This window comes from Flavobacterium sp. N502536 (genome assembly GCF_025947345.1).
GTDB lineage: Bacteria > Bacteroidota > Bacteroidia > Flavobacteriales > Flavobacteriaceae > Flavobacterium.
On the sequence record NZ_CP110011.1, the window covers coordinates 288358 to 346028 of the forward strand.

The following is a 57671-nucleotide window of genomic DNA, read 5'->3' on the forward strand; positions in this document are numbered from 1 at the left end:
ATGCTGTAGAAATCACTCAGAACATGGGTATTACAGGCATTATCAGAATTGAAGAATTTCATCCGGCAACAGCTGATTTTTCAGATTTTGACCCAATGCTCTTTCAAAAATTCAGCCAATTAGATCAGGAAATTTTTACGATCAATGTGCAACCGGAACCTATTCTGGAAATTGATGATATTGCCACTTACAATAAAGTAGAAGGTTTGGCTTTAAGTCAGGAAGAAGTAGATTATTTAGACAATCTTGCTGTAAAACTGGGACGAAAACTAACCGATTCTGAAATTTTTGCTTTCTCGCAAGCGAATTCAGAGCACTGCCGCCACAAAATTTTCAATGGAACTTTTGTAATTGACGGAGAAGAAAAAGAAACTTCTTTATTCAAATTAATCAAAAAAACATCACAGGAAAACCCTAACGATATTGTTTCTGCTTACAAAGACAACGTTGCTTTTGTAAAAGGACCAAAAGTGCAGCAGTTTGCACCTAAAACAGCTGACAAACCTGATTTTTACGAAATAAAAGAATTCGATTCTGTTATTTCATTAAAAGCAGAAACACACAATTTCCCAACCACTGTAGAGCCTTTCAATGGAGCAGCAACAGGATCAGGAGGAGAAATTCGCGACCGTCTGGCTGGCGGACAAGGTTCTTTGCCATTAGCAGGAACCGCTGTTTACATGACTTCCTACTCTCGTTTAAACGGCGAAAGAAAATGGGAAAATGCTGTTGAAGAAAGAAAATGGCTGTACCAGACTCCAATGGATATTTTAATCAAAGCTTCAAACGGAGCTTCTGATTTTGGAAATAAATTTGGACAACCACTTATTACAGGTTCTGTTTTAACTTTCGAACATTCAGAAAACGACCGCAAAATTGGTTACGACAAAGTAATCATGCAGGCAGGTGGAATCGGTTACGGAAAATTAGATCAATCGATCAAACAAAAACCACAGGAAGGTGATAAAATCGTAATTCTTGGTGGAGAAAACTATAGAATCGGAATGGGTGGAGCTGCGGTTTCTTCTGCAGACACCGGAGCTTTTGGTTCAGGTATTGAATTAAATGCCATCCAGCGTTCGAATCCAGAAATGCAAAAACGTGCTGCCAATGCCATTCGTGGTTTGGTAGAAAGCGATCACAACCCAATTGTTTCTATTCACGATCACGGAGCAGGAGGACACTTAAACTGTCTTTCAGAATTGGTAGAAGAAACCGGAGGATTAATCGACTTGGATAAATTACCTGTTGGAGACCCGACGCTTTCGGCTAAAGAAATTATCGGTAACGAATCTCAGGAAAGAATGGGATTGGTTATTGGTCAAAAAGACATCGATACTCTACAAAGAATTGCCGACAGAGAGCGTTCGCCAATGTATCAGGTTGGAGATGTAACGGGTGATCACCGTTTTACATTCGAATCAAAATCAAACGGTTCAAAACCGATGGATTACGCTTTGGAAGATTTCTTCGGAAGCTCTCCAAAAACGGTAATGACAGACAAAACAATCGACAGAAAATATGCTGATGTAGCTTACGACGCAGCAAATTTCGAAAGTTATCTACAAGACGTTTTACGTTTAGAGGCTGTAGCATCAAAAGACTGGTTAACCAATAAAGTAGACCGTTGTGTGGGTGGAAAAGTTGCAAAACAGCAAAACGCAGGACCACTACAATTGCCTTTGAATAATGTTGGGGTTATGGCTCTGGATTATTTAGGTAAAGAAGGAATTGCAACTTCTATTGGCCACGCACCTATTGCGGCTTTGATTGATCCGGTTGCGGGAAGCAGAAATGCGATCGCAGAATCGTTGTCAAACATTGTTTGGGCGCCAATTAAAAACGGATTAAAAGGAATTTCATTATCTGCCAACTGGATGTGGGCCTGTAAAAACGAAGGTGAAGACGCTCGTTTGTACGCAGCTGTAGAAGGTTGTTCAGAATTTGCAATCGAATTGGGAATCAACATTCCAACCGGAAAAGATTCACTTTCGATGAAACAAAAATATCCAAATGACGAAGTAATCGCACCGGGAACGGTAATTATTTCGGCTGGTGGAAACTGTACCGATATTAGAAAAGTAGTAGAGCCAGTTTTACAGAAAAACGGAGATTCTATTTATTATATCAATTTGTCTCAGGACGATTTCAAACTAGGAGGTTCTTCTTTTGCACAAATCAGAAACACTATTGGAAAAGAAACTTCGACTATTAAAGACGCTGCTTTCTTCAAAAATGCATTTAATACGATTCAGGAATTAATTGGTGACAACCAAATCTTAGCCGGACACGATATCGGAAGCGGTGGTTTAATCACTACTTTATTAGAATTGTGTTTTGCCGACGTAAACCTTGGAGCTAAAATTGATTTCAGCGCTTTCGCGGAAAAAGACTTATTAAAAATCCTTTTCGCTGAAAACATAGGAATCGTTTTCCAGGCGAAATCGGATGCAGCGGTTGAAGCTAAATTAAAAGCCAACCATATCGAATTCTTCAAAATTGGTTCAGTTCAAAGCACCCCAAGTTTGGAATTTGGAAATTATAATTTGGATATTGCGAAGTACAGAGACATCTGGTTTGAAACTTCTTATTTATTAGATCAGAAACAATCTAAAAACGGAAGAGCGCAGGCACGTTTCGAAAACTATAAAAATCAGGTTTTAAATTATACTTTCCCAGCTCACTTTACGGGTAAAAAGCCTGTGATTTCAAGTGAAGCCGTGAGACCAAAAGCTGCTATCATTCGTGAAAAAGGAAGTAATTCTGAGCGCGAAATGGCAAATGCAATGTACCTGGCTGGTTTTGATGTAAAAGACGTTCACATGACCGATTTGATTTCGGGTCGTGAAACACTTGAAGATATCCAGTTTATTGGTGCTGTTGGAGGTTTCTCTAACTCTGATGTTTTAGGTTCTGCCAAAGGTTGGGCCGGAGCTTTCTTATACAACGAAAAAGCCAAAACGGCATTGGATAATTTCTTCAAAAGAGAAGATACGTTATCGGTTGGAATTTGTAACGGTTGTCAATTGTTTATGGAATTGGAAGTAATCAATCCGGAGCATGAAGTTCACGGAAAAATGCTTCACAACGAAAGCCAGAAACACGAAAGTATCTTTACCTCAGTAAAAGTACAGGAGAACAATTCGGTAATGTTATCGACATTGGCCGGAAGTACTTTAGGAGTATGGGTTTCTCACGGAGAAGGTAAATTCAAATTGCCTTTAGCGGAGGAAAACTACAACATCGTTTCAAAATATGCTTACGAAGGTTATCCTGCTAACCCTAACGGATCTGATTACAACACGGCCATGCTGTGCGACAAAACCGGAAGACATTTAGTTATGATGCCACATATCGAGCGTTCAACCTTCCAATGGAACTGGGCGCACTATCCAAAAGACAGAAATGACGAGGTTTCTCCTTGGCACGAAGCTTTTGTCAACGCCAGAAAATGGATTGAGAAAAACTAAAAATATATTTTTACTAAAAGCGCCTGAAATTCAGGCGCTTTTTTTTGCCACAATCTTGTCATTCCGAGGAACGACGACTCTTCGTGAGAAACTCGACAAAGATTGGCAACTATTCTGGACGAAACTACTTGCGAAGATTCCTCGTTCCTCGGAATAACAAACTTTGTCTAAATCGTTGTTATACCATAAATCGAGATTATTTAAAACGACTCTAAGACTAATTTAATAGTATCTTAAGGCACTTTAATAAACTGTTTTTAATGCGATAAATATCTTTGTCTCATGAAAAAATGGACGCCAAAATTATCGCTTTTACTACTCTTATTACTTATAAGCCAAGTTACATTTGCACAAAATTCTTCTGTAAAAGGAACTGTTTCTGACGGAAAACTGGCCATCGAATTTGTCGATGTCGTTTTAAAAAACACCGCCGATTCTACAAAAGTAGCCGGATATGCTGTTACAGACGCTTTGGGAAATTTTTCTTTAGACAATCTTGCTTCCGGCGAATATCAGCTGCAATTCAGATTAATCGGATTCAAAACCCTTACTCAAAAAGTAAAATTTGCGGGCACTCCACTTTCAGTTGGAACCATAACATTGCACACCGATGCCAATTTACTAAATGCTGTGGTTGTAAACTCTCAAAAGAAGCAAATTCAAAAGACTGACGAAGGTTTTATTTTTAATGCAGTTTCCAATCTGACACAGGCAGGCGGAACAGCTACAGATATGCTAAAAAACATTCCATCCGTTGCCGTTGATGCAGACGGGGGAATTACTTTGAGAGGAAAATCTCCAATGATTTTAATCAACGGAAAAAACTCTGCCATTACCAATATGGACCAGATTGCCGCGAGCAGTATTGAAAGTATAGAGATCATCAGCAATCCTACGGCTAAATACGATGCCAATGCAGAGAGTGGTATTATCAACATCAAACTCAAAAAAAACAACCAAAGCGGCATGAATGGCGCAGTGGTTTTAGGGAGCGGATTTGGTGCCAAAGGCAGATTAAACAGCTCTGTACTCTTAAATCATAAAACGGACAAATGGAATTTTGGACTGGGATACGACAATCGTTTTGCGGGAAGAACTAAAAAAATAAAAGGAGAAAGAATCAATTACCTGATCGATGACGAGCATTACATCAATCAAAATCGAAGCGATCAACGTACAGAAGGTTTGCAAAATTTGAAATTCAACATTGACTTTTCGCCTAACGAAAACAATAGTTTCTCTTTTGAGGCTTTGGGAAACATGGAAAGTCAGGACAATGGCGAAACGCTGTACACGCAGGTAAACAACAGTGCCAATCAGTTTTTCTCTAACAACAAAAGACATTCTCTGGAACTTGAACGTTCTAAGGTAGGTGAACTTGCTTTTAGCTACGATCGCAAATTTACCGATGACCGAAAGAGTCTGAATGCCAGCATTACTTCTTCTTTTAATAAACACAGAGAAAATACAGACATCGACACCTATCAATTCGACCAATACTACAACCTGATTGGTGCTGCTGCATGGCAAAGAACACACAATTACGAGCACGAAAACATCTCAAATGCCGTGGTAAATTATGCCCTTCCGGTTTCTGAAAAATCAATTTTAGAGACAGGTTACAAAGGAACCTTCCGATTTTTCGACTCCGATTTTCAAAGCGCCGATCAGACGAATGGAGAATACATTGTAAATCCGCTGGCCAGTAACGGCTTTAAATTCAACGAGCAGATCAATGCAGTTTATGGAATGTTAAACTCTTACATTGGTGCTAAAGAAGCTCCAAAATGGAAATACAATTTAGGACTGCGCGCCGAACAGGTTTCAAACAACGGAAAGACACAAAACAACAGTGACAACTTTTCGAATCATTATATAAAACTTTTTCCTTCTGCCTCATTACAGCTTAATTTAGCTTCGGATGAATTTCTAAAAATAGGATACAGCAAACGCATCAACCGTCCGGATTTAGACAATTTAAATCCTTTTATTGACATTACGGACGCTTTAAATCCACATGGAGGAAATCCGTATTTAAAACCCGAAATCATTCACATCATCGAAAGCGGTTATACCAAAGAATGGTCTAAATACTCCTTTTCGACCAATGCTTTTTATCGAAACGCAACCAATAGCATCAGGCAATATGCAGAATTGCAGGACAATGGAGTTGTTTTACAGCAGCCCAGAAATATCGGAAGTACTATTACTTATGGTCTTGAAACTATTTTCAGCTTAAAACCAATTGGTTTTTATGATGCCAACATCAGCATTACCGCTTTCCAGCAAAATATAAATGCTTCTAATCTGGCTCAGAATGTAGTAAACAATGCTTTTAGCTGGTACGGAAAGATCATCAATAATTTTGTTCCCTGGAAAGGCGGGAAACTGCAAATTATCGGAAATTACAATTCAGCTCTCGCTACTGCACAGGGAAAAAGGATTCCGATTTATAATGTTGACATGGGATTTCAGCAAAAACTTGGTAAGGGTAATGCCCGTTTAGGCTTAGTGGTTACTGATATGTTTAACACACTTGAAAGCGGTTTTAAAAACAACACGGCCCTGTTCAGTAACCATCGTACTTCAAAATCAGATACCCGTGCGCTAATGATTACTTTTGCTTACACTTTTAAATCGGACTTTAAGGAAAAATTATTGGAAAACCAGTTTTCGACAGAGTAACATTACATTACGGTAAAAAAAATCATTCTTGTAATTTGGATTCATTTTTCTAGTAAAAATTGAACTATATTCGCCAAAAAATTCGTGTCCCGGATTTTTTTGGCAGCTCCAAAAACCCTTAAACCTACATAGAATGAAAATCCTAAAAGTATTTCTTTTTACTTTATTATTTATTGCCGTAAAATCACATTCCCAAATTCAGGTAGACCGAATCACTTACAAAGTTCGTGATCATTTTATTACGACTACAATTGGTTATCCGGTTCCGGGAACTTTTTTACCAACAGGACAAAAAGAGCCTTCTACCGTATTAAATCCGGACGGAACAGGAGTTATTCAGTATGACGATTTAAGCAAAAAAAAGATCAACTGGGGAATTGAATGTACCGAAGAAGGTATTCCGGTTTTCAAAGAAGGTTTCAACAGTGCTTCTTATACTTTCTGGTACCGTACCGATGATAGTGAGGAGTGGAATTACACTCAATTTTCGATTCATTTTGCTAAGAAAAAGATGTTTCTGATGGGAGAAAGAGTAAAAGAATATGTAGATTATAACGTACAATAATTACTACACAAAAATCATTTTTTTATTGGTTTTTCTAAATTTTACTACAAAAAAGAAAACGTTTTCGTTGATTTTCTAAAGTAGTTATAATTTTTCCCATAAATTTTCATAAATATAAAAATTATCCCTAATTTTTATTTAATTTGCGATAAAATTCAACATTTTAAACATGGTTTCAATCACACGCCTTTTTGATTTTCCCTATTATCAACAAGAAACTTATAACCTTCAGGTTGCCTTAGCAACTAAAAAAAACGGAGTCTGGGAAAAAACATCTAGCCAGGAATATATTGCAAAAGCAAATGCCATTTCAAGAGCATTATTGCGCATGGGTGTTCAAAAAGATGATAAAATTGCATTAATCACTTCTAACAACCGTACGGAGTGGAATATTATGGATATTGGTATCCTGCAAACCGGTGCACAAAACGTACCGATTTACCCAACCATAGCCGAAGAAGATTACGAATATATATTAAACCATAGCGGAAGTATTTACTGCTTTGTATCGGATACGGAAGTACTTGATAAAGTAAACGCGATCAAAGCAAACGTTCCCACTTTAAAAGAAGTCTATTCTTTTAATGAAATTGAAGGCTGTAAACACTGGTCTGAATTATTAGAGCTTGGAAAAGACGATAGCAATCAGAGCGAAGTTGAAGCCAGAAAAGACAGCATTCTACCAGAAAATTTAGCGACTATCATTTATACTTCCGGAACAACAGGAAGACCTAAAGGGGTTATGCTTTCTCACAAAAACATTGTTTCTAATGTTTTAGACAGTGCACCAAGAATTCCGTTTGACCCGGGAAAAAGTTCTGCATTGAGCTTCCTTCCTATTTGTCATATTTTTGAGAGAATGATCCTGTACATCTATCAGTATTATGGTATCTCGGTTTATTTTGGTGAATCGATTGATAAAATCAGTGACAACCTGAAAGAAGTTCGTCCAAATGTAATGACAGCTGTACCAAGACTTCTGGAAAAAGTTTACGATAAAATTTATGCAAAAGGAGCTGAATTAACCGGCATCAAGAAAAAACTATTTTTCTGGGCTATTGATTTAGGACTAAGATACCAACCCTACGGAGCCAATGGCGCCTGGTATGAATTTCAGTTAAAAATTGCCCGCAAACTTATTTTCAGTAAATGGAAAGAAGGTTTGGGAGGAAGATTAGACTTAATGGTTTCAGGAAGTGCTGCATTGCAACCACGTTTAGCGCGAGTTTTTGCCGCGGCAGAAATTCCGGTAATGGAAGGTTACGGTTTATCTGAAACATCACCGGTAATTGCCGTAAACGATCAGAGAAACAGAGGCTTTAAAATTGGAACAGTTGGAAAACCAATTCAAAACGTAGAAGTTAAAATTGCCGAAGACGGTGAGATCCTTTGCAAAGGACCAAACGTGATGCTAGGCTACTTTAAAGATCCTGAAAAAACAGCCGAAGCTTTACAAGACGGTTATTTTCATACAGGAGATATTGGCGAAATTGACAGTGAAGGTTTCCTTAAAATCACAGACCGTAAGAAAGAAATGTTTAAGACTTCAGGCGGAAAATACATTGCTCCTCAATTAATTGAAAATGCCATGAAACAATCTCGTTTTATCGAGCAGATCATGGTAATTGGGGAAGGCGAAAAAATGCCGGCTGCCTTTATTCAGCCTAACTTTGAATTTGTAAAAGAATGGGCAAAAATTCACAAAATAACTTTAGGAAGTACCGATAAAGAAATCAGTACCAATGCACAGGTTATCAAACGTATTGACGAAGAAGTAGAAGGAATCAATGAAAAATTCGGACACTGGGAAAAAATCAAACGTTTTGAGTTAACGCCGGATGTTTGGTCTATCGATGGCGGACAACTTACTCCTACCCTAAAATTAAAACGTAAAATCATCAAAGAAATATACAAAGATCTTTACGCTAAAATATACGGTCAGAATTAATAAATCAAAATAATAACAACCAAACCTAAAACGGCTGCCCTTTACAGGACAGCCGTTTTTTAATGGTGCAAACATCAATTCAAATATGGAACATTAGTTATTAGTTCTGCACAAAACGGACTTACGTTTAAGCGTTGTGACTGATTTAAACCCTTATAATTTGGGGCAATTTTACCAGTTTCAGCTTCTAAAACAGCCAATGCATATTCGATAATTGTACGTTCCTGTTCCTCAGGAGCTGCGTTCTGCCAACACTTGGCCTCTAAATCGATACTACTCATTTTATTCTTAAATTTCATTTTTGCTTCTTTTTAATTTAATCTTCTCTTATAACGAGATTTCATTTCACGAAAACTTTCTTCAATTGACCAATGACGTTTTCGCCCTTCGGAATCCTGATTCATTTTCTTAGATAAATCTTTAAACTTGAAAAAAAGATTTCCAGCTTTAGAAGCTTTACCTGACTCTTCCTTTTGGGCTTCTGCAAAACGTTCGATCTTTAGGCTTTCTTTCTTCAATTCAACGATCACCTCAGCTTTAGTTGCACATTCCAACTGTTTTCCTTCCTCAGTTCTACAGTATTCGTTAAACTTTTTAAAAGGACGCGGATGAAAATCGACCATAATTGCAGCAAGATTTATCGCATCAATATTCGATGGATTTGTTTCTCCTTTAAAGAAGGTTTCAATAGGTCTGAACTTATCTTTCTGTTCCTTAAACTTGTTCTTTTTGGTGTGATCGAAATCTAAAGAGAATAAATTTCTAAAAACATTCAAATCCTCTTTTGTTGCGTTGTTCTCGAAAATAAGCCAACAAAAGTCACGAAGTTTTCCACGGGAAGGATTGTACAAATAATCAAAATACTCCCCATTTTTTTCTATCTCATATTTATTTCTAATTGCTTTTTTATATAGTTCTAATGTATTACTTTTCATAATCTTACTTTTTTTTAGGAATTTCCGGCAATCACAAAAACCTTCTGAGCAGCTATCACCTGAATAGCCTGCAGCGTTCCTGAACCTCCTTTCTGTTCCGCAGTCTAGTGAGTGCTGCTTTCATTTCTTTTATAAAAACAAACAGCTGCTCCTTAAACCTAATTATACCTGTACGACCAAAATGATGGTCAAACGTAATTTTTTTACTCATTTGTCAGAAATATTCAAATTATACAATATTGTTTCTTCGACTACTTCTAAACGTTTCATTCCAAAATCAGATTTTCTCAGTTTACACATTCTGCCATCCGATTCATGGTGAAAAACAATGCCTTCGATATCATTCTCTGACAAGAATTTCTTCAAATTATCGAACTCAAAACTTGAAAACTCCAAAACCTCACTACCATGTCTGATTAGTGTATGCTTGGCTAAGTTCTCAGGGTTCCCCTGCACCTTAGGCCCGCATAATTCGAATGTTCCATCTGTTTTGATTTTTAAATTATCAAAACCTTCAAAGAAAAATCGGTCTTCAGCTTTCGAACGATCGCATTTTAGCCAATGCGGGTGATGTCCTGTAATGGTATCTGCTTCCTGGCATGCAATTGCACCTGCGGGAATTACACGTCCTTTTTTGGCATCAAATCTTTTGAATAGCGCTCCGTTAATAATCGCGGCGGCTGTACCATCAAATTTTCTTGTAGCGACAGCCTTTCCGGCAATCACCCATTTGTTTTCGTCACTAATTTTATTAATCACTTTTGCCAAATCCGTAGGGTCTTTTGCAAATAATGTGCCTATCTTTTTCATTTCTTTTTGTTATTTAAATTAGACTTGGTTTTTTGTTAATTTCTCTTAATTTTTCTCGCAAAGACGCAAAATCGCAAAGTTTTGTTTTCTTCCTGTTAAGCCTCAGTACCTCTACACCTTTGTACCTCCGTACCTCAAAAACAGACACAAAAAAAGCACCCGATTAAAGGTGCTTCATGAGATCTAACAAGATATAACTATCCTATTGCCCGTATTCATGCACCTGTATTGCCAAACGTTCTGAGTAAAAACTGGCGTTTGATAATTTTGCGATATGTGTATTTTTATTAAAGTCCATTTTATGTATTGTACTATATATTAAAATCGTTGTTATTGTTCGAAACTCGTTCTCCGTGTTTTCTTCAGCAAAGATAATGTCTAAAAAATCAATTTTCCAAATCAATTTTAACGACATCTATTTAAAAATCAATTAGTTACACTTTTAAAAAAGTCATAGAAATCCCTGTCCGCATAGTTGTGCAGCTTCTTAATTATTTCAAATGACTGTCTCTCATCCGATTACTTTTCAAAATTGTATTTCATTAATTTAGTTTTATCATATAACATTGGTCAAATATTTTTTCAATTATTTTTAGTTAAGCGTTCTTTTTTATCATTTTCCATCCTATTGAGTGGTTAAAATTATTCTTCCGGGCAGAATCAAAGTGTTTTTTTAACCGTCCAAAAACAAAAAAAGCGCCCTGATGAGGACGCTTTAATGATATTTATGTTGAGTTTGTAACGATCATTTACACTTCAATTCTAAAATACATATCACATCCAGAGCCTTTAGCAGGGGCAAATCCCGCCAAACGATCACTATATAGTCCAACCGACCAATTGATATTTATATTTTTCATTTCCATTTCAGAAACAAAAGTAAGTGTTTTTTTTAACATAATTTAACATTTACGTTTTATTCGTGCAGAAACAGGCTCTACAGCGCCACCAATTTTAACAAAAATTTCCATTTAAAACCCGCGCTATACTTTAAATATTTTATATTTTTGAGAATATACGCACACTTTTTTTTAGCCATTCAGTCCATAAACAAACATGAAAAAAAACCTAAAATACATTGATGGAAACTCCGATAAATTCTGGGATATCGAAGTTACCGGATTAGATTACACTGTCACTTACGGAAAAAACGGAACCTCAGGAACTTCTCAAACAAAAAGCTTTGCAACAGATGAAGAATGTTTGAAAATGGCAGAGAAAATACTGGCCGAAAAAATTAAAAAAGGATATTCTGAAACCGGAGAAGTTGATGTTATCTCTAAACCAAAATCGGCCAAAAGCACTAACTCGGATCAGGTTTTAGAAGAATACGATGCCATTATAAAATCTAAAAACATCAGTTTGATGCTGCCTTTGCTGAAAGAAAAAGCAAAAGGGAATATCGAAGCTTTAAAAAAGCACATTAAAAAATGTAAACGTTACTGGATGACGTATACTGATTTAACCAAAGATCCCGGTTATGTAAAAAAAGACAAACACGATTATGGCTGGGGAACACGTGGTGACCGTACTCAAAGCGAGATCATTACTCTGAGCGCAATCGCCTTGTTTGATAAAACCGATATTAATTCGTGGGATGAAGCCCTTCAATTACTGGATGAAACCAACGAGAAACCCTATGTACTCGAAACTTTATTGTGGGCAAAACCAAACTGGATTGAAACTTTTATCCTCGATAAAATAAAACGACAAGACTGGAGAAGCTTTAATTATCAAATTCTTAGACAGTTTGAAGAATTAGAACTCATACAATTCAATCCCGAATTGTATGCTATATGTCTGGCCGATACAAACGAATGGCGTACTAAAATGAAAACCAGAGTTTTTATTGCTAAGATTCTGGAAGATAAAATAGGCTATGAAAGAGATATTCCGGAGTTGTTTAATTATGAAACGACACTTCACAATACTTTTTTTAGAGATAATGACAAACAAAAACACGACGAATTCCAGACCTGGAGCGTTATTTACCAATCATTATTAGAAGATAAAAAGATGGATCGCGCTTTCTTTATTGAAAATGCTATCCTGATTCAAACTAAAGAATGGAACAACAACCTTAAGTCTTTTTTCAGAAAAAGAATAGACGAGTTTAAGGTTACTGCTGACGAACTTATTGTTCATCAGGAAAATATATTCTCCTATCTGCACAATGCCTATCCTCCTATAACGAGTTACGGAATAGAATTGATCAAGAAGATTTACGATCATCCAAAATTCAAAACCAAATCGTTTCTGGAATGGCTGGAGCCTTTAATGATGCGCAACGACTGTAAAGCTGCCATTAAAAATGTATTGCCGGTTTTGGAGAAACTCAACAAATCGAATCCTAAATTAAGCAGCACTATTGCTTCCGTTATTGCCGATGTTTATGTAATCTCTGACTTAACGCTGCAGGAACGCGCCAGTAAAATTATTTTAAAAATTGCGAACGCAAAAGACAAAGCCCTTAAAGAAAAACTATCCTCTTATGTAACCCTGATGCAGGGAAATATAAAGTCAGGACTAACCCCTTTTTTAGATGAGGAGGCTTTAAGTTCTGATACTTCAGTCCTGGAAGAATATGTTTTTGAACCTCAAAAAGAGCTGTTACTAACCGAAGAAGTGGTATTACCTAAAGACTGGAATGATATTGTTTTTCAGTTTGGGAATTTCATTAATTCGGAAGAAAGTGTCGATTCAGAAATCCTGTTCAACATTTATATATCGCAACGGGATTTGTTTCCGGAGGATTACGCGGCACAATTACAGCCTTATGAGAAACAATTGCAGAAGCATTATTTTGAAAGCGTTCACAAAAATTTCGTAAAATCTTTTTTACAGCAAAAAATTCAAAATATCAAGAGCAAATTTGACAGTTCTTATAAACATTATTCAAAAATCAATACACTGACTTTAATACAATCCTTGTTAGAGAAAGTGCAGCAAAAAATAGATACAAACTCCTCTTTACCACTACTCTCCTTGCCTAGTCACACACCGTACTGGGTGGCTCCGAAGGTTTTGCTGGAAAGAGTGATTGCCTATCAAAATACCAACGAAGAAATTGATGCCGTCGATCTTGCGATTGCCATTGTGCGTATGCCGAGAGAAAATGTAGCCGAAGCTATTCCTCTATTGGATAAAATAGAAGGAGATCTCAAACCTTTATTAGCCTTTTGTTTGGGTGTCAATGAAAAACTCGAATTGGATTCTGAATCTCTGTTTTCGAAACTTCTGGCAACCATGGGCAAAACGACCAAAGAAACTGGTAAATTATCACTCTGGGCCGTTGCAGCAAGGACCTTTTATCCAAACGATACTTTCGCCGAATTTGAAAATACTTATTTAAAAACAGTTCCGTTTGTGGTAGCTCCTTTTAAACCTGAGTTTAAGTTTAAAGAAAAATGGAACGAATGGACGAATTATCAAACCAAAGAAAAAGAGCGAACACCTTCCTGGTACGAACTGCGGTTTGATTTGCCAAATTACACCAAAATTCCAAATTATCTGCTGTACAGCCTCGATATCTATCAGCGTTCCAACAGCTGGGATTATAGTTTGAATTATGCCGGAAATACGTGTTTCTGGCACAGTCTGACTCCTCAAAACTCAGATGCTCTTGCGTTGACCTTATTGCAAAATTGCGGTGTTGCCGATGGTTCAAAACCGGAATTAAAAGGCTTCTTAGAGATCATCAACCGGCCTGGATTTTTATTCTCTGATACCAGTTTATTTTTGTTTGCGGTTAGTTTTTTTCAGGAAAAGAAAGACCTGCGATTACTCGCATCGGAAGTTTTGATTAACCTCATCGAAAAACAAAAAATCGACCTTACCCCATTTGCTAAAAACTTAGCTTTTCTGGCAACTGAAAAATACGGTGTGTTTTTAAGACTGGTCGATGGCCTTACCGCTTTGAAAGACATTTCGCCCCTGCATAATAATGCTTTACTGAAGTTGTTAAATGCCTTCTTTGAAAATCTCGATTTAAAAGAGAAACTGCCAACGAACTTCAAGAAAATTGTAGAAAACTATGTTGACATTCTTACCAAAACCAATCAGAAGCCATCGTCACAGGCGATTGCTTTCTTTGAACAATGGAAAGATAATGCTTCGCTTAAATCATTGATTAAGCAAATTTTAAAATAATCAAAATGACAGATTTAGAATATAATTATAAAGGAATTTCAACCTACAGCAAAACCAAAGGAATCAATAATCTGGTTCTGGCACATCAAACCGAAATTGAGGAAGTCAACAACATTCCTTGTTTTTTCTGGGGAAGTTTGACTGATCCTTATGTTACGGCAAAATGCTGGAGCACGATTGCCAAAGTGGTTCGTTCCAGTTTCGGTCCGATTCCGCCAAGTCTTCGGGATCCTATTGTATCGGCAGGATCAGAAAGACTGCGTTTTGAAGGTTTCTCGTCCTGTAATGGCGTTTATGTGCGATTGGACATGAAACCCGAAGCGATTGACGGAGAATTTATTGCCAACGGAACGACTAACGTTGATTTTAATGATCCGATGCTCAATGCGTTGAATGCCATTCAAAAGAATGAAAAAGTAACGCTTGCAGTGGGGCAACAAGACGTTCAGGTCATTACCAGCAAAACAAAGGTTACAGAGAAAAAAGTAACCTTACCCATGCGCTGGATCAAAGGTTTAACGAGTGTTCAGCTCTATCTGGCAGATATGGATGTGAAATTTGAACTGAATAAAATCCAGACGATTCAACTGTTTCAAAGTTTACCCAAAGGAAATCTAAAAGGTGATTTTTTTATTACAAAGCGAGCAGGAAAATTTATGTTCTCGACTTTGGCAACAGCCGATAGCGTTAGAATTGGAGGAGTGCAGCGATTGCGATTATTAGAAGGAATTCTGGCCATTGTCGATAAAATTTACATTTACGAATCGTCAGACAAACAAACCTGCGCCATCGTTTCGGAATTTGGCAAAATGCAGCTTCTAATGGCTTTTTCTCCCGATTCGTATCGCGGTTTTTCGGGTGAAGGAAATGTACTCGAAACCATGACCGAAAATTTACCCATTGAATGGGTTTACGGTTTAAACAGTTTACTAAAATCGAATGAAACTTTTGATCCAACGATGCTTTCGATAGAAAACGATATTGACTTTGGCACAATGGATAATCTCACTTCGAATCTGTCCTCAATGGGTTTATTGGGATATGATTTAAGCGAGAAAGCACATTTCTACAGGCGTCTCCCTTTTAAAACCGAGCGTATACTGTCTTTAAATCCGAGGCTTAAAAATGCCAAAAAACTGATCGACAATGAAGATATCGAAATCATAGAACGAAGAGCCGATTATATTGAAGCCAGAGTAAAAGGCTCAGGGGTTTTACACAAAGTGATTATGGACCGTCACTCCCAAAAATGCACCTGCGATTGGTTTACAGCTTATCAGGGAAAAAGAGGGATTTGCAAACATATACTAGCTGTTAAAATGACCGTTTCTTAGTAACAACTTACATACCTATAACAAAAATTGCCCCGTCGTGACGGGGCAATTTTTTATTTTTTAGCTTCTTGCTTAATTTGCATTGGATACACCAATTTTTTCCAGTGTTACTTTTGCATCACCGCCTCCGGTCTTTTTGATAATAATATCGAAATTCGCATCTGAATTCACTAAATCATCGGAAATGTAATAGGCAAATTTAAGTTTTACACCATCTTCCCCTATTTCGTGATTTGCCCCTGTTCCGTGATCATGAGCTACTCCAAAGAAAGTCATCGTACCTACATACTGATCTTCTTTTCCCGGATAACGCAGATAAACGGTATAGTAATCTTTTGGCTCTTTATAAACCACTATATCCAGGTTTAGTATGATTTTAGAATTAGCGCTTTTAAAAACTCTATTGGTGTTTTTGGCGAATGTGCTGCTCACTTTATGAGTAAAAGCACCCTCAAGCGGTTTCCCTACTTTTTGTTCCCAGATCACTTTTTCATTTGAATCCTGAAATGCAATCAGTTTTTTTCCTTTTATTTCCTTGCCAGCCAAAACCGGAGTTTTAGATCCGTAAAGCAAATTATCATATTTGTAATCCAGATTAAAAACAATATTGTACACTTCTTCCATTGTATACGTAAGATGGTCTCCATTTGGCGCGATAAACTGATACTGCCAAGGATTTGCTTTTAACTGCTCTAAGGTAGGACGTTGTCCGTAAACAGAAGCATCCCACGATTCCCAAATACGGTCTACCATACTGTGATGCAGCCAAAACACAGGGTCAAATCCAGCTGAAGGAACATTTGCCATTAAACCGGAATATTGTTTCTGATATATTTCATTAAAATACGTTTCACTTGGCTCTGCATAACCGCCTCCTATCAGATTGTGCATATAACCATGAGGTGCTCCTTCAAGGTTTTTACTGAATCCGGCCGATCCTGCAAAAGAAGGATTTGTTTTTAGTTCGTTAAGTGCCAATTGAATTTGCTTCACCTGATCGGGAAGAATCGCTTTTCCGTTGTTCAAAATACTATATCTGGCCGCAGTATACAAAGACCCCGACTGATCTCTTAATTTTGCCGCCATAACATTTTGGCTCTCTTCCGGGCTGCCATAATTCCAATATGGAAGGGCAAAATCATCCTTTCCTGAAAATTCACGTACCATTTTCTCTAAAAACCAAATGTACATTCTGTGCCACAAAAGAAAATTTAAATTGGCATTTTGTGTTCCGTTATGCGTACAATCTGCCCATGCCCATAATTTATCTTTATCGGTTTGATAAGCCGCACAAAGTGCATTTGGTCCGTTAATTTCATTCGGAATACTGTGTATCGCTCCCTGATAATACCAGGAATAGCCTTTTTCACAGCCTATTTCTCGCATTTTTTTAAACGCTACGTTCATAGCCTCGAGATTTGCTTGTCCCTGAGGCGTATTAACGTTCCAGCGAATAAACTTCACATTAGATTTACCCTGACCATAGGACAATCCTGCGATCAGAATAATGAATAATAAACTAGTAATTTTTTTCATTTTGTTTGTTTTTGGGTGAGTAATAAATTATTGGTTGAATTTAAAGTACCTCGACTTCAAAAGTTAAAATCTTAGCATAATTAGGATTTGCTTTGTCGTAGATTTTAAATTTTACCGTTCCGTTACCTATTTTGTTGGCGGGAATTACATGAATGGCAATAAATCCCTGCTGATCTGGGTTGAGTTTGTTAAAAGCCGATCCTTTTGGAATTCCAATCTGACAGGCTCCATGCTGGCACATTGAACAATCCCATTCCTTAGGAAATGTATTAGACACGGTTTCCCAAACCAGGAATATCGGTTTATTAGAAATGTTTTCGACTTTAATTTTTGAGATATCCAGTCGCTTATTTTTGAGTACACTTTCTTTGTTAACAGCTGTACCCACTACAGAAAATGTAGGTTTGCTTTGCGCAAATGAGACAGAAAAAGAAAAAAGCAGTATGCAATAAAAGAAGAGTTTTTTCATGATTGTTTGTTTAAATTTTAATAAAAAACCGGTATAGCCGCTTCATAGACTTTCTTTTTTAAAACGGGTCTGTAAAATGATATATAATGTGTTCCTTTTCGTCCACGTTTTCTAAAAAAACAAGCACTTCTATGCTTTCACCAGAACGAAGCTGTATTTTACATCCGTCGGGTAATGCCGTAACGGAAGCCTCGTTTCCGTAGCGCAGCTGAAGTTTTACCGGAGACGGAAACACGATTTCATGAAGGTATAAACCCGAATTTACGAGACGAAGAAGTAGCGGCTCATTTTTATCACCCAGCGATTGTAATCCTTTATTAGCTGTTGCCATTTTGCCATTAATAAGGAAGTACTCAGGTTTGTATTTCGGAAGAACGATGGGTTTATTGCTGGAATCATACTCCGTTCCCATAATGGCATCAGTATGCCACTTTGCGTCCAGTTCACTGCTGCACCAAAGTAGTTCTTGTAAAGGCTGAAGTGCCGAAGAATCTTGGTCTTTTGCGCGTATAATGATGACTCCAAACATACCCGCCTGAAGATTAAAAGGGTAATTTTCGGGACTGTAATAAAGATACGTTCCTGCTTTCTGAGCCTGAAAAGAATAAAAGCCATGTTCCATATGATGAATTGCTTCTTCTTTCTTCATCACCTTATCCTCTTTATCCCGCTGTATAAAATCAATTTCTTTGCAGAATAAAGAGACCGGATTGCCTTGTGAAATGTTCCAAAAATCAATATTCACATTTTCTCCTTCCACAGCTTCAATAGACAAGCCGGGCAAAGTAACCTGTCCCGAAAGCGAATTTGTAAAGCCAAAAGTCCGAATCTCCTGATTGTTCCCTATGGCTAGTTTTCCGGTTGTTCGGCCAATGATTAATCTTTCGTTTTGAGAAAACAAAAAGGTACTGCTCAGTAAAAAACAAAATGCTCCTATTTTATTCCAATTCCTCATTTAAAGACTCAATTAATTTGGTTATCAACCGTTTGACCAATCAAATTTAGAGTTATTTAACATTAAAAAACAGCGTATAAACACCTGATTTTGTAGTAAAAATCCCAGTTAAATATAGCCAAAATTATTCTTAATCAACAATCTACGAACGCACTGAAACCTTCAGCCTTTGAAGCTAAAAATTTACAATACGTCCTTGAAATCGTTAAGGGTATGATAAAAAAAAATCATCCTGATTTTGGATGATTTTGGTCTTTATTGGTATAAGGTTTCCCGGATTGTTATTAAGATTTGGATGGCTTTTTCTTCATCTGGTTTTTCAGGAAGATTTGAAGTTACATAGTGGCTTTCTATTGAGGCAATTAATTGATCGGCCATTTCGAGCAAATCATCATATTCTTTATTTCCGGCTTTTATGTCTAACAATTCGTCACGATTGGAAACTTTGATATTTAATTTCCCAGTGGACAGAATTTGCTCAGCAGTTTGCAAAAGTCGGATGGTATGCATCATGTTTTTGCTGTCGTAATTTTTACCGTGTTGCTGATTAGTGTTGTATCGATCTTCGTTACGTTTTTCGATCCAGGCCCAGTATTCTGTATATTCTTTACAATATTTAGAATAGCCTTCCTGATTGCAGGACAAATACCCCACTAACTTTTCATTTTTAGGAATCGACGAAACTGAAACTTCATTAGAGCTTTCTTTCTGAATAATGCCTTTGTAACCCAAACTTTTATCTTCATCATAAAACATCGCAAACATTCCTTTGGAATTAGAAAGATTCACCAAACCACATTGTTCTTGATTCAAATTATTTTCGGCTAGAAAACTATTAACAGAAACAGTTTCGTAACCTTTTAAAACACAACAGAAATCCAAAAGGCTCTTTTTTTCCTTTGCCATTGGGTTTACGATTTTCTTGTTTAGACCTCTTGCTTTTTTTATTTGCGTAACTGCATAACCGGCAAAAGAATCTTTGCAAAGTTTCGATAGAAAATCTTCTAATTTTAACTGCTCCATTAACGGATGTTTGTACAAAATATAATCTTCCGGCGAAGCGAGAATCTCCAGAATGTTCGGGTTATTTTTTATGAGCAATTCTACAAAACGCCCGATTTCGTAGTAAACCTCATCGTTAGTTTCATTACTGATTTGCGGAATATAGGTTAACCCAAAGAACTTATCTTTAGGCAGATAATAAACACCTTTGATATCGGTATCAGATGTTGGTGTATTTAATCCAAAAGATCTACTTCCGGAAATTACTTCAAAAAGGATCAGTTTTTGGGATTTTAGGTCTAGGATGGTCATTTTAAATTCTTTTCTTTTTTCTTTTGATCTACTGTTTTCACTAAGTCGTTTTGCCTGTGCTCTTGCCTGTTCTAGGATAACAGGATTCTGCTTTTAATCTCGCAAAGGCACAGAGGTGCAAAGTTTTTAAGCTTTGTTCCTCTCAATCCTTGTCTCTTTGTACCTAAATACAAAAAAGCTTATTTAATCATTTCTCTAAAAAACAAATCCAACTCCTCATTCAGCTTCTTCCCACTTCCCAACTTACTCGCATTTTCCTGATTAAACTTCACCGTTTCCAATAAAAAATCAGTTATCAAAGCTTCTTTTGGATGCAGGTATTTTTCGTCCCGGTTGGCTTTTATTTGCTGCAATTCTATTATTTTGTCTTGTATGTTTTGCGGTGCCATTGGCAATAAATCGTTAAAAGCAACAGGCGGAAACGTATTGTTTTCTATAATCCATTTTCCGGATAAAGCGGTGCGTAAGGCGTAGAAATAACTTTTTAGTTTTACTTCTTCCATTTCGCAGACTTCCATGAAATTCTTGGTCGTTCCTAAATAATGATGCAAAACCGCTATGGGCGAAAAACACTCTACAGCTATCTCACGCATTTGTTTTGCAAAAGCATCATCCTGAAAATACACTACGGGCGAAAACAACCACTCGATCAAAGGTGCGTTAGATTTTGCTAATAATTTTATGGATTTTCGTAAATCCCAACCAGAACCGTCAAGATTGTCTTCGGTCATGAACTCGATTACGTCTGGTTGTTCCCAAAGCGATAAATAATACTCGGGTTTGTGTTTGTATATAAAACGAATATCGTAATCACTGTCCGGCGAGGTAAATCCCCAGGCACGGCTTCCGGATTCTACAGCCAGCAGTATTTTTACATCTTTTTGTATTTCTATTTCTTTTAGTTTTTTGAGTATTTTTTCATTCATGAGTTTTCAAATATAAATTAAACAATAGCTTTTAGACCCCGTAAAAACACCTGTTTTTTTCTACAAAAGCATCAAGTTTTTTAAGCTTTAACCTTTGTTCCTCTGAACCTTTGCCTCTCTGTACCTAAATACAAAAAAAGCTCTTAGAATTTCGAGTCGTTTCCTCCGCTACTTTATCTAAAGTAATTCCTTTAAACTGTGCAATTGTTCCCGCAACAAAAGGCAGGAAAGCAGGTTCGCAACGGCGTTCGTGGTATTTCTTCAAAACACTGTTCGGGACATTTTTAGGAAGCATAAACGGCGCATCGGTTTCGATCATCATTCGGTCAAGCGGTACGTACTGAAGTACTTCTTTTAAATGAGCGAAACGTTTGGTGTCGGATATCGCTCCGGTAAAGCCTAGATAGAATCCGTTATCGAGATAGGTTTTGGCTTCCGGTAAAGTTCCTGTAAAACAATGCACGACTGCTTTGGGCAATCGCGGCAAATACTCTTTTGTAATGTCCATAAACTTTATAAAAGCAGCTCTTTCGTGCAAAAACAAAGGTTTCTGCACTTCGATCGCCAATTCTAGTTGAGCTCTATAACACGTTTCCTGTACATTTCTGGGCGAAAAGTCGCGATCAAAATCGAGTCCGCACTCACCAACCGAAACGACTTGTTTCTGTTTTAATAAATTTCGCAGTTTTGAAATACTCTGTGCATCAAAACTCTTCGCATCATGCGGGTGAATTCCAGCAGTGGAATATAACACTCCCGGATATTGTTTTGCAATTTCTAATGAAGCTTCGCTGTTTCGTAAGCTTGTGCCGGTTAGTATCATTTGCGATACATCGGCGTCGAGTGCATCTTGTACGACATCGTCTATGTCGTTATGGAATTGTTTATTCGTTAAATTAATTCCGATATCTATATATGTATTCATTTTTTTTTTTAAAAGTTTTAAAGGCTCAAAAAGGCAAAGCTTCAGAGGTTTCCCATTTTGAGTCTTTCTGTTATATTTTGTTTAGTTTTTTTGCCCCTAAGGCGGTAAGACACATTTTTTTAGTCTTATGTCTGCTTTTTAATCTCGCAAAGACGCAGAGGCGCAAAGTTTTTACACAGAGTTTTTCATTTTGACCTAAGGGAGACTCGAGCGATAGCGAACTGGCGAAGCAAATCACACCCAGCATTCCGTACAGTGTGTGCTCACCGCATGCGATTTCTCCCTTCGGTCGAAATGACATAAAATGAGAAATTATTACTCTAAAAACTTAGGCGCTTTGTCTCTTAGAACCTCAGCACCTTCCTTAAAAATCTCCGTAGTACACTTGAAAACAAGGTAATTTCAGGTCATTTCTCCAGGTATCCACAACCTGATTTCTATCGTCTAAAACAAATTCTACAAAATAATTGTCTTTAATAAACTCATTGTAGATTTCGGTTTTTATGATCGAATCTTTTCGGCTGTCTTTTGTTTTACGCATGATTAACGCATCGTATTCGATTTCGTTGTTTTCAAGGAAACGCAAGGTCGGTGCTTCGTATTGGTCTTCTCTTCCTGAAACCAATAGGATCTGATACCCCAACTTTTTGTAATTTCTCAAAACATTCGCCACCGGAGTATTGATTTCGTCAGCATCGCATTTACTTGCATCAAACGGGTTTCGTCCGTTCATTAAGGCCAGTGTTCCGTCAAGATCGCAAATTATGGCTTTAGGTAAGTCCGGGTTTTGAACGCGGTATTCCGGCGTATCTTTAAAAAATTGTCTGTGCATCTTTCTTATTACCTTTTCTCCAACCGGTTTTTCTCTTAAAGCATCGCGTTCTATACAAGTCGCAAGATCTGTGTTTACTTCTCTAACTTCAACTTCAACCTTTTCGCCAGATTTTGTATTGTACTCCTGAACCAATTGCGAAACGCGTCTTAGGTTGTTTTCAGACAAATTTGTATCGTCTATCACGACACTTTTTCCTTCCTCTAAAGATTTTACGATTAGTAAATCTCTAACCTTTTTAACGAATTTCTCGTTGCTTTGAGCCGTAATCCCGTTATCAAACATCGCACGCAAATCGTCTCTATTGATTCTTTTATACATCTCCGGATTTTCTGCAATTATCTTTTTTGCCAAAGTCGATTTTCCACTTCCCGGCAACCCTTTCATTAAAATTACTTTTCTCATTTTATTTTTCTTCTCTATTAAACGGTTTTTCAAATGTTGGCCGGATCATTTTCCAGATAATCACCGAATAGTCTTTGTGGTTCAGCATGGCAAACAATACGCCCTGATATTGACAAGTCTGGAAATACAAGGCGGTTTCTTTTCGTGATTCTAATACTTTAAAATCTGCTTTGCATTGGTTTTCAATTGCCAGATACTGCTTCTCTAAATCGCTTTTGGTTTGTTTTACCCAATCGAAAAATTCATCGGGCACACGCTCCAGAATTTCTTCCATCGGCTGATTTGTTTTCAGATATTCCCAAATATTCAGGTTAGAAACCTCAGTAATGATTCGGTGTAAACGAAGGTATTCTTCAAATTTAATTTTCACCCTAAAATGGTTTGCATACTTAATGATAAAACCTTCTTTATTATCAACGTCCATTTCTTTTAAAAGCAGAATGTCTTTGATTCCATCGAATTTTTCAACAATAGGGAAACCAAGATCTTCCAACGGAAATTCCTCACCGGATGCCGTGTCAATAATCGCCAGTAAAACCAATTCTTCCGCTGTACCATAATCTAAAACGATTCGGTTTTCAGGATAAATAATTTCAAACAAATAGGTTTTCGCTTTATCCAAAAGCGCCCAGGAGTTTCTGTATTTTCCATGCAGCATTTCATTCGCTTTATCCGACTGATTGCTCGAAAAAGATCCTCTGCTCGCTATAAAAGGAACCTCATCTATCCAATATAAAATTCCCAACGAACCGTCCATTTTATCATAGACTTCAAAAGTACAAGCCGGGAGTACCTGATTTTCCATTTCGCCTAAATTGAAAAATTTAGGAAAAGGCCTTGCCACCACGATATCATTTTCATCTAAGATCAATCCTCTGCAGGCTAATGTCACCTCATTCCAAACTTTCTCGAATTGTGCATTTTGAGTGTAATTGTAAATGTATAAATCATGCTCCGGATGTTTGTTCACCTTTACATAATTTTTTGAAAGCATCTCTTTTAAAAGCGTTGTATTCATTAGTTCTTATCTTTCAACAAAGATTCAAAAACTAGTACGCAGTTATTTTGCGTACTAAAAATAGATTTAAAAATGGGCATTTCTAATCTATAAATATTTTTCGTTCCTACGGAACTTTACTTTGTAATCACATATTTTTCAACGGATTAAAATCCGTTGCTACAAAATAAAAACGTTCCTACGGAACTATTTTCTTTACCTAAATTCTTAAAAGTTCATTTTCGAGATATTCTCTTAAATTATTTCCGAACATAATAATATCGGATTGCATAACTGAAATAACCGGCGAAAGATACTTATCTTCAAAAACCACAAGGGCACGATGGTTGTGCATGGGAATGTAACCCACTATTTTTGAAACATCAAAACCAGCTTCAGTTAGAGCCAATTCTGCTTCAAATTTATTTTCATTAATTTCGTCAATAAGTCGTCTTGATTTTTCATAATCTTCAGGATATTGATGGAAAAAGTTTTCACTGGCATATTCAATATCTGATTTGTCTTCCGGATTAATTGAAATCAAATCAGTATCTATATTCGAAAAAGTTAAAAGCATTTCTCTGTAATCCCAAGGGAAATCAAATCCAAATAATACTTGCAAGGCATCAATTTCTTTTCTGCTTATTCCTTTTAAAAATTTAGCATTGGGCTGTATTTGAAATCCATAAACATCCTCTCTAAGTTTTATTCTTTTGAAGTTTTTTTCCACTTTATATTTTATTTCTTTTATTGTCATGATTTTTAAAAATGAGAATTTCTAATCTATAAATATTTGCCGTTCCTATGGAACTTTATTTTGTTATCGTATATTTTTCAACGGATTAAAATCCGTTACTACAAAATAAAAACGTTCCTACGGAACTATCCTTTTTATCTGCAACCTTCGTATCAGACCTGACAGGTTTTTAAAACCTATCAGGTCTATATCTTAACCAAACCAATTAAAAACATCAAAAAGCCACGAATCCATTTATGAATTCGTGGCTTAAATTTAATCAATTAATAATTGTGTCACTGCCGCAGCATTTATTGCCCATTTTGCATCGTATACCTCATCGGCAAATTTATCTTCGGTAATTGTCAATCTCTGAGCTTCCGCTTTAAGCTGTAACAAACTACCAATATTCAATTTACTGTTCAATTTTGCCAATAATGCCTGAACTCCTTTAAAATCCAAACCTTGTACGACCTGACCTCCAAAAGTCATCTCTAACCAAACGATTTCTCTTTTGGCTACATCAAGAACTCCAAAAACCAAACCTTTGGCGATATTCTGTGTTACACGAACCTGATGGTCTACACACGACGGATCGTAAGCTACACCGGTTTTCTCCGAAATTCTCATCGGGTGCTTACTGTTCATCCAGCCTACAACCAAATTTGGCGTGATACTTCCGTTACAGTACGCATTGCAGGTAAAAGTCACAAATTTTGCATTGGCTTTGGCCAATTGGTCGATATTGATGTTGATGTACTCCGCAGTTCCAATTTTATTTGGAATACTTCTGATATCACCACTATGCTGACAACCTGTAGTCGTCAATCGGCTGAACGAACAAATATCCGATTTCTCTTCGTATGCAATATGACAGCTCAAATCCATATCTAAATGCTGTGCTGGTAAACCTGCACCCCACTGCATAAACAATCGCACTTCGTTTCCTTCAACCGGGAAACGTGTTCCCATTAAAGCCACCGGTAAATCCTGAAGCGTATCACTACGATCTCCAATAGAAACAGGCATGTTAAACAATTGCGGATCTATGTAAATAGTCTTGTTTGGATTTGTAATTGCAGCAAATCGTTTCTTCATTACTAAAAAGCACAATTCTTCGATTTGACTTTTCATCGCCTCTAATTGCTCTTCATTATACAAATTCAACAAAGCATTTGGCGCAATTCGTTTGTTAGTTCCTCCTAAAGGTTTCACACTTCTTTGGATGTTTTTATCAAAATAGTTCTCAGCATACATATTTAACGTAAACACTAGTCGAGCCGGAACCTTATCAATAATCTCCGTAAAATGTACCACCGTTTCATCGGCACCAAACCAAAGCATATTCGAAAATAAGGAACGGGCAAACAAACCCGGACGTTGTTTCAATAATGCAAATGTTTTGTCTGCATCCATTTTCAATCGTGACGTGTTTACTTTACTTTGCCAAACATCATACAACTGGTTGTAAAATACGTCCATCAAAAAAGCTAATTTTTCAAAACCTTTTCTTTTGCTGTATTCTGCCAAACGCAACGCTCTGATCACACGAACCCACATTCCTCTTTTTGGATGCATGATTTCGCACATGGCTTCTACTTCCATATCCATAGTATTCAACCAATTTGCCACCATTAAACATTCTTTTCGGGAATATTTAAGTTTCAAATCTTTCTGAGAAGCGATTTTGGCCTGCGCACTTGTGTCTAAACCTATATGCAAATGCTGTGCGTTTTTAGCCGTTCTTTTAATAATTGTTTTTGGCTCAATAATTTGCAACAATCCTGTATTCTTAAACCATAAATATCTTAAAATATCAGTTGGTGTTTTTAAAAATGTTGACGCCTCCTCTTCTTTGCCATTTTCGATCAAAAGATCTATAACAAGCATTAAAGTTTCCTTCATAGCCACATCGGTTTTAGGCAAAGGCAAATATTTCATCGCCGCTTTTAAACTATCTGCCTGCGTAGCATCTAAAGCTGTTTTTGATTGCAATAACGATAAATAGAAATCATTTAAGTCTTTTTCTGTCCACAATTCCAGAACTTTCAATTTGCTTCCTTGTCCGTATTTTTCGATTTTACCAAATTCAAACGGAATTCCGCAGAACGGACACCCATTGTATCTTTCCAACGGAAAAGTATGCTCCGGAATAATATGCCCGCATTGCAAAGTTGTTCCGTTTTTAGTTTTAAAAACATTTGCGAAAAAAGTAGCCACATGATCAAAAACAGATTCACCTGTTGGAATGTCCCATTCTTTCACCAAAGGAGTCCAGTTTTTATCCGTTCCTAAAACTTCTTTCAGAACTTCTAAAAAATCAACTTTATAGTTTGGGCTTACATTATTTAAAGCGTGTAATAACGGTTCTGAAAATGTAAAACCAAGTTTGGAAACATTGGCCGCCAAAACCGATGTTGTTGCTGATAATTTTTTGATATCATTCGTTATCATTTCTGATGGAATGTAAATTGCGTTTTGACGCAGACTGATTTTTAATAATGTTGTTGTTTTCATTTTTTTTAATTTTTAAAATTTAGATAATTGTGTTTCTGATTCTACCTAAAAGATTTGAAGTAAGAAACACTTGACCTGAAATTAGAGTGTAATGGATTAACTGATTCAAAGTGACAGTTTGGTGGGTTTCCCCCGAAGTAAGTTAATCTTGACCCTCTTTGATTATTCATGATAATTTTAAAACTTGCCGGACTCGAACCGGAAATACCAATGTTCTGACGTAAGTTTGAATTGACCATAAATAGTGAAGCAGATGGGATTCGAACCCACGACCCGGACATTAAAAGTGTACGAAGTAAGTTTTGATTGACCTTTTAACGATAATTTCAAAACTACCTGCTCTAACCGCTGAGCTACTGCCTCCTGATAAATTGTGTTAACCGGTAATGGTGTAAGTGTGTACGTGGAAAGTTTTTCGAAGTAACTTCAACTTGACCGTATTAACTCAATTTTTATTTCAATGAACGTCTGTTCTTATTTCCTGAGCAAAGATTTCGATAGTACTACGCAATTATTTTGCGCAGTAAAAAAAAGAATTTTATATTTGAGTAAATATTGATTTTAAAAAAGTATTTAAGTTCCAGAGGGACTGCATAACTATAGATTTTTCAGATGCATTTGAAGAGCCCCATCGGGGCGACATATTCTATTAATGAAAAGAAAATATAAGGTGTCGCTCCGCTGGAGCTTTTGATTCGGTGTTATAATTTGGTTATAAATATTCAGCTCTTACAGAGCTTCTCATAAGATTTAAATAAAAAATACCATATGAATTTAGAAAAAATCTATTCTGAATTACTCTTGAACATTGGCTTTCCATTAAATGAAATTCAGCAAAACTGGGTCAATTTAGAAAAAGCATATTCCGGTAAATCAAGGCATTATCACAACCTGACGCATCTAAAAGATATGATTGTCAGTTTCAAGCACTATGCAGTGCAGGTTCAGAACCCCAATGAAATATTATTTTCTATTTTTTACCATGATTATATTTATAAGAGCAGTAAAAAAGACAATGAACTCAAAAGTGCCGAGTATGCCCTATCGATTTTACCTGAAAACAGCAGCTTGGACAAACAATTGATTTTTGATGCGATCTGCGCCACACAACTCCATACCCACAATACAATTGAAGATATTAACTGGTTAATTGATTTTGATTTAAAAATTCTGACCCGGGATTGGGAAGCCTATCAAATCTATTACGAACAAATCAGAAAAGAATACCGTATTTATCCTGATTTCCTCTACAAACCCGGACGCGCAAAAGCACTGAAACATTTTCTGGAAAACGAATTTATTTTTCAAACTAATGAATTCCGGAATTTATACGAAGAAAAAGCCAGAAGCAATATTGAAAGAGAGATCAGCATTTTAGAAAAAAAATAATCACGCAAAGACGCAGAATCGCAAAGTTTTTGTTTTAAAGCACAAATTATACATTGTTTGTCATTTCGACGAAGGAGAAATCTTCGCAAGAAGCTCGGTAAAGATTGGACTTTCATTGTGGAGTTACTTATAGGGATTTCTCTTTCGTCGAACTGACATAGCAATGCGTAAAATCATTTTAATCCTTTAATCTGTGACTAAAAAAACTTTGCACCTTGAGCCTTTACGAGCAAAAAAACATAAACTATGTCACAAAACAAAAATGCCTTAATTCGGTATAAAACCATCGACAAATGTCTCCAGAACAAATACCGACAATGGACTTTAGACGACCTCATCGAATGCTGCTCTGATGCTTTGTTTGAATACGAGGGTCGTGCAAATCCAATCAGCAAGCGAACCATACAAATGGATATTCAGCTCATGCGGAGTGAAAAACTGGGCTATAATGCCCCAATTGTAGTTTACGATAAAAAGTACTATAAATATGAAGACGACGAATTCACCATAACCGATATTCCGTTAACAGAGACTGATATGAATGTTCTGACTGAAACCGTATCGATGTTAAAGCAGTTTAAGGATTTCTCTCTCTTTAATGATGTATCGGATATTCTACAGCGTTTGGAGGATAAAATCTACGCTGAAAAATCACATACAAAACCTGTTATCTATCTGGACAAAAATGAAAAGCTGAAAGGGCTTCACTATTTAGATGAAATTTATCAGGCCATTATCAAAAAGGTGGCTTTGGTCATTACCTATAAATCATTTAAATCCCGGGAGGAAAACAAGTTTAACTTCCATCCCTTTATTTTAAAGGAATTCAACAACCGATGGTTTCTCGTAGGAAAGAAAAAAGGTTCGCAGCCCATTACCAATTTGGCTCTCGACAGAATTATAGCCATTGATTATGATTTTAACCTCCCTTATTTAGAAGAAGATTTTGATGCGGAACTTTTTTACAAAAATGTAATTGGCGTTACGGTAAACACCGGTTCTCAACCCCGAAAGATCGAACTCTGGATTGATGCAATCAATGCGCCTTATGTTTTAACCAAACCCCTGCATCAAACGCAGCGACTGATTAAAGAAAATGAAGACAAAAGCATCATCGTTCATTTGTTTATCACTCCAAATTATGAAATGGAACGCATTCTTTTGGGTTTTGGCAATGGTATCGAAGTCATTAAACCCGAAAACCTCCGAAACAGGATGAAAACAATACTTCAAAAGGCAATTTCGCGATACGAACCGGAAATTCCTATTGAATTAAAGCCATAATTTTTTATAAAATGCAGAATTTTATCTTAATTTAAAACGACAAAACAATTTTTACAGCATAAATTTTGTTAAAACATCAAAAAAGAATAGTATATTTCAATTAAAATTAAACCATAAACCCCTATAAATCAAAGGATTTTTTTAACTAACCAAAAAAATATTCAAAAATTATATGCATGCATAGTATTTTTTGATTATATTTGAAATCGATATAGTTACATATGAAAGAGAAAACAATAGATTATATTTTGCGTGCTACATGGCAAGCTGTATCAAGAATGTACAACGAAGAGGCTGCCAAATACGATGCCACAATGGCCACCGGATTTGCCCTTTTAAGTATAGATAAGGAAGAAGGAACCCCATCAACAGCTTTGGGACCAAGAATGGGCATGGAAGCCACAAGCCTAACCCGAACATTAAAATCAATGGAAGACAAAGGTTTGATTGTTCGCAAAAAAAACCCAACAGACGGTCGTGGTGTTTTGATTTACCTGACTGAATTTGGAAAAGAAAAAAGAGATTTATCTAAAAATACAGTTTTAAAATTTAATGAAACGGTAAGAAAACATGTTTCTGACGAGAAACTAAAACATTTTATCGAAGTATCTGAAATCATAAACGAATTAATTCAGGATAAAAACATATTCAATCAAACAGAAAAATTAGAAAATGAATAACCTTAATTAATAAAGGCCCATTCAAATCAAATAAAAAACAAAATATTAACTATGAAACGCACAATTAAAAAAGTCGCTGTAATTGGATCCGGAATTATGGGTTCAGGAATAGCTTGCCATTTTGCCAATATTGGTGTTGAAGTTTTACTGCTTGACATCGTACCACGCGAGTTGACAGAAGCTGAAGCCAAAAAAGGATTAACGCTTGAAAGTAAAGCTGTTCGCAACCGAATAGTAAACGAGCACTTGGCGAATTCATTAAAATCAAAACCATCTCCTATTTACAGTCAGAAATTCGCAAACCGAATTACTACAGGAAATACGACGGATGATATGGCAAAAATTGCCAATGTTGATTGGATTATTGAAGTTGTTGTGGAGCGTTTGGATATTAAAAAACTGGTATTCGAACAAATCGAAAAATTCCGTAAACCGGGAACTTTGGTTACATCAAATACTTCCGGTATTCCAATTCACTTTATGAGTGAAGGAAGAAGCGAAGATTTCCAACAACACTTCTGCGGAACCCACTTTTTTAACCCTGCGCGTTACTTAAAATTATTTGAAATTATTCCTGGTCCAAAAACTTCAACAGAAGTATTGGATTTCTTAAACGAATACGGATCTAAATTCTTAGGTAAAACTTCGGTTGTTGCCAAAGATACTCCGGCTTTTATTGGAAACAGAATTGGTATTTACGGAATCCAGAGTTTATTCCACTTAGTGAAAGAGATGGGATTAACAATTGAAGAAGTTGATAAATTGACTGGTCCGGTAATTGGCCGTCCAAAATCGGCTACTTTCCGTACTGTTGACGTTGTTGGTTTAGATACTTTGGTGCACGTTGCCAACGGTATTTATGAAAACTGCCCGAACGACGAACAACACGAATTATTCAAACTTCCTGATTTCATCAACAAAATGATGGAAAATAACTGGTTGGGAAGCAAAACAGGACAAGGTTTTTACAAAAAAGTAGATAAAGATATTCTTTCTTTAGACTTAGATACATTAGAATACCGTGCTGCTAAAAAAGCAAATTTTGCTACACTTGAACTTACAAAAACGATCGATAAACCAATCAACCGTTTTAAAGTTTTAGTAAAAGGAAAAGACAAAGCAGGAGAATTCTACCGTAAGAGTTTCGCCGGGATGTTTGCTTATGTGTCAAACAGAATTCCTGAAATCTCAGACGAATTATACAAAATTGACGACGCTATGAAAGCTGGTTTTGGATGGGAAAATGGTCCATTCGAAATTTGGGATGCCATCGGTGTTGCCAATGGAATTGAAATCATGAAAGCAGAAGGTTTAGCACCAGCTGCATGGGTTACTGAAATGTTAGCTTCCGGAAGCGAAAGTTTCTATTCTGTTAAAGAAGGAGCAACTTATTTCTATAATATTCCAACAAAATCACAACTTAAAGTTCCTGGACAAGATGCCTTTATTATCCTAAACAACATTCGCGAAAGCAAAAAAGTTTGGAGTAATAGTGGTGCAATCATCGAGGATTTAGGAGATGGAATTTTGAACTTAGAATTCCAATCTAAAATGAATACTATTGGCGGCGATGTACTACAAGCCATCAATAAAGCAATCGACTTATCTGAAAAAGAATATCAAGGTTTAGTTATTGGTAACCAGGCAGCGAATTTCTCTGTTGGAGCTAATATCGGAATGATTTTCATGATGGCGGTTGAGCAGGAATACGACGAGTTAAACATGGCGATCAAATTGTTCCAGGACACCATGATGCGCGTTCGTTACTCTTCAATTCCAGTTATCGTAGCCCCTCACGGAATGACTTTTGGTGGTGGATGCGAAATGAGCTTACACGCTGATAAAGTAGTTGCTGCTGCTGAAACCTATATGGGATTAGTTGAATTTGGTGTAGGTGTACTTCCAGGTGGTGGTGGATCTAAAGAAATGGCTTTGAGAGCTTCTGATTTATTCCGCAAAAATGATGTGGAATTGAACGTTCTTCAGGAGTATTTCTTAACCATTGCTATGGCAAAAGTTTCGACTTCTGGTTATGAAGCTTTTGACACCGGACTTTTACAACATGGAAAAGATATTATTGTAGTCAACAAAGACCGTCAGATTGCAGAAGCTAAAAAACATGCTTTGTTGATGGCAGAAGCGGGTTATACACAGCCAATCAGAAGAACTGATGTTAAAGTTTTAGGAAAACAAGCATTAGGAATGTTCTTAGTTGGAACAGATCAGATGGAAGCCGGAAAATACATTTCGGAACACGATAAAAAAATCGCTAACAAACTGGCTTATGTAATGGCTGGTGGTGATTTATCTGAAGCAACTTTAGTATCTGAACAATACTTATTAGATATCGAACGTGAAGCTTTCTTATCTCTTTGTACAGAGAGAAAAACATTAGAAAGAATTCAATACATGTTGACTAAAGGAAAACCACTTAGAAATTAGATAAGTAGAAGAAAGATGTAGGAAGCAAGATTTCAAAACAAAGTTTTGTCTTTTCTCTTGCCTCTTATTCTATAAATCTTAAAAAAACAAAACAAATGAAAACAGCATATATCGTAAAAGCTTACCGTACTGCGGTAGGAAAAGCACCAAAAGGGGTTTTTAGATTTAAAAGACCTGACGAATTAGCAGCAGAAACCATCCAGTTTATGATGGATGAGTTGCCTAATTTCGACAAAAAACGTATCGATGACGTTATGGTTGGAAACGCCATGCCGGAAGCAGAACAAGGACTTAACGTTGGGCGTTTAATCTCTTTGATGGGATTAAAAGTAGAAGATGTTCCTGGTGTTACGGTTAACCGTTATTGTGCATCGGGATTAGAAACTATCGGAATGGCAACTGCTAAAATTCAATCCGGAATGGCAGATTGTATCATTGCTGGTGGAGCTGAAAGTATGAGTTTTATTCCGATGGGAGGTTACAAACCAACTCCGGATTATAAAGTGGCTGCTGCAGGTCATGAAGATTACTATTGGGGAATGGGTTTAACTGCTGAAGCGGTTGCCAACCAATACAAAATCTCCAGAGAAGACCAGGATGAGTTTGCTTACAACTCTCATATGAAAGCTTTAAAAGCACAAGCAGAAGGGAAATTTGACAAACAAATTGTTCCAATTACTGTTGAGCAGACTTTTATCAATGAAAATGGTAAAAAAGAAACTAAATCATACGTAGTAAAACAAGACGAAGGCCCAAGAGCCGGAACATCTGTTGCTGCCTTAGCCGGTTTAAGACCTGTTTTTGCTGCTGACGGTAGTGTTACTGCCGGAAACTCTTCTCAAATGAGTGATGGTGCTGCTTTTGTTTTAATCATGAGCGAAGAAATGGTAAAAGAATTAAACCTTGAGCCAATCGCACGTTTGGTAAACTTTGCTTCTTCTGGTGTTGAGCCAAGAATTATGGGTATCGGTCCTGTAAAAGCAATTCCGAAAGCATTAAAACAAGCAGGATTAACACTAAACGATATTGAACTAATCGAGTTGAACGAAGCTTTTGCTTCTCAGGCTTTGGCAGTTACCCGCGAATTAAACATCAATCCGGAAATCGTAAACGTAAATGGTGGAGCAATTTCATTAGGACACCCACTGGGTTGTACAGGAGCTAAACTTTCTGTTCAGTTGTTCGACGAAATGAAACGCAGAGGAAACAAATACGGAATCGTTTCGATGTGCGTAGGAACCGGACAAGGTTCTGCGGGGATTTACGAAGTGTTGTAGATTGTTTTTAAGAGGAAAGAAGAAAGAACAAAGATTTTATTCTGGAATGGAAACATTCTAAAATAACAAAATTTTAAAAAGTAGTAAAAAACTTACTTTTAAATTCATTTCTTTCTTATCTTACCTCAAAAAAACATGAGACATAATTTTAAGAATTTGAAAATTTGGATTTTAGCTATGGAAATTACTAATGATATCTATAAACTAACTGCCACCTTTCCAAAATCAGAAACCTATAGTTTGACAAATCAAATGAATCGATGTTCTGTTTCAATGCCTTCTAATATTGCTGAAGGCTCTAACAGAGGGAATAAACACTTTCAGCATTATTTGAATATTAGTTTAGGTTCATCATTTGAATTACAAACGCAATTACTGATAGCTTTTCAAAATGATTATCTATCTAAAACAAAAACAGAAGAAATAGAAAACAAAATAATTGAATTTCAAAAGATGACAACAGGCTTCATAAATAAGTTAGATTAAAATCTTGCTTCTTAAATCTTGCATCTTTTATCTAAAAAAAACAAAATGGCAGATACAATCGAAAAAAACGTAACCCGTGGTGGTCAGTTTTTAGTTAAGGAAACAAAATGCGAAGATATCTTTACACCAGAAGATTTTTCGGAAGAGCAGTTAATGATGCGTGACTCTGTAAAAGAGTTCGTTGACAAAGAATTATGGGCACATAAAGATCGTTTTGAGAAAAAAGATTATGCCTACACAGAATCTTCTATGCGTAAAGCAGGTGAACTAGGACTTTTAGGAGTTGCAGTTCCTGAAGAATACGGCGGATTAGGAATGGGATTTGTATCTACAATGTTAGTTTGTGACTACATTTCGGGAGCTACAGGATCTTTCTCAACTGCTTTTGGTGCACATACCGGAATTGGAACTATGCCAATTACCCTTTATGGTACTGAAGAACAAAAGAAAAAATACGTTCCTAAATTGGCTTCCGGAGAATGGTTTGGAGCTTATTGCTTGACAGAGCCGGGTGCAGGATCTGATGCTAACTCAGGAAAAACAAAAGCTGTTTTATCTGAAGACGGAAAATCGTACTCGATCACCGGACAAAAAATGTGGATCTCGAATGCAGGTTTCTGCAGCGTTTTCATCGTTTTTGCCCGTATTGGTGATGATAAAAACATTACAGGTTTTATCGTAGAAAACGATCCGTCTAACGGAATTTCTATGAACGAAGAAGAGCATAAATTAGGAATCCGTGCTTCCTCTACTCGTCAGGTTTTCTTCAACGAAACAAAAGTTCCTGTTGAAAACATGTTGTCTGAAAGAGGAAACGGTTTTAAAATCGCAATGAATGCTTTGAATGTTGGTCGTATTAAATTGGCTGCTGCCTGTTTAGATGCACAAAGAAGAGTTACTTCAAATGCTGTAAAATATGCTAACGAAAGAATTCAGTTTAACACTGCAATTTCATCTTTTGGAGCTATCCGTTCTAAATTAGCAGAAATGGCTACTAATGCTTATGCAGGAGAAAGTGCTTCTTACCGTGCTGCAAAAGATATCGAAGACAGAATCGCTGCTCGTGAAGCAGAAGGAACTTCTCACCAGGAAGCTGAATTGAAAGGTGTTGAAGAATATGCTATTGAATGTTCGATCCTAAAAGTAGCCGTTTCTGAAGACGTACAATCTTGTGCTGACGAAGGAATTCAAATTTTTGGAGGAATGGGATTCTCTGAGGACACTCCAATGGAAAGTGCCTGGAGAGATGCCCGTATCGCTCGTATCTACGAAGGAACAAACGAAATCAACAGAATGCTTTCAGTAGGAATGTTAATCAAAAAGGCTATGAAAGGTCACGTTGATTTATTAGGACCTGCTATGAAAGTTCAGGAAGAATTAATGGGAATCCCATCTTTTGACACTCCGGATTTCTCTGAATTATTTGCTGAAGAAAAAGGAATCATCGCTAACCTGAAAAAAGTTTTCTTGATGGTTGCCGGAAGTGCTGTTCAAAAATACGGACCAGATTTAGATTCACACCAACAGTTATTAATGGCTGCTTCTGATATCTTAATCGAAATCTACATGGCAGAAAGTACAATTCTAAGAACTGAAAAATTAGCCAAAAATCAAGGTGAGGCTAAAGTACAAGAGCAAATTGCTATGGCAAAATTATACTTGTACAAAGCGGTAGATACTGTTAACTCAAGAGGAAAAGAAGGAATTATTTCTTTTGCTGAAGGTGACGAACAACGTATGATGTTAATGGGACTTAAACGTTTCACAAAATACACAAACAATCCAAATGTTGTAGCCTTAAGAGAGGTTATTACATCTAAATTAGTTGCAGAAAACGAATACTGCTTCTAATATAAAAATAGTTTTTAGCTTTTAATTTGTTTAAACCCGCACTAATCCGAAACAGTGCGGGTTTATTTTTTTTGTTTTTTATCAGACGGTTTACCAAAATAGTGCCCGCAATATTTTTGCAACCATTTGCAAAATATTCGTTAAAATTAACATTGAGACCACTGTAAAATAGTTAAATATCGATTGTATTGCTTTATATTTAGCAATCTAAAAACTCTAAAAAACATAAAATGAAACAAATTAACCTGATTGCCCTGATTTTATGGTGCAACTTTACCACAAGCGTATTTGCGCAAAAAAGCAAAAAGATGGACATCATAGCCTATTACACAGGTGATGACAAGCTAATTAACGAATACGAAGTAAGCAAACTAAACCAAATTATCTTCAGTTTCTGTCATTTAAAAGAGGGTAAACTAAGCGTTGATTCTGCAAAAGATTCTACTACTATCAAATATTTGGTTTCACTAAAAGCATCAAATCCCCAATTAAAAATTATTCTTTCGCTTGGTGGCTGGGGAGGCTGTGAGCCTTGTTCTGCAGCATTTTCAACAGCTGAGGGAAGACTTACTTTTGCAAAATCGGTGAAAGAAGTCAGCGATTATTTTAAAGTAGACGGCTTAGATTTAGATTGGGAATATCCGGCAATTGAGGGACTGCCAGGGCATTTGTTTCAACCAGCCGACAAACCAAATTTCACAGAATTAATCAAAATTTTGCGCTCTACTTTAGGTAAAAAATACGAATTGAGCTTTGCTGCCGGAGGTTTTCAAAAATTTCTCGACGAATCAATCGACTGGAAAACAGTAATGCCTTTAGTAAACCGTGTGAATATTATGAGTTATGATCTGGTAAACGGATACTCAAAAGTTACGGGGCACCATACACCTTTATACAGCACTAACCCAAAAGAAGAATCGACAGACAGGGCTGTTGCGTATTTATTGAAACTGGGAATTCCGGCAGAAAAATTAGTGATTGGAGGCGCTTTTTATACCCGCACCTGGAAGAATGTAGAAAACATCAATAACGGTTTGTATCAGGCCGGTGAACATGTTCAGGGTGTTTCTTTTAAAGACTATGCTCCTTTTTACACCGAAGCTAATGGCTGGAAGTATTTTTGGGACGATAAAGCCAAAGCACCTTTCTGGTACAATGAAAAAGAAAAAACATTTGCTACAGGAGATAATCTAACGTCTATAAAAGCAAAAGCAGAATACGTTAAAGCTAAAAACCTGGGCGGAATTATGTTCTGGGAACTTCCTCTGGACGCTACGCGAAACGGAATGGTCAATACTATTTATGAGGTTAAAACGGCTAAATAATTTTTCTCGCAGATCTGGCAGATTTTTTAATCTTTCTAATCCTTTTAATCTGTGGCAATTGTTCTAACCACATAGAAACATAGAGAAAGAGGTTTTAAACAATAAAAAACGGCAGCTAATCAAAATAGCTGCCGTTTTGTTTATCGTAAAAGTTTCAAACTATATTTTAATTTTAGTCTTACCAATTCACCTATAAAAGGGTTTGGCAGACAATAATTGAAACTAAACGGATTATTTCTTATTCTCGACTACTTTTGGAGCTCTTATCAGTCCATCATACGAAATAAATGCTTTATTGTTACTGGTAATACTAAGGGTCGTGTTTCCATTATAAAAAATAGAAAACATCAAAAGATACACATCATTTTTCCCTTTAACGGTAGCCTTAACAATATAACTTTTCCTTTTTTGCTCGATTTTAATATCTTCCGGAGTCCCTTCAAATTTAATTCCTCCATCTCCTCCATAGTCGACATTAAATGCTCGACCAAAAAAAGGCAAATCACAAGTGGTCTTTTCCGTATTAAATCTTAAAAAATAAGTATTGTAATCGAGGATAATAAAGTTCCCTCCCTGCGGAGTCATTTTTTGTGCTTCAAAATCAAACTTTTTAGACGCAACCAGCGCTTCAACTTCTTTTTGTTGCTGCAGTTCTTTTTCTGCCTTTATTTCTTTTTTTGTCTTTTCCTGTCCAAAAACAGAAATCGTTACCAAACAGCATAACACCAATATAATAGATAATTTAGTTTTCATAAAATACAAATTAAAGAGGGTTAAAAAAGGAAGCCGCTATTTTCTGGTAAATCGCATTGTGGCAATATCTCCAGAGATAAAGTGCAATGTTTTTCCTCCATCCGTAACATCGTAGGAGGTTATTTTAGGCAAAGTGCTCATAAAAACCTGTTCGCCCTGCTGAGCATCTTTACACATCATTTTGGTTGTGGCCATAGGCTGTGTCAGATCAATTTTGTTTCCTGTCACGGCAAACGCTCCGTTAAAAGAATTGCAGCCATTATTTCCAGACACGCGATTCTCTTTTACATTAAAGTTAATAGTTGGTTTTTTATTCGGATACAAACCGTCAAAAGCAATTCTCGGACCGCTAATATAGTCAAGTACCCAGGTTCCTTCAAGTTTAGAAACCGCATCTCCTGTTGGTGTTTTAGAGGCATTGCAGGAGATTAAAACAACTCCCAAAAAAACTAAAGTTAAAATTTTCCTGATCATAATATTTAGGATTAAATTAGAAAATAATTAGGTATTGATTTTCATTTTTTACTTCGGAGCCCTACGAATTTACGCAATATTTTTGGGTTCATCGCTTAAAGTCCCTTTAAATTACGATCAATAGTTTTAGATTTTTTTAACTGTTAGCTCCAATCCATGTCGGAATTTTATGTTAAATTTACTTAATCTTTAATATAAAAGCCTCCTTTATGAAAAAAATAATCGTTTCCTTCGCTATAATTACAGCCTTAATCGTTGGCTGTAAGACCAGTACAAAATCAAGTGATGCTAAAAACCTAACTGTAACTTTAGAGCCAAAAAGCAATAGTACAGTGGCCGGAACTGCTACTTTCACCGAAAAAAACGGTAAAGTAACTTTTGTTGCAAAAATGACCGGTTTACAGCCGGGAGTTCACGCCATCCACATTCACGAAAAAGCAGATTGTACTGCTGCCGACGGAAGTTCAGCAGGTGGGCACTGGAATCCTACCTTTAAAAAACATGGAAAATGGGGTGTTGCAGAATACCACAAAGGCGATATCGGAAACTTTACGGCTGATGCTAAAGGTAACGGATCGATAACCTTAACTACTGACGAATGGTGCATTGGTTGTGGCGATGCAACCAAAGATATTTTGGGTAAAGGTTTAATTGTACATCAGGGAACTGATGATTTTACCACACAACCTACCGGAAATGCAGGCGGAAGAGCAGCTTGTGCCGGAATCATTAAATAAAAAAAGAGTAACCAGCAGATTTTCACAAAATCTGCTGGTTATTTCATTTAAATTTTATCCTAAAACAAGAAAAAGATATAGCTTTGCAGCTATAAATTAAAAGTTAATGATTAACCCATCGGCACCAGGCTGGATAGACAAGTTTTTTAGCGAACAGAAGTTTTCAGAGGCTATACCTTTTGAGACTGCAGCGTCGTTCTACAATAAAGTCAGAGAGACCGGTTTTATTTACGGTCATATCATTTCTATTGATTCACAGGTTCCCATCCCTATAAAAGGCTGGTTCAAAACCGAAATTTCAAAAGTAGCCTTACTAAACACTTTGTACGGTGTTTTTTGTTTGGAAAAAAGAAGTTCGGAACCCAATAATTTTATCGCAGAAGTTTTAAAATTTTATAAAGAAATGAGTCCGGAAGGATTTAGTTTGTTCAAAATTTTACTTCCAAAGGATACCCCTTCCCTTTCTTTAGAGAATATCATAGACCAAAGGGTTCAGACGAACGACAGCATTATCAGTAAAAACTTTTCGCATTTGGTAACCAATGCGCTTTTGTTTATTGATGTTCTGGCTTTCAGACAGTATTTAGAACATGGTTCAATTCCTGAAAAATACTTAAAACGAATCGAAGAAACAGTACTGGGTATTGTGGCTCTGGCTTTAAAAACCAAAACCATAAAATCGCAGCACGACGATTTGCTGATTAAACTTTTTGAAGCTTCCATCCGATATTCTAAATTTTCAAAAGTAACGGTTGATACTTTAGAAACCTTACAGCTGGAGTATTACAACAACCAACTTGAGTATTATTACTTAATCGATATGGCCGGAATGGCTTTATGGAGTGATGGTGTTGTTGAAAATGAAGAAGCCTACTTTTTGTACTCTTTAGGTTCGATGATGGGTGTTTCAGACGATTTTGTGACGAAGAGTATTGAAACCACGAATACCTTTATCACTACGCATAAAAAGAAGATTCCTTACTTCAACTATTCCAATCCGGTAAAACATTTTTACGATCAAATGACCCACAGTGTGGTAAAACTGATTGTAAGAAACAAAAACAGATTGGTTAAGGAAATCATTCAAAGCAAAGAATTAATGGTCCTGTTGGCCTATTCAACTACCAGAGATCTGGATGCCAAGGAAAAGAAGAAAGTAAAAAAACAGCTTTTAGACATCTGTAAAACGATTCCGTCACTAACGATCTTTTTACTGCCCGGAGGAAGTTTGTTGTTACCCATTCTTATAAAATTTATTCCAACTTTATTACCGTCTGCTTTTAACGAAAATCTGGACGAAAACGAATAAAAAAAATCGCCCTTTTGAGGCGATTTTCTTTTTTATATTAAAGATCTAACTGATAAACCTCATCCAGTTCTTCGTTCGAACTGATGTTTACATTTAAATCGGTTACAAAACCAGAGTTCAAACCGTAAACCCATCCGTGAAGCATTAAATCCTGTCCGTTTTTCCAGGCTCCCTGCACAATAGACGTTTTAGCCAAGTTGTAAACCTGCTCTTTTGCATTGATTTCAACAAAAGCATTAAAACGCTCTGTTTCATCTTCAATCGAGTTTAGGTACTTATCGTGTAAACGGTACTCATCTTTAATGTGACGAATCCAGTTGTCAATGATTCCAACAGATTGATTTCCCATAGCTGCTTTTACACCACCACAACCGTAATGTCCGCAAACAATAACGTGTTTTACTTTCAAAACGTTTACTGCATAATCCAGAACACTCAACATATTCATATCGGAGTGCACCACCATATTGGCAATATTACGGTGTACAAAAACCTCACCCGGTTTAGCTCCAATAATTTCGTTTGCAGGAACACGGCTGTCTGAACATCCAATCCATAATAATGGCGGTGTTTGTCCTTTAGCCAAATCAGCAAAATAATTTGGATCTAATGCCAATGATTTTTCAACCCATTGTCTATTGTTTTCAAGTAACTGCTTATAAAACTCTCTCATTTTTTTGTTTTTTGAATGGTATTACCCGATGTTTAAATATATTAAAAACAACTTTACTGTAAAGTTATCTAATTTTAATACTTCTCACAATCAAGAAATACCTTAATTAATATAATTTTATTTAAAATCTCCTTTTACCTTTTCTTTTTGAACTAAAGCTCTTTTGGCAACATCATAATAATGTTCAATAGATACATGATTATTGATATCCGGTGAATTCTCAAGCTCATAGGCTTTCTTGAATCCTTTCAGCTTCACTTTAATATTTTCATCGATGGCTCTTGTTTCTTTAAATTCGCGAATCAAATCTAAAACATCGTGTGCAATATACTCTGTATCTGCAGCACTGATAATCACTTTCGAATTTTCGGGGATTTCATTTAAAGTCAGTTTAATCGCTGCCTTATTTAAAAATGAAACTTCCTGTGCCAAATCGATATGAATAACATCTCCATCTTCGTATTCTTCTTTTTTGAAACTGTACGCTCTTTTCAGGTTTCCTCTCAGTACAAAAATAATACTGATCACAATTCCTAAAGCAACTCCTTTAAGTAAATCTGTTGCTACAACAAATACCAAAGTTGCAATAAAAGGTACAAACTGGTACTTTCCTTTTTCCCAGAAATGTTTGAAAGTGGCAGGTTTAGCTAATTTGTAACCCACTAAAATTAAAACAGTAGCCAAAGTTGCCAATGGTATTTTGTTTAATAATGCAGGGATTGACAATACACTAATTAACAAAAGTACCCCATGAATAATAGCCGACATTTTAGACTTTGCTCCGGCATTATTATTGGCCGATGATCTTACCACAACCGATGTCATTGGCAAACCACCTAATAAAGAACTTACAATATTACCAATTCCTTGCGCTCTAAGCTCCACATTGGTGTTGGTATAACGTTTTTGAACATCCATTCTGTCAGCAGCTTCAATACACAATAATGTTTCAATAGAAGCCACAATAGCAATTGTAATAGCAACCACCCAAACTTGCGGATTGGTAACCGCAGCAAAATTTGGTGTAATCAGAATCGATTTAAATTCATCAAAAGATTTTGGAACTGGCAAAGAAACCAAATGTTCTTTTGCAATTGCCAATGGGCTTCCTGTTGAAATAAAAAATTCATTTAAAACTACTCCCGCAACTACGGCAACAAGTGCTCCCGGAATTAATTTCAGTCTCTTTAAAAAAGGAACTTTCTCCCAGGAAAGTAAGATCACAAAGGAAATAACTGAAACTACAACAGCTCCTAAGTGTATGTGATTCAAGACATCAAACAAAAATGAAAAGGAATTGCTTCCGTCATTCTGAATAAAAGCCTGATCGCCTTCAAAATCAGCATCATAACCAAAAGCGTGAGGCAATTGTTTCAGGATGATGATAATTCCGATACCGGCCAACATTCCTTCAATAACGTTGGTTGGAAAATAATTTGAGATACTTCCGGCCTTCAAAAACCCTAATGCTAATTGAATTAATCCAGCAATAAAAACAGACATTAAAAACACATCGAAAGCACCTAAATCAGTAATAGCGGTTAAAATAATAGCTGTTAACCCAGCCGCTGGTCCGGAAACACTAATGTGTGACTGGCTTAGGTACCCTACAACGATACCTCCAATAACACCTGCAATAATTCCTGAAAACAAAGGTGCTCCAGAAGCCATTGCAATACCCAAACACAATGGAAGAGCCACCAAGAAAACCACTAAACCCGAAGCGAAATCAGATTTAAGGTTGGCAAAAAGATTGATTTTTTTTGTCATAATACAATACTAAAAAATGATTCATTAACGATTGACCACATTTATTAAAAATGCAGTTTAATTCAAAATAATCGGAAGTATTATGCCAAGTTGGGAGGTGGAGCAAAAATGCTCGGAGAAATATTGTCTAGTTTTACAATATTTTCAGACACTATGGTCTTTTTTTCAATATAAACGGGCATAACAACTTCATGTTGAAGTATTGCCGGATAAACAGCAGCCTTAAGTTCTTTATGTGAATGTTCTTCTTCAGAGAAACTAAAAAATAGCGACGCATCATTGCTTTTCTTCATCACCGTAACGATCGTCGGGGTAGACAAGAATGCAATAAATATGAATAATAATATGCGAGCGACTAATTTCATTGGAACAAAAATAGTGTTAAACAAATAAAATCAAAGCGAGAGGCCAAAAAATTTATACAAATTTAACAAACATAAAAAAGCAGAATGGTCAAACCCGACCATTCTGCTATAGTAATCATTTTAGGAACAACACATTACAGCTCTTCTTCAAGCCATGCATTCATCATCCAAATTGTTTTTTCCTGCTCGGCAATGAAGTCACTCATCATAGAATTTGTCCCTTCATCGTTAATTTCATCCGACTGTTTTAAGATTTCTCTTTCAATTTTTAACAAATCAGATAAGGAGTTTACAATTAAGTGAACTGCTTTCTCGTCATTTGAAATATTCTTCCCAACAGTTAATTTATTATTTTTAATATAATCATCAAAAGTATGTAAAGGTGTTCCTCCAATAGTTAAAACACGCTCTGCAATCATGTCAATTTTTAACTGAGCATCCGTGTACAATTCTTCAAACTTTACATGCAGATCAAAAAAACGCTTCCCACGAATGTTCCAGTGTATTCCTCTTAAATTTTGGTAATATACCTGAAAATTGGATAACAGAATATTCAATTCTTTTACTAACAATTCTGATTCTTTTACCGGTAATCCTAAGATATTTGTCTTCATAGTTTTCATTTTATAATATGATTACTACAAATTTAAAACAACTTCTTTTAAAATAATATAAAAAAAAATTATATTTTCTTATTTTTGCATCAAAAATTACTATCAAGATGACTATAACTCAATTGCAATATGTATTAGCCGTTGCCGAACATAAAAATTTCACGCTTGCTGCCGAAAAATGTTTCGTTACCCAGCCAACACTGAGTATGCAGATTCAGAAAATCGAAGAAGAATTAAATATTCTGATTTTTGACAGAAGCAAAAAACCCATTCAGCTTACCGATATTGGTCAGAAAATTGTAAACCAGGCCAAGAATATTGTAAACGAAGCGGATCGAATTAAAGACATTGTAGAACAGCAAAAAGGTTTTATTGGAGGAGAATTCCGTCTGGGGATCATTCCGACCATTATGCCAACACTTTTGCCCATGTTTTTAAACAACTTCATCAAGAAATATCCAAAAGTAAAACTATTGATTGAGGAGCTTAATACAGATGAAATTATTCTGAAATTAAAAAATGGCCATTTGGATGCTGCTATTGCTGCTACTCCGCTTGAAGATGAGAAAATCAAAGAAATTGTATTGTATTTTGAACCCTTTGTGGCTTATATACCCGAGCATCACGCCAGTTTTCAAAAAGAAGAAATTGAAGTTGCCGACTTAAACATCAACGAAATCCTGTTGCTTCAGGACGGACATTGTTTTAGAGACGGGATTTTAAATTTATGTAAAAATGCCAGTGACCTCGATCAGAATAATTTTCAGATTCAAAGTGGAAGCTTTGAAACGCTAATTAAACTAGCCGACGAAGGTTTGGGTACAACGCTACTTCCGTACCTGCACACCTTAGACTTAAAAGATTCCGACAAACAGAAACTACGTAACTTTAAGGAACCGAAACCAGCTCGTGAGGTAAGTTTGATTTACCCGAAGAGCGAATTAAAAATGCAGATCATTGACGCCCTCAGATCTACAATTGCCGGAGTAGTTAAAGGAGCAATTGTTTTTCAGAACGTTCAGATCATAAGTCCGCTACAAAAGAAATAACAATAAAAAAGGAGCCAAGTGGCTCCTTTTTTTTATACTTTGATTAGTAGTAGACTTTGTTTTAGTTCTGGTTTTTCAATAATGAAATTTAATAACCATTCTTGCAATTGTTCCATTTCGTACGGTAACAGTGTTTTGATAGCTTTCTCTAATTCTTTACAGAAAAGTATCGGGTCGAAACTTACTCTCTCAAGTATTGATTTCGTGTAATCAAACATCATTTTTGACATAATAAAATAAGATTTTTTGGGGGTTATCTATATTTTCAAACTCGCAACAAATTTAAACAAATATCATTCACGAGTACCGATTTTAACTTATTATTTTAAAAACTTTAGCAACGAATACGATTTCTTAATGCATATAAATCAATCTGGAATCATTCTAAACAACTCATTTAAACCTTTTTAAAGGCCCGAAACATTTCACGTTTTCCCGGAGGTCCTGCCAATTTTTCGACTGTAAATCCAACCTCAATCATGCTTCTTTTAACAACTCCGCGAGCTGCATAGGTTACCAACACTCCATTTGGCTTTAAACTATTGTACATTTTCCTGAAAATCTCGGTGCTCCAGAGCTCCGGTTGCACCCGATATCCGAAGGCGTCAAAGTAAATCAAATCAAAAATTTCAAAATCGTCTATTTCATCAAAAAATTGTTTCCTTTTGGTTAAGCCAAAATCGTTGGTGATGGCTACTTTCTGATTCCATTCACATTCGTGCATTTTCTCAAAAATAGCTTTATGAGCAGTAGCCTCCAATTCGTCGACGTAATTCATAGCCAATACTTCTTTCGCATCAACCGGGTAAGCTTCTACTCCAACATAATCAATTGGCTGTTGCTTTTGACTGGATTCTAAAAAAGTAATAAAAGCATTCAAACCCGTTCCGAAACCAATTTCCAGAATACTTACCGGAGCATCGCCGAATAAGGAAAGACCATTTTTTATAAATACATGTTTCGCCTCCTGAATTGCTCCGTGTTTCGAATGGTAACACTCATCCCACTCCTGCAAATGAATTGTGGTTGAACCATCTAGCGTTTTAATTATTTCTCTTTTCACCTTTTTCAGAATTTACAATCCGTTTCTACTGGTATTTCGATCGTTTTAAGTGCCAAATTTAGTCAAAACAAATGCGTAAAGCCTTAAAAAACGGTTCATTTTTCATAAATTCTTTATAAAAATGTCTTAATTTTTTCACTTTATTATAAGATAAATAAATCTCAGTTAAAGCCCGTAAATAATGCAGTTTTACTAAGTAAATTATATATTTTTACTTAATTTTGCATTCAGTAAAATCTATATCACAGCAGATCATTGCTTTAGATTTTCTGTGCTATTAATGATAATTACCTAAAAAAACTTTACATAATTAATTATGAGTACAACTCAAACACACAAAATTGAAATCAGAAAAGCAACTTCGTCAAAAATAAGCGGAGTAGACTTTCAAAACCTAAGCTTTGGTTCTGTTTTTACAGACCATTTATTCGAATGTGATTTTAAAAACGGAGAGTGGCAAAACCCTGTCGTTAAACCTTATGCTCCTATTTTGATGGATCCTTCTTCAAAAGTCTTCCACTACGGACAAGCGATTTTTGAAGGAATGAAAGCTTACAAAGATGACAATAACGATGTTTGGTTGTTCAGACCTGATGAAAACTTCAAACGTTTTAACGCCTCTGCGGTTCGTATGGCAATGCCAGAAATTCCGGAAAGTATTTTCATGGACGGTTTGAATGAATTATTGAAAATTGACCAGGAATGGATTCAAAAAGGAAACGGAAGCAGTATGTACATCCGTCCATTTATGATTGCAACCGGCGCTGGTGTTGTAGCAAATCCTTCTGACGAATATAAATTTATGATTTTACTTTCTCCTGCACAGTCTTATTATGCCGGTGAAGTAAAAGTAATTATCGCTGAACATTACAGTAGAGCTGCAAATGGAGGAATTGGAGCAGCAAAAGCTGCCGGAAACTATGCTGCACAGTTTTACCCAACTAACCTGGCCAACAAAGACGGTTTCCAACAGGTAATCTGGACTGACGATGCTACTCACACGAAACTGGAAGAAGCAGGAACAATGAACGTTTTCTTCAGAATCAACGACACTTTACTGACTGCTCCAACAAGCGAAAGAATTTTAGATGGTATCACCAGAAAAAGTTTGATTGCTATGGCAGAAAAAGAAGGTCTTAAAGTTGATGTTCGTCCGGTTCTGGTATCAGAATTGGTAGAAGCCGCAAAAAGCGGAGCATTAAAAGAAATTTTCGGAGCAGGAACTGCCGCTGTAATAAGCGTAATTAAAGGTTTCTCTTATCAGGATGTGTACTACGAAATGGCACCGCTTGAGAATTCTTACGCTTCTTTATTGAAAGAAAAATTAACAAGTCTTCAAAACAAACTTTCAGAAGATACTTTTGGCTGGACTGTAAAAGTACAGTAAGCAAAGACACCTCTATAAAACAAACCCGACAGATTTCAAAAACCTGTCGGGTTTGTTATTTTAAAGCAATTTTGAAAAATCAGGTTTAAAATAATTAGGACCTTTCATCACTTTTCCGTCTTCTCTGTAAATCGGCTGGCCGTCTTCGCCCAACTTACTCATATTACTACGCTGAATTTCATCAAAAACAGCTTCAATTTTATCCTGCAAACCGTGCTCGATAATGGTTCCGCACAAAATATACATCATATCTCCAAGAGCATCAGCAATTTCAAGTAAATCATTGTTTTGAACCGCTTCCAGGTACTCCTCATTTTCCTCTTTCATTAAATTATAACGAAGCAGTTTTTTAGTCTCTCCCAAATCAGCAATTGGCGCCAGACTATGTCCTATTCTAAAAGCAGTATGAAATTCAGTAACTGCATCAAGTTGTTTCTTCATGATATTATTTGATTAAATGAAATGGCAAATTAGCAACAATTCGTATACAATTCTCTAAATTTGCCAAAAATAATTTTTAACTATGTTTAGTCAAGGACAATTAATATTCGGACTCTGTTTTTTTATTGCATTCGTAATCGTAATGATATTCGCTTATCGAAAGGATCTTGCTTTACACAAGGTTTTTTACAAGGGAAATTATAAGGTACTACTCGTCTTCTTACTTTTTATCGCCATTTTATTTGTGATCAAATTTTTCTTCAAAAGATAATTCCAAAAAGGAATTTCACTATTGGAACGCAACTGATTTTAACCGGAGAGCTGTAATTTCAATACTCAGCAACATTGCCCACCACAATATTCTTTTGAGGTTATATAATTAAAGAGCTTTTAGAACGTTTTATCTGGAACTTTTCCGGATGAGGACAATTGTATAAAATATACTTTTATCACCCTGTTATTAGTGCGACTAGTAATAAATTTTATAACTTTACGACTCCAAATAAACCAGCCCAATGAAGATTCTTAAATACTTATTCCTTCTATTATTATTAAGCCTTGTTGCCCTTACTGTTTTTGTTGCTACTCAAAAAGGAATCTTTTCTGTGGAGAGAAGCAAAGTAATCAACTCACCAAAAGCTACGGTATACAATTACCTCAATGATTTTAGAAATTATGAAGATTTTGAATCCTGGTCTGTTGAAGATTCTTCCATCAAAATGACATTCCCTAATAAAACGGTCGGAAACGGCGCCTCTTTTTATTGGACAAGTTCTGAAGGAAACGGAAATGCTATTACCTTAAAAACAAAGGATGGAGAAAGCATTCAGCAAAAAATGAAATATGACGGAACGGAAGCTGATGTAAACTGGACTTTTAAAGATACTTTGGCCGGAAAAACAAAAGTGACCTGGAAAGCATCAGGAACCATGAGTTTTTTATTTAAAATCTACACCGCTCTAAACGGAGGTTCTGATAAAGTAATTGGAACCATTTACGAAAAAAGTCTCGCAAACATTGATAAAAACTTAGATTACGAAACCAAAACCTACTCTATAAAAGTAAACGGTCTGGTAAAGAAAATCGAAACTCCGTATATCAGACAAACGTTTACGAGTGAAATTGGAAAAATAAGCAAGAATGCCCGAATCGTTATTCCGAAACTGATAACGTTCAGCAAAAACAATGGTTTATCAACCAATGGCAAACCTTTTATCATTTACCACACCTACGACACCACAACCGGACTGGCTAAAATTTCGATCTGTTTGCCTACGATTAGAGAAATCCTAACCACATCAGGTAGCGACATCTCCGTGGAAAACTAAACGGCTTTGAAGCGGTAAAAACCACTTTAAAAGGAGATTACACACATCTTAACGAAGCCATTAAAAAAACAACCGCTTTTATCAACAACGAAAAAATCACTCCTGATTTAAGCTGGTCGCATCTTGAAATTCTAACCTTGAGCAAACTGGATGTAAAAAGCCCGTCGAAACTAATGACCGAAATTTATTATCCAACAAAACCTAAAGTAATTCCGGTAGCCAAAGTTCCTGTTTACAGACCTGCTACTACCGATCCGGCAGCCGTAAAACCTGCAGAAACCCCTAAAACACCTGAAGAAGAATCGGAATTCTAAAATAATTAAAGGGGCATTAAACCTTTTGTTTAAAATTCATTCTAATACCATAAATAAAGGAATTTGGCAGACGAGAAGGAATTTATTCAACAATTATTAAATCCTGCAACGCAAAATACTGCGTTTCAAAAACTCGTGTCTGATTATCAAAAACCGCTGTATTCTCATATTCGAAACATTGTTTTGAACCATGACGATACAGACGATGTTTTGCAAAATACTTTTGTAAAAGTCTTTCAGTATTTAAAGAACTTTAAAGGAGAAAGCAAACTTTTCTCGTGGATGTATCGAATTGCAACCAACGAAGCTTTGACATTTTTAAGTCAGAAAGCAAAACTTAACGGATTAACTTCTGAAGCGCTACAAAATAAAACCATCGACAATTTAAAAGCGGATGTTTATTTTGACGGAGACGAAATTCAGATCAAACTTCAAAAAGCGATCGTAACCCTGCCCGAAAAGCAGCAGCTGGTTTTTAAAATGAAATATTTTGAAGAATTAAAATACGAAGAAATTGCAGAGATTCTCGGGACATCTGTTGGTGCTTTGAAAGCATCTTATCATCATGCTGTAAAAAAAATTGAAATATATGTTACCTCAAATTAAACCTTTTGTAACAACAACTGTCTAATAGCTATTATGAAAACATTTAAATTAGAAAACGAACCGAAAATAAAAACTGGATTTAAGACTCCGGAAAATTATTTTGATGATTTTTCGACAAAGGTTTTACAACAAATAAACGAAAAGAAAGAAGTAAAAGTAATTCCGATTTACAAACGCAAAAAAGTCCTTTCAATCGTGGCTGCTGCAGTTGTTTTTATGGCTTTAATGATTCCTATCGTCAACAATTACAACAAAACATCCAAAGACCTTGACGAAGACACTTTGGAAACCTACCTGTCCTATCAGTCCAATTTGAATCAATACGATTTGATTCGCGAACTGGATGATAAAGACATTGATAAACTCAATAAAAATGTTGCGCTCGAACAGGAAACACTTGAAGACATACTAGCGACCAACCCAAATCTCGAAAATTTAATTTCAGAATAAAACAAAAATTTCAAAAGATGAAAATTAAAAATATACTACCGATAATTCTATTCTTTATCACCTTCTCTTTTTATGCCCAGAACGATAAAACGGATGAAAAGCGGGAAAAGATTAAAGCATATAAAGTTTCTTTCTTAACGACAGAACTTGAGCTAACCTCAACAGAAGCCGAGAAATTCTGGCCTATTTACAATACATACGACGACAAGCAATATGAATTGCGCCATGAAAAGATGAAAATGTATTTGCGTAAATTAGACGACGACAACATCAGTACCATGTCTGAAAAAGAAGCTGCTGCACTCCTCTCGCAAATAGAAAGCGCAGACAAAGAATTGTACGTCCTTCGCGACAAATACAACAGCAATTTAAAAAAGATACTTTCAGCCCGAAAAATATTAAAGCTTAAGAAATCGGAAGACGACTTTAACCGCAAACTTTTAAAACAATATCGCGACAAAGCCGCCAAAAACTAATAACAAAACAACAGCAGCGAGAACCCCATATAATAATACTTACTTTATTATTTGGGGTTCTTGTTATTTAAAACGGATTCGGATTACTTTATTGTGACCAGCGGCAATTGCCGTATTTCTGTTCACGAAACGAATGGTAAAAAGTTTGGTATCTGTTGATAATTGCGTCCAGTTCTCGCCACCATTCTGCGAATATTGTATCCCTTCAGAACCTACACAAATAATTTCTTTGCCATTTCCTCCCGGAACATACTGCACGCAAGAAGCGTATCCAAAGCCCATACCCTGACCAATTAACTGCCAGGTTTTCCCTCCGTCTGTAGTAAAAGCTTTATTGTCCTTTTTTTGATTTGGAAGTTCGTAATCACCACCGGCAATAAATCCGTGTTTCGAATCATAGAAATCAGCTGTAAAAATACCAGTCATGGTTTTCCCTTGTACGATTGGAGTTTCAATGGCTTTCCAGGTTCTTCCTTTGTCTGCCGAATAAAAAACACGTGCTTTTTTCCCTCCGGAAACCAGCCACGTATCATTCCCTTTTATCACAATATTTGTATTACTGGCTGCAAAGGCTGCTTCGCCCTCGGCATTTGTAGGCAATTTATCCGATAATACTTTCGTCCACGTTTCTCCTCCATCGCGTGTGATAATGATCGAAAAAGTATCCTCTGTAGGATCTCCGATTGCAATTCCTTCTTTATCATTCCAAAACTGCATACTATCGTAAAACACTTTCGGATTAACTTCTTTATAGACTAATTTTACTTTTTGCGTTTTTTTAGAAACCTGATAAAGCAATGCAGGATTCCCTACACTTAACAAAAAGATATTGTTTGCATTTTGAGCAATACTTCTGAATTCCAGCTTCAAAGTATCACGATAAATATGATCTTCAAACTTCTCTTTTTTATCTAAATCATAAAACCCAAAACGGGAGTTATCGGCACCATACCAAATTTTATTTTTGTCGATTACAATGGCTCTGATACTAATTTTATCCTGAAACAAAGTATCTATCTGTATTGATGTAAAACCCGTGTTAAAAATTCCCTTTCCACTATTATTCAGCGTTTTAAAAGACATTAACAAAATTAAAGCACCAAAAAATAATATTACTTTTCTCATACAAACTAGTTTTTTAGCGCTAAAATACAATTATTTATAACACCTGAAATAAGTTTCCCTCTTTTTTCTGGCACAGTAATTGGATACCTCCAAATATTAATCTTAATATGATTTAAAAATGAAAACTAAACTACTTTTTATAGCCCTCCTCACAATAGGTTTGAGTACTGTACAAGTACAAGGTCAAACTACGGTATATGCAAAGAATTCAGATATAAGCGATAATTTAGATTTAAGAGCTGTGGCTTCTATGTTTGGAGAATCTGCTAATTTACAGGATTTCGAAAGACGTTTGAATGATCCGAGATATCAAATCTCAAATCTTGATTTAAATGACGATAATCAGGTTGATTATCTTCGTGTAATCGAATCTGTCGAAAGCAGAACGCACGTTGTGATTATTCAGGCGGTTTTAGATCGCGATGTTTATCAGGATATTGCAACTATTGATGTCGAAAGAGACAATTACAACAAAGTGAGTGTACAAATTGTTGGGAACAGCTACTTGTACGGTGCCAATTATATTTACGAACCGGTTTACCATGCGGTTCCTGTAATTTATACTTCGTTTTGGGTAACCAATTACAGACCTTATTGCTCTACCTGGGGCTGGAACTATTATCCAAGATATTATAGTGCCTGGAGACCTTATCCGATTTACAGATACCGAAACAACATCAATCTGTGCATCAATGTAAACAACAGCTACAACTATGTAAATACAAGAAGAAGTTACAGAGCTCCCGTTTTGTATGAAACAAGACGTACTTATGGCTACGAAACGAGACGTCCTGACTACAGCTTTGCTCAGAGAAACTCTAACGCCAGCAACCGATACGATCTGGATCAAAGACGTGTTACAACGAGAGAGTACGGAAGAAATCAAAATACGTACACGACAAACCGATCTACTTCAGATAGAGTATCTACTACAAATGATCGTACGACCAATAGAAATTATTCAGAGAACAGAAATTCTTCTGATAGAAGTTCTTCCGATAGAAATTACACTACGAATCGTACTGCTTCTTCAAACAGAGATTACTCAGGTGCAAACACAACTCCTGTGAGAGTTGAAAATTCAGGAAGAAGTGAAAACAGAAGAGATTACAGTCAAAACAACTCAAATACTTCCAGAGGAAATTCACAAACCTATGGAAATACAGAGCGAGTTTCGACTCCACAAAGAACAGAATCTTCCAGAAATTATTCTGACAACAGAGGAAATTCAGCGAGACAGCAAAGCTCTCAAAGCACGCAACGTTACGAAGCTCCAAGAGCAAGTCAGGAGTCCAGAAGCAGTGAACCACAAAGAGAAAGCGGTTCAGGCGGCAGAAGCAGCGGCGGCAGAAGAATTTAATGTAAAAATTGCATTTCCTTATAAAAATCAAAAGCACAATTTAACGATTGTGCTTTTTTTTATCTTTTTATCTATAATTGAGGTTAGTTTGTTTTAAAACAGTAAATTTGCAACCGTCTTTTATAAAAATATACATGAGCGCATCGCATAAAAACTTACATAGTAAGTTGTCTATAGGGGGTTTATTGATAACATTAGGAATTATTTATGGAGATATTGGTACTTCTCCATTATATGTAATGAAAGCCATACTTGGTGATTATGCCATTAATTCTGATATTGTTCTTGGCGGAATTTCATGTGTTTTTTGGACTTTGACTTTACAAACTACGATTAAGTACGTACTTATTACCTTAAGTGCCGACAATCATGGGGAAGGTGGAATTTTTGCCTTATATGCACTGGTCAAAAAAACTAAAATTCAGTGGCTCATTGTGCCCGCCATCATCGGAGGAAGTGCCTTACTCGCCGATGGAATTATAACGCCGCCCATTTCGATTTCTTCTGCTGTAGAAGGAATCAGAGCCTTCTATCCAACCATGCAAACAGAGACCATTGTTTACATCGTTATCGGAATCTTATTCATTCTTTTTACCATACAACAATTTGGAACCAAGCTCGTTGGAAAGTTTTTCGCTCCAATGATGTTAATCTGGTTTGCTATGTTGGGAACACTGGGAACGATTCAAATCCTAAAGCATCCTGAAGTTATTAAAGCGGTAAATCCGTATTATGCTTATCATTTATTATCGATCCATCCTGATGGCTTCTTTGTACTTGGTTTTGTATTTTTATGTACAACGGGTGCCGAAGCATTATACTCTGATATGGGGCACTGCGGAAGAAAAAACATCCGAATCAGCTGGGTATTTGTAAAAACAACTCTGGTATTAAACTATTTTGGACAGGCCGCTTATTTAATTCATCATGAAGGCAGTACGCTGCAACAACTAGGTGGAGAAAACGGAAATCCATTCTATTTAATCATGCCACACTGGTTTCTTCCTTTCGGAATTGTAGTAGCTACTTTGGCTGCAGTAATTGCTTCTCAGGCACTTATCAGTGGATCATTTACTTTGATCAACGAAGCAATGCGTTTGAATTTCTGGCCAAAGGTTAAAATTAAATATCCTACAGAAGTAAAAGGACAATTATACATCCCATCAATCAACTGGTTGTTGTTTTTTGGTTGTGTTGGAATCGTTTTACACTTTCAGAAATCAGGAAATATGGAGCATGCCTACGGTCTTGCGATTATTTTGTGTATGATTATGACCACGATTTTACTGAATTATTATCTAATCATGAAACGTGTAAAATTGTACCTGATGGTGCCGTTAATCACGATTTATTTACTGATTGAATTCAGCTTCCTGATTGCTAACATTACTAAATTTGCCGAAGGTGGTTACGTAACTTTAATCATTGCGATCCTTCTGATCTCGATCATGACCATCTGGTATCTGGCTAAGAAAATTAATAAGAGCTACACCAAAATCATCAAAATTGACGATTATAAGAAGGTGTTAATGGAATTGAGTGAAGACTTATCGATCCCAAAATACGCAACGCACCTGGTGTATATGACCAACGCCAATCGTGTTGATGAATTAGAAGAAAAAGTAATTTATTCAATTTTACAAAAACGCCCGAAAAGAGCTGACATATACTGGTTTGTACACGTAAACATTTTAACAGAACCGTACAAAACACAATACAAGGTTACCGAAATTGCTAAGGACGACATTTACAGAATCGATTTTAACTTAGGATTCAGAGAGCCTACCAAAATCAATTTAATGTTTAGAGAAGTAATTCGTGATATGGTAAAACGTGGCGAAGTAGACATCACCAGCCGTTACGAATCTTTAAACAAGAACAATATTATTGGTGACTTTAAATTTGTATTGTCAGAGAAGTTTTTATCCAATGACAACGATTTAAGATGGCATGAAAACATCATTATGAACTCTTATTTCTTCATTAAAAAACTGAGTTTATCTGAAGAAAGAGCTTTTGGTTTAGACAGTAGTTCAGTAAAAATAGAAAAATTCCCAATGGTGCTTCACGCTCCGGAGAATATTGGACTGACAAGAATTACAAAATAAAGCATTTAAAAACATACTCAGAAAACACTCTTTTAAACTTTATTAGAGTGTTTTTTTTCTTTTAAAAAAGAAGTTAAATAACAATCAAAATTAAAAATTTAACTTTCAATCAATTAATAGTACCTTTGCAACTCAAATAATTAAAATGAGATTACACAGAAATTTAGTTTATACTACCATCGATTCTTTAAACGCAATTTTCAATGAAGGAGAATATGCGGATAAAGTGGTAGCCAGAGCCTTAAAAAAAGACAAACGTTGGGGAAGTTCCGACAGGAAGTTTGTTGCTGAAACGATATACGAAATTGTTCGTTGGAAAAGATTATACGCAGAAATTGCAGAAGTTAAAGAGCCGTTCGACAGAGATAATTTATGGAGAATGTTTGCGGTTTGGGCTGTTTTAAGAGGATACCCTATTCCGGATTGGAGACAATTGGAAGGAACTCCTGAGAGAAAAATAAAAGGTCGTTTTGACGAACTTTCTAAAACCAGAGCTTATAGAGAATCTATTCCGGACTGGATGGATGAATTAGGAGTAAAAGAATTAGGAGAGGCCGTTTGGTCAAAAGAAATTGCAGCTCAAAATCAACCTGCAAAAGTTATCTTAAGAACCAATACACTGAAAGGTACTAAGGAAAACTTGAGAAACACCTTGATGGATTTAAATATCGAAACCGAATATTTAAAAGATCAGCCTGAAGCTTTAGTTTTAAAAGAAAGAGCCAACGTATTCTTAACAGACGCTTTTAAACAAGGTTTATTTGAAGTTCAGGATGCCAACTCACAATTAGTAGCCGGCTTTCTGGATGTAAAACCAGGAATGCGTGTGGTAGATACCTGTGCCGGAGCCGGAGGAAAAACATTACACATTGCTTCGTTGATGGAAAACAAAGGGCAATTGATTGCAATGGATTTGTACGAAAGTAAACTGAAACAATTAAAATTGAGAGCCAAAAGAAATGGCGCTTTTAATATTGAGTACCGTATTATTGACACTACAAAAGTGATCAAAAAGTTGCATGAAAAA

At 36.2% G+C, this 57671-nt stretch carries 50 protein-coding genes and 1 tRNA gene (2 of these 51 only partly in view); 26 read left to right on the forward strand and 25 right to left on the reverse strand.

The genetic code is table 11. The annotated features are described in order from the left end of the window. From purL to OLM61_RS01270, 4 genes are all read left to right on the forward strand, one after another. On the forward strand, nt 1-3470 hold the 3' portion of the coding sequence (gene purL, locus OLM61_RS01255) for a phosphoribosylformylglycinamidine synthase (RefSeq protein ID WP_264524726.1). It extends 184 nt beyond the left edge of the window; the window shows 3470 of its 3654 coding nt (coding positions 185-3654); its start codon lies beyond the left edge, outside the window; it ends in the stop codon at nt 3468-3470. A 282-nt stretch (nt 3471-3752) separates the two neighbouring features. Then, complete coding sequence (locus OLM61_RS01260) at nt 3753-6155, forward strand: TonB-dependent receptor domain-containing protein (RefSeq protein ID WP_264524727.1); 2403 nt, start codon at nt 3753-3755, stop codon at nt 6153-6155. A 133-nt stretch (nt 6156-6288) separates the two neighbouring features. Then, the gene (locus OLM61_RS01265; protein WP_264524728.1) at nt 6289-6720 is read left to right on the forward strand and encodes a hypothetical protein; all 432 of its coding nucleotides are present in this window, start codon (nt 6289-6291) and stop codon (nt 6718-6720) included. A 169-nt stretch (nt 6721-6889) separates the two neighbouring features. Next, nucleotides 6890-8668 (forward strand): AMP-dependent synthetase/ligase, encoded by a 1779-nt coding sequence (locus OLM61_RS01270; RefSeq protein ID WP_264524729.1) that lies wholly within the window; start codon nt 6890-6892, stop codon nt 8666-8668. A 74-nt stretch (nt 8669-8742) separates the two neighbouring features. Here the strand turns inward: OLM61_RS01270 and OLM61_RS01275 are convergent, their stop codons facing one another. The 4 genes from OLM61_RS01275 to OLM61_RS01290 form a co-directional block, all read right to left on the reverse strand. Continuing rightward, nucleotides 8743-8967, reverse strand: a complete 225-nt coding sequence (locus OLM61_RS01275) for a hypothetical protein (RefSeq protein WP_264524730.1) — start codon at nt 8965-8967, stop codon at nt 8743-8745. A 12-nt stretch (nt 8968-8979) separates the two neighbouring features. Next, nucleotides 8980-9603 (reverse strand): hypothetical protein, encoded by a 624-nt coding sequence (locus OLM61_RS01280; protein ID WP_264524731.1) that lies wholly within the window; start codon nt 9601-9603, stop codon nt 8980-8982. Between the two features lie 207 nt (nt 9604-9810). After that, on the reverse strand, nt 9811-10413 hold the full coding sequence (locus OLM61_RS01285) for a DUF5565 family protein (RefSeq protein ID WP_264524732.1): 603 nt from the start codon (nt 10411-10413) through the stop codon (nt 9811-9813). A 749-nt stretch (nt 10414-11162) separates the two neighbouring features. Further along, nucleotides 11163-11312: a hypothetical protein gene (locus OLM61_RS01290; protein WP_264524733.1), complete on the reverse strand. Its 150-nt coding sequence runs from the start codon at nt 11310-11312 to the stop codon at nt 11163-11165. 157 nt (nt 11313-11469) lie between these two features. On the opposite strand from OLM61_RS01290, the gene OLM61_RS01295 reads away from it, so the two are divergent. Continuing rightward, a complete protein-coding gene (locus tag OLM61_RS01295; RefSeq protein ID WP_264524734.1) occupies nt 11470-14562 on the forward strand; it encodes a WGR domain-containing protein in 3093 nt (1030 codons plus the stop codon). A gap of 5 nt (nt 14563-14567) precedes the next feature. Further along, a complete protein-coding gene (locus tag OLM61_RS01300) occupies nt 14568-15896 on the forward strand; it encodes an SWIM zinc finger family protein (RefSeq protein WP_264524735.1) in 1329 nt (442 codons plus the stop codon). 72 nt (nt 15897-15968) lie between these two features. On the opposite strand, the gene OLM61_RS01305 is transcribed toward OLM61_RS01300, so the two are convergent. From OLM61_RS01305 to OLM61_RS01355, 11 genes are all read right to left on the reverse strand, one after another. Continuing rightward, nucleotides 15969-17432 (reverse strand): tyrosinase family protein, encoded by a 1464-nt coding sequence (locus OLM61_RS01305; protein WP_264524736.1) that lies wholly within the window; start codon nt 17430-17432, stop codon nt 15969-15971. 40 nt (nt 17433-17472) lie between these two features. Beyond that, on the reverse strand, nt 17473-17901 hold the full coding sequence (locus OLM61_RS01310) for a hypothetical protein (RefSeq protein ID WP_264524737.1): 429 nt from the start codon (nt 17899-17901) through the stop codon (nt 17473-17475). 58 nt (nt 17902-17959) lie between these two features. After that, nucleotides 17960-18856, reverse strand: coding sequence for a multicopper oxidase domain-containing protein (locus OLM61_RS01315; protein ID WP_264524738.1), 897 nt, complete (start codon nt 18854-18856; stop codon nt 17960-17962). A 255-nt stretch (nt 18857-19111) separates the two neighbouring features. Then, on the reverse strand, nt 19112-20170 hold the full coding sequence (locus OLM61_RS01320; protein WP_264524739.1) for a nucleotidyltransferase domain-containing protein: 1059 nt from the start codon (nt 20168-20170) through the stop codon (nt 19112-19114). A 179-nt stretch (nt 20171-20349) separates the two neighbouring features. Then, nucleotides 20350-21096 carry a nucleotidyltransferase domain-containing protein gene (locus tag OLM61_RS01325; RefSeq protein WP_264524740.1) on the reverse strand — a complete coding sequence of 249 codons (747 nt, stop codon included), beginning with the start codon at nt 21094-21096 and terminating at the stop codon, nt 20350-20352. Between the two features lie 124 nt (nt 21097-21220). Then, complete coding sequence (locus OLM61_RS01330) at nt 21221-22021, reverse strand: TatD family hydrolase (RefSeq protein ID WP_264524741.1); 801 nt, start codon at nt 22019-22021, stop codon at nt 21221-21223. Nucleotides 22022-22385: 364 nt separating this feature from the next. Beyond that, nucleotides 22386-23258 carry an AAA family ATPase gene (locus tag OLM61_RS01335; RefSeq protein ID WP_264524742.1) on the reverse strand — a complete coding sequence of 291 codons (873 nt, stop codon included), beginning with the start codon at nt 23256-23258 and terminating at the stop codon, nt 22386-22388. A 1-nt stretch (nt 23259) separates the two neighbouring features. Then, a complete protein-coding gene (locus OLM61_RS01340) occupies nt 23260-24276 on the reverse strand; it encodes a T4 RnlA family RNA ligase (protein WP_264524743.1) in 1017 nt (338 codons plus the stop codon). 199 nt (nt 24277-24475) lie between these two features. Continuing rightward, nucleotides 24476-25012: a hypothetical protein gene (locus OLM61_RS01345; protein WP_264524744.1), complete on the reverse strand. Its 537-nt coding sequence runs from the start codon at nt 25010-25012 to the stop codon at nt 24476-24478. A gap of 255 nt (nt 25013-25267) precedes the next feature. Then, the gene (locus tag OLM61_RS01350) at nt 25268-27508 is read right to left on the reverse strand and encodes a hypothetical protein (RefSeq protein ID WP_264524745.1); all 2241 of its coding nucleotides are present in this window, start codon (nt 27506-27508) and stop codon (nt 25268-25270) included. A 245-nt stretch (nt 27509-27753) separates the two neighbouring features. Beyond that, nucleotides 27754-27871: transfer RNA gene (locus tag OLM61_RS01355), tRNA-OTHER, on the reverse strand. A 405-nt stretch (nt 27872-28276) separates the two neighbouring features. Here OLM61_RS01355 and OLM61_RS01360 point away from each other — a divergent pair. From OLM61_RS01360 to OLM61_RS01395, 8 genes are all read left to right on the forward strand, one after another. Next, nucleotides 28277-28897, forward strand: a complete 621-nt coding sequence (locus tag OLM61_RS01360) for a hypothetical protein (protein ID WP_264524746.1) — start codon at nt 28277-28279, stop codon at nt 28895-28897. A 246-nt stretch (nt 28898-29143) separates the two neighbouring features. Then, nucleotides 29144-30181: a helix-turn-helix transcriptional regulator gene (locus OLM61_RS01365; protein WP_264524747.1), complete on the forward strand. Its 1038-nt coding sequence runs from the start codon at nt 29144-29146 to the stop codon at nt 30179-30181. A gap of 221 nt (nt 30182-30402) precedes the next feature. Next, nucleotides 30403-30861: a MarR family winged helix-turn-helix transcriptional regulator gene (locus OLM61_RS01370; RefSeq protein WP_264524748.1), complete on the forward strand. Its 459-nt coding sequence runs from the start codon at nt 30403-30405 to the stop codon at nt 30859-30861. Between the two features lie 51 nt (nt 30862-30912). Beyond that, complete coding sequence (locus OLM61_RS01375) at nt 30913-33303, forward strand: 3-hydroxyacyl-CoA dehydrogenase/enoyl-CoA hydratase family protein (protein ID WP_264524749.1); 2391 nt, start codon at nt 30913-30915, stop codon at nt 33301-33303. A 95-nt stretch (nt 33304-33398) separates the two neighbouring features. Continuing rightward, complete coding sequence (locus tag OLM61_RS01380; protein WP_264524750.1) at nt 33399-34580, forward strand: thiolase family protein; 1182 nt, start codon at nt 33399-33401, stop codon at nt 34578-34580. Nucleotides 34581-34715: 135 nt separating this feature from the next. Next, on the forward strand, nt 34716-35066 hold the full coding sequence (locus OLM61_RS01385; RefSeq protein ID WP_264524751.1) for a four helix bundle protein: 351 nt from the start codon (nt 34716-34718) through the stop codon (nt 35064-35066). Between the two features lie 45 nt (nt 35067-35111). Beyond that, nucleotides 35112-36917, forward strand: coding sequence for an acyl-CoA dehydrogenase family protein (locus OLM61_RS01390; protein ID WP_264524752.1), 1806 nt, complete (start codon nt 35112-35114; stop codon nt 36915-36917). Nucleotides 36918-37147: 230 nt separating this feature from the next. Beyond that, entirely contained in the window at nt 37148-38242 is a 1095-nt protein-coding gene (locus tag OLM61_RS01395) for a glycoside hydrolase family 18 protein (RefSeq protein ID WP_264524753.1), read from the forward strand. Nucleotides 38243-38473: 231 nt separating this feature from the next. On the opposite strand, the gene OLM61_RS01400 is transcribed toward OLM61_RS01395, so the two are convergent. Together OLM61_RS01400 and OLM61_RS01405 are read right to left on the reverse strand one after the other, a co-directional pair. Beyond that, on the reverse strand, nt 38474-38995 hold the full coding sequence (locus tag OLM61_RS01400) for a DUF4251 domain-containing protein (RefSeq protein WP_264524754.1): 522 nt from the start codon (nt 38993-38995) through the stop codon (nt 38474-38476). Between the two features lie 36 nt (nt 38996-39031). Beyond that, the gene (locus OLM61_RS01405) at nt 39032-39469 is read right to left on the reverse strand and encodes an META domain-containing protein (RefSeq protein ID WP_264524755.1); all 438 of its coding nucleotides are present in this window, start codon (nt 39467-39469) and stop codon (nt 39032-39034) included. A 209-nt stretch (nt 39470-39678) separates the two neighbouring features. Here OLM61_RS01405 and OLM61_RS01410 point away from each other — a divergent pair, with 209 nt between their 5' ends. After that, nucleotides 39679-40206 (forward strand): superoxide dismutase family protein, encoded by a 528-nt coding sequence (locus OLM61_RS01410; RefSeq protein ID WP_264524756.1) that lies wholly within the window; start codon nt 39679-39681, stop codon nt 40204-40206. Nucleotides 40207-40312: 106 nt separating this feature from the next. Beyond that, a complete protein-coding gene (locus OLM61_RS01415; protein WP_264524757.1) occupies nt 40313-41515 on the forward strand; it encodes an LETM1-related biofilm-associated protein in 1203 nt (400 codons plus the stop codon). 37 nt (nt 41516-41552) lie between these two features. On the opposite strand, the gene can is transcribed toward OLM61_RS01415, so the two are convergent. The 4 genes from can to OLM61_RS01435 form a co-directional block, all read right to left on the reverse strand. Then, the gene (gene can / locus OLM61_RS01420) at nt 41553-42188 is read right to left on the reverse strand and encodes a carbonate dehydratase (protein ID WP_264524758.1); all 636 of its coding nucleotides are present in this window, start codon (nt 42186-42188) and stop codon (nt 41553-41555) included. 117 nt (nt 42189-42305) lie between these two features. Then, entirely contained in the window at nt 42306-43958 is a 1653-nt protein-coding gene (locus OLM61_RS01425; protein ID WP_264524759.1) for a SulP family inorganic anion transporter, read from the reverse strand. Between the two features lie 80 nt (nt 43959-44038). Then, nucleotides 44039-44323, reverse strand: a complete 285-nt coding sequence (locus OLM61_RS01430; protein WP_173967806.1) for a hypothetical protein — start codon at nt 44321-44323, stop codon at nt 44039-44041. Nucleotides 44324-44457: 134 nt separating this feature from the next. Then, nucleotides 44458-44937 (reverse strand): Dps family protein, encoded by a 480-nt coding sequence (locus tag OLM61_RS01435; protein ID WP_264524760.1) that lies wholly within the window; start codon nt 44935-44937, stop codon nt 44458-44460. Between the two features lie 107 nt (nt 44938-45044). Between OLM61_RS01435 and OLM61_RS01440 the strand changes: the two genes are divergently transcribed. Further along, on the forward strand, nt 45045-45986 hold the full coding sequence (locus tag OLM61_RS01440; protein WP_173967804.1) for a LysR substrate-binding domain-containing protein: 942 nt from the start codon (nt 45045-45047) through the stop codon (nt 45984-45986). Nucleotides 45987-46018: 32 nt separating this feature from the next. Here the strand turns inward: OLM61_RS01440 and OLM61_RS01445 are convergent, their stop codons facing one another. Both OLM61_RS01445 and mnmD read right to left on the reverse strand, forming a co-directional pair. Beyond that, nucleotides 46019-46216 (reverse strand): hypothetical protein, encoded by a 198-nt coding sequence (locus OLM61_RS01445; RefSeq protein WP_017496117.1) that lies wholly within the window; start codon nt 46214-46216, stop codon nt 46019-46021. Nucleotides 46217-46383: 167 nt separating this feature from the next. Continuing rightward, nucleotides 46384-47049, reverse strand: a complete 666-nt coding sequence (gene mnmD / locus OLM61_RS01450; RefSeq protein WP_264524761.1) for a tRNA (5-methylaminomethyl-2-thiouridine)(34)-methyltransferase MnmD — start codon at nt 47047-47049, stop codon at nt 46384-46386. Between the two features lie 316 nt (nt 47050-47365). Between mnmD and OLM61_RS01455 the strand changes: the two genes are divergently transcribed. Then, nucleotides 47366-48436, forward strand: a complete 1071-nt coding sequence (locus tag OLM61_RS01455) for a branched-chain amino acid aminotransferase (protein ID WP_264524762.1) — start codon at nt 47366-47368, stop codon at nt 48434-48436. A gap of 60 nt (nt 48437-48496) precedes the next feature. Here the strand turns inward: OLM61_RS01455 and OLM61_RS01460 are convergent, their stop codons facing one another. Continuing rightward, a complete protein-coding gene (locus OLM61_RS01460) occupies nt 48497-48877 on the reverse strand; it encodes a nucleoside triphosphate pyrophosphohydrolase family protein (protein ID WP_264524763.1) in 381 nt (126 codons plus the stop codon). 515 nt (nt 48878-49392) lie between these two features. On the opposite strand from OLM61_RS01460, the gene OLM61_RS01470 reads away from it, so the two are divergent. The 5 genes from OLM61_RS01470 to OLM61_RS01490 all read left to right on the forward strand — a co-directional run bounded on the left by OLM61_RS01470 (nt 49393) and on the right by OLM61_RS01490 (nt 52051). Continuing rightward, the gene (locus OLM61_RS01470) at nt 49393-50205 is read left to right on the forward strand and encodes an SRPBCC family protein (protein WP_264524764.1); all 813 of its coding nucleotides are present in this window, start codon (nt 49393-49395) and stop codon (nt 50203-50205) included. A gap of 137 nt (nt 50206-50342) precedes the next feature. After that, on the forward strand, nt 50343-50519 hold the full coding sequence (locus tag OLM61_RS01475) for a hypothetical protein (RefSeq protein ID WP_264524765.1): 177 nt from the start codon (nt 50343-50345) through the stop codon (nt 50517-50519). 63 nt (nt 50520-50582) lie between these two features. Then, nucleotides 50583-51125: an RNA polymerase sigma factor gene (locus tag OLM61_RS01480; RefSeq protein ID WP_263361570.1), complete on the forward strand. Its 543-nt coding sequence runs from the start codon at nt 50583-50585 to the stop codon at nt 51123-51125. 33 nt (nt 51126-51158) lie between these two features. Beyond that, nucleotides 51159-51575 carry a hypothetical protein gene (locus OLM61_RS01485; RefSeq protein ID WP_264524766.1) on the forward strand — a complete coding sequence of 139 codons (417 nt, stop codon included), beginning with the start codon at nt 51159-51161 and terminating at the stop codon, nt 51573-51575. Nucleotides 51576-51592: 17 nt separating this feature from the next. Further along, complete coding sequence (locus OLM61_RS01490) at nt 51593-52051, forward strand: sensor of ECF-type sigma factor (RefSeq protein ID WP_264524767.1); 459 nt, start codon at nt 51593-51595, stop codon at nt 52049-52051. Nucleotides 52052-52114: 63 nt separating this feature from the next. On the opposite strand, the gene OLM61_RS01495 is transcribed toward OLM61_RS01490, so the two are convergent. Beyond that, nucleotides 52115-53176 carry a sialidase family protein gene (locus OLM61_RS01495; RefSeq protein ID WP_264524768.1) on the reverse strand — a complete coding sequence of 354 codons (1062 nt, stop codon included), beginning with the start codon at nt 53174-53176 and terminating at the stop codon, nt 52115-52117. A 118-nt stretch (nt 53177-53294) separates the two neighbouring features. On the opposite strand from OLM61_RS01495, the gene OLM61_RS01500 reads away from it, so the two are divergent. From OLM61_RS01500 to OLM61_RS01510, 3 genes are all read left to right on the forward strand, one after another. Next, a complete protein-coding gene (locus OLM61_RS01500) occupies nt 53295-54536 on the forward strand; it encodes a hypothetical protein (protein ID WP_264524769.1) in 1242 nt (413 codons plus the stop codon). 134 nt (nt 54537-54670) lie between these two features. Beyond that, nucleotides 54671-56644 (forward strand): KUP/HAK/KT family potassium transporter, encoded by a 1974-nt coding sequence (locus tag OLM61_RS01505; protein ID WP_264524770.1) that lies wholly within the window; start codon nt 54671-54673, stop codon nt 56642-56644. A 145-nt stretch (nt 56645-56789) separates the two neighbouring features. Further along, a protein-coding gene (locus tag OLM61_RS01510) for an RsmB/NOP family class I SAM-dependent RNA methyltransferase (RefSeq protein WP_264524771.1) crosses the window boundary here: on the forward strand, nt 56790-57671 show its 5' portion. The gene runs 333 nt beyond the window's last position; the window shows 882 of its 1215 coding nt (coding positions 1-882); its start codon is at nt 56790-56792; its stop codon lies beyond the right edge, outside the window.

Coding starts and splice junctions, on each gene's coding strand:
- OLM61_RS01380 (WP_264524750.1), top strand. CDS start 33,399: ATGAAAACAGCATATATCGTAAAAGCTTACCGTACTGCGGTAGGAAAA.
- OLM61_RS01305 (WP_264524736.1), bottom strand. CDS start 17,432: ATGAAAAAAATTACTAGTTTATTATTCATTATTCTGATCGCAGGATTG.
- OLM61_RS01435 (WP_264524760.1), bottom strand. CDS start 44,937: ATGAAGACAAATATCTTAGGATTACCGGTAAAAGAATCAGAATTGTTA.
- OLM61_RS01260 (WP_264524727.1), top strand. CDS start 3,753: ATGAAAAAATGGACGCCAAAATTATCGCTTTTACTACTCTTATTACTT.
- OLM61_RS01430 (WP_173967806.1), bottom strand. CDS start 44,323: ATGAAATTAGTCGCTCGCATATTATTATTCATATTTATTGCATTCTTG.
- OLM61_RS01285 (WP_264524732.1), bottom strand. CDS start 10,413: ATGAAAAAGATAGGCACATTATTTGCAAAAGACCCTACGGATTTGGCA.
- OLM61_RS01360 (WP_264524746.1), top strand. CDS start 28,277: ATGAATTTAGAAAAAATCTATTCTGAATTACTCTTGAACATTGGCTTT.
- OLM61_RS01275 (WP_264524730.1), bottom strand. CDS start 8,967: ATGAAATTTAAGAATAAAATGAGTAGTATCGATTTAGAGGCCAAGTGT.
- OLM61_RS01315 (WP_264524738.1), bottom strand. CDS start 18,856: ATGAGGAATTGGAATAAAATAGGAGCATTTTGTTTTTTACTGAGCAGT.
- OLM61_RS01335 (WP_264524742.1), bottom strand. CDS start 23,258: ATGAGAAAAGTAATTTTAATGAAAGGGTTGCCGGGAAGTGGAAAATCG.
- OLM61_RS01345 (WP_264524744.1), bottom strand. CDS start 25,012: ATGACAATAAAAGAAATAAAATATAAAGTGGAAAAAAACTTCAAAAGA.
- OLM61_RS01310 (WP_264524737.1), bottom strand. CDS start 17,901: ATGAAAAAACTCTTCTTTTATTGCATACTGCTTTTTTCTTTTTCTGTC.
- OLM61_RS01445 (WP_017496117.1), bottom strand. CDS start 46,216: ATGTCAAAAATGATGTTTGATTACACGAAATCAATACTTGAGAGAGTA.
- OLM61_RS01410 (WP_264524756.1), top strand. CDS start 39,679: ATGAAAAAAATAATCGTTTCCTTCGCTATAATTACAGCCTTAATCGTT.
- OLM61_RS01295 (WP_264524734.1), top strand. CDS start 11,470: ATGAAAAAAAACCTAAAATACATTGATGGAAACTCCGATAAATTCTGG.
- OLM61_RS01300 (WP_264524735.1), top strand. CDS start 14,568: ATGACAGATTTAGAATATAATTATAAAGGAATTTCAACCTACAGCAAA.
- OLM61_RS01455 (WP_264524762.1), top strand. CDS start 47,366: ATGAGTACAACTCAAACACACAAAATTGAAATCAGAAAAGCAACTTCG.
- OLM61_RS01330 (WP_264524741.1), bottom strand. CDS start 22,021: ATGAATACATATATAGATATCGGAATTAATTTAACGAATAAACAATTC.
- OLM61_RS01500 (WP_264524769.1), top strand. CDS start 53,295: ATGAAAACTAAACTACTTTTTATAGCCCTCCTCACAATAGGTTTGAGT.
- OLM61_RS01325 (WP_264524740.1), bottom strand. CDS start 21,096: ATGAATGAAAAAATACTCAAAAAACTAAAAGAAATAGAAATACAAAAA.
- OLM61_RS01270 (WP_264524729.1), top strand. CDS start 6,890: ATGGTTTCAATCACACGCCTTTTTGATTTTCCCTATTATCAACAAGAA.
- OLM61_RS01505 (WP_264524770.1), top strand. CDS start 54,671: ATGAGCGCATCGCATAAAAACTTACATAGTAAGTTGTCTATAGGGGGT.
- OLM61_RS01440 (WP_173967804.1), top strand. CDS start 45,045: ATGACTATAACTCAATTGCAATATGTATTAGCCGTTGCCGAACATAAA.
- OLM61_RS01495 (WP_264524768.1), bottom strand. CDS start 53,176: ATGAGAAAAGTAATATTATTTTTTGGTGCTTTAATTTTGTTAATGTCT.
- can (WP_264524758.1), bottom strand. CDS start 42,188: ATGAGAGAGTTTTATAAGCAGTTACTTGAAAACAATAGACAATGGGTT.
- OLM61_RS01400 (WP_264524754.1), bottom strand. CDS start 38,995: ATGAAAACTAAATTATCTATTATATTGGTGTTATGCTGTTTGGTAACG.
- OLM61_RS01280 (WP_264524731.1), bottom strand. CDS start 9,603: ATGAAAAGTAATACATTAGAACTATATAAAAAAGCAATTAGAAATAAA.
- OLM61_RS01390 (WP_264524752.1), top strand. CDS start 35,112: ATGGCAGATACAATCGAAAAAAACGTAACCCGTGGTGGTCAGTTTTTA.
- OLM61_RS01395 (WP_264524753.1), top strand. CDS start 37,148: ATGAAACAAATTAACCTGATTGCCCTGATTTTATGGTGCAACTTTACC.
- OLM61_RS01460 (WP_264524763.1), bottom strand. CDS start 48,877: ATGAAGAAACAACTTGATGCAGTTACTGAATTTCATACTGCTTTTAGA.
- OLM61_RS01350 (WP_264524745.1), bottom strand. CDS start 27,508: ATGAAAACAACAACATTATTAAAAATCAGTCTGCGTCAAAACGCAATT.
- OLM61_RS01265 (WP_264524728.1), top strand. CDS start 6,289: ATGAAAATCCTAAAAGTATTTCTTTTTACTTTATTATTTATTGCCGTA.
- OLM61_RS01385 (WP_264524751.1), top strand. CDS start 34,716: ATGAGACATAATTTTAAGAATTTGAAAATTTGGATTTTAGCTATGGAA.
- OLM61_RS01425 (WP_264524759.1), bottom strand. CDS start 43,958: ATGACAAAAAAAATCAATCTTTTTGCCAACCTTAAATCTGATTTCGCT.
- OLM61_RS01470 (WP_264524764.1), top strand. CDS start 49,393: ATGAAGATTCTTAAATACTTATTCCTTCTATTATTATTAAGCCTTGTT.
- OLM61_RS01490 (WP_264524767.1), top strand. CDS start 51,593: ATGAAAATTAAAAATATACTACCGATAATTCTATTCTTTATCACCTTC.
- OLM61_RS01375 (WP_264524749.1), top strand. CDS start 30,913: ATGAAACGCACAATTAAAAAAGTCGCTGTAATTGGATCCGGAATTATG.
- OLM61_RS01365 (WP_264524747.1), top strand. CDS start 29,144: ATGTCACAAAACAAAAATGCCTTAATTCGGTATAAAACCATCGACAAA.
- OLM61_RS01415 (WP_264524757.1), top strand. CDS start 40,313: ATGATTAACCCATCGGCACCAGGCTGGATAGACAAGTTTTTTAGCGAA.
- OLM61_RS01405 (WP_264524755.1), bottom strand. CDS start 39,469: ATGATCAGGAAAATTTTAACTTTAGTTTTTTTGGGAGTTGTTTTAATC.
- OLM61_RS01370 (WP_264524748.1), top strand. CDS start 30,403: ATGAAAGAGAAAACAATAGATTATATTTTGCGTGCTACATGGCAAGCT.
- OLM61_RS01340 (WP_264524743.1), bottom strand. CDS start 24,276: ATGAATACAACGCTTTTAAAAGAGATGCTTTCAAAAAATTATGTAAAG.
- OLM61_RS01320 (WP_264524739.1), bottom strand. CDS start 20,170: ATGACCATCCTAGACCTAAAATCCCAAAAACTGATCCTTTTTGAAGTA.
- OLM61_RS01485 (WP_264524766.1), top strand. CDS start 51,159: ATGAAAACATTTAAATTAGAAAACGAACCGAAAATAAAAACTGGATTT.
- OLM61_RS01290 (WP_264524733.1), bottom strand. CDS start 11,312: ATGTTAAAAAAAACACTTACTTTTGTTTCTGAAATGGAAATGAAAAAT.